The 55,358-nt window shown below is 62.9% G+C and carries 56 protein-coding genes, 3 tRNA genes, 1 other RNA gene, 4 pseudogenes and 1 riboswitch (1 of these 65 running past the window's edge); of the genes and pseudogenes, 35 read left to right on the top strand and 29 right to left on the bottom strand.

Translation table 11 applies throughout. The annotated features are described in order from the left end of the window. Positions 1-531: part of a hypothetical protein coding region (locus tag RBH26_RS18095; RefSeq protein WP_306759781.1), annotated on the top strand (this coding region is incomplete at its 5' end). The annotated region extends 694 nt beyond the left edge of the window; the window shows 531 of its 1,225 annotated nt. Between the two features lie 10 nt (positions 532-541). Here RBH26_RS18095 and RBH26_RS18090 read toward each other — a convergent pair. Then, complete coding sequence (locus RBH26_RS18090; protein ID WP_306759780.1) at positions 542-3,007, bottom strand: MMPL family transporter; 2,466 nt, start codon at positions 3,005-3,007, stop codon at positions 542-544. 210 nt (positions 3,008-3,217) lie between these two features. Between RBH26_RS18090 and RBH26_RS18085 the strand changes: the two genes are divergently transcribed. Next, entirely contained in the window at positions 3,218-5,404 is a 2,187-nt protein-coding gene (locus RBH26_RS18085; RefSeq protein WP_306759779.1) for an elongation factor EF-2, read from the top strand. Positions 5,405-5,579: 175 nt separating this feature from the next. Here RBH26_RS18085 and serS read toward each other — a convergent pair whose 3' ends face one another. Further along, entirely contained in the window at positions 5,580-6,959 is a 1,380-nt protein-coding gene (gene serS / locus RBH26_RS18080) for a serine--tRNA ligase (RefSeq protein WP_306759778.1), read from the bottom strand. A gap of 130 nt (positions 6,960-7,089) precedes the next feature. On the opposite strand from serS, the gene RBH26_RS18075 reads away from it, so the two are divergent. Next, entirely contained in the window at positions 7,090-8,298 is a 1,209-nt protein-coding gene (locus RBH26_RS18075; RefSeq protein WP_306759777.1) for a TrkA C-terminal domain-containing protein, read from the top strand. 115 nt (positions 8,299-8,413) lie between these two features. Here RBH26_RS18075 and RBH26_RS18070 read toward each other — a convergent pair whose 3' ends face one another. After that, the gene (locus RBH26_RS18070) at positions 8,414-8,551 is read right to left on the bottom strand and encodes a hypothetical protein (protein WP_306759776.1); all 138 of its coding nucleotides are present in this window, start codon (positions 8,549-8,551) and stop codon (positions 8,414-8,416) included. Positions 8,552-8,738: 187 nt separating this feature from the next. On the opposite strand from RBH26_RS18070, the pseudogene RBH26_RS18065 reads away from it, so the two are divergent. After that, positions 8,739-8,872, top strand: a pseudogene (locus tag RBH26_RS18065) (oxidoreductase); the annotation flags it as partial. Positions 8,873-8,892: 20 nt separating this feature from the next. On the opposite strand, the gene RBH26_RS18060 reads toward RBH26_RS18065, so the two are convergent. The 3 genes from RBH26_RS18060 to RBH26_RS18050 all read right to left on the bottom strand — a co-directional run bounded on the left by RBH26_RS18060 (position 8,893) and on the right by RBH26_RS18050 (position 10,941). Continuing rightward, positions 8,893-9,666 (bottom strand): sulfite exporter TauE/SafE family protein, encoded by a 774-nt coding sequence (locus RBH26_RS18060; RefSeq protein ID WP_306759775.1) that lies wholly within the window; start codon positions 9,664-9,666, stop codon positions 8,893-8,895. A gap of 124 nt (positions 9,667-9,790) precedes the next feature. After that, positions 9,791-10,372 carry a magnesium transporter gene (locus tag RBH26_RS18055; protein WP_306759774.1) on the bottom strand — a complete coding sequence of 194 codons (582 nt, stop codon included), beginning with the start codon at positions 10,370-10,372 and terminating at the stop codon, positions 9,791-9,793. Continuing rightward, positions 10,372-10,941: a magnesium transporter gene (locus RBH26_RS18050; RefSeq protein WP_306759773.1), complete on the bottom strand. Its 570-nt coding sequence runs from the start codon at positions 10,939-10,941 to the stop codon at positions 10,372-10,374. Before RBH26_RS18050 ends, RBH26_RS18055 begins: the two co-directional genes overlap by 1 nt. Before the next feature lie 166 nt (positions 10,942-11,107). Between RBH26_RS18050 and RBH26_RS18045 the strand changes: the two genes are divergently transcribed. The 4 genes from RBH26_RS18045 to RBH26_RS18030 all read left to right on the top strand — a co-directional run bounded on the left by RBH26_RS18045 (position 11,108) and on the right by RBH26_RS18030 (position 13,197). Continuing rightward, a complete protein-coding gene (locus RBH26_RS18045; RefSeq protein WP_306759772.1) occupies positions 11,108-11,278 on the top strand; it encodes a hypothetical protein in 171 nt (56 codons plus the stop codon). Then, complete coding sequence (gene mgtE / locus RBH26_RS18040) at positions 11,265-12,302, top strand: magnesium transporter (protein ID WP_306759771.1); 1,038 nt, start codon at positions 11,265-11,267, stop codon at positions 12,300-12,302. The genes RBH26_RS18045 and mgtE overlap by 14 nt, the downstream gene beginning before the upstream one ends. 110 nt (positions 12,303-12,412) lie before the next feature. Further along, positions 12,413-12,607 carry a cold-shock protein gene (locus RBH26_RS18035; RefSeq protein ID WP_148855691.1) on the top strand — a complete coding sequence of 65 codons (195 nt, stop codon included), beginning with the start codon at positions 12,413-12,415 and terminating at the stop codon, positions 12,605-12,607. A 155-nt stretch (positions 12,608-12,762) separates the two neighbouring features. After that, a complete protein-coding gene (locus RBH26_RS18030; RefSeq protein ID WP_306759770.1) occupies positions 12,763-13,197 on the top strand; it encodes a universal stress protein in 435 nt (144 codons plus the stop codon). Here RBH26_RS18030 and RBH26_RS18025 read toward each other — a convergent pair. Further along, the gene (locus RBH26_RS18025; RefSeq protein WP_306759769.1) at positions 13,194-13,583 is read right to left on the bottom strand and encodes a CrcB family protein; all 390 of its coding nucleotides are present in this window, start codon (positions 13,581-13,583) and stop codon (positions 13,194-13,196) included. The genes RBH26_RS18030 and RBH26_RS18025 overlap by 4 nt on opposite strands. Beyond that, on the bottom strand, positions 13,580-13,993 hold the full coding sequence (locus RBH26_RS18020) for a CrcB family protein (RefSeq protein WP_306759768.1): 414 nt from the start codon (positions 13,991-13,993) through the stop codon (positions 13,580-13,582). Before RBH26_RS18020 ends, RBH26_RS18025 begins: the two co-directional genes overlap by 4 nt. 7 nt (positions 13,994-14,000) lie before the next feature. Continuing rightward, a riboswitch (Fluoride riboswitch) is annotated at positions 14,001-14,082 on the bottom strand. A 163-nt stretch (positions 14,083-14,245) separates the two neighbouring features. Between RBH26_RS18020 and RBH26_RS18015 the strand changes: the two genes are divergently transcribed. The 3 genes from RBH26_RS18015 (at position 14,246) to RBH26_RS18005 (ending at position 18,496) form a co-directional block, all read left to right on the top strand. Then, positions 14,246-15,145, top strand: a complete 900-nt coding sequence (locus RBH26_RS18015; protein WP_306759767.1) for a cation diffusion facilitator family transporter — start codon at positions 14,246-14,248, stop codon at positions 15,143-15,145. Positions 15,146-15,251: 106 nt separating this feature from the next. Next, on the top strand, positions 15,252-16,178 hold the full coding sequence (locus RBH26_RS18010; RefSeq protein WP_306759766.1) for an MBL fold metallo-hydrolase: 927 nt from the start codon (positions 15,252-15,254) through the stop codon (positions 16,176-16,178). A 323-nt stretch (positions 16,179-16,501) separates the two neighbouring features. Continuing rightward, entirely contained in the window at positions 16,502-18,496 is a 1,995-nt protein-coding gene (locus RBH26_RS18005; protein ID WP_306759765.1) for a long-chain fatty acid--CoA ligase, read from the top strand. A 55-nt stretch (positions 18,497-18,551) separates the two neighbouring features. On the opposite strand, the gene RBH26_RS18000 is transcribed toward RBH26_RS18005, so the two are convergent. After that, complete coding sequence (locus RBH26_RS18000; protein ID WP_306759764.1) at positions 18,552-18,713, bottom strand: hypothetical protein; 162 nt, start codon at positions 18,711-18,713, stop codon at positions 18,552-18,554. Between the two features lie 121 nt (positions 18,714-18,834). On the opposite strand from RBH26_RS18000, the gene RBH26_RS17995 reads away from it, so the two are divergent. Together RBH26_RS17995 and RBH26_RS17990 are read left to right on the top strand one after the other, a co-directional pair. Next, complete coding sequence (locus RBH26_RS17995) at positions 18,835-19,107, top strand: hypothetical protein (protein ID WP_306759763.1); 273 nt, start codon at positions 18,835-18,837, stop codon at positions 19,105-19,107. 259 nt (positions 19,108-19,366) lie between these two features. Next, a complete protein-coding gene (locus tag RBH26_RS17990) occupies positions 19,367-21,058 on the top strand; it encodes an aldehyde ferredoxin oxidoreductase C-terminal domain-containing protein (protein ID WP_306759762.1) in 1,692 nt (563 codons plus the stop codon). Between the two features lie 36 nt (positions 21,059-21,094). On the opposite strand, the gene RBH26_RS17985 is transcribed toward RBH26_RS17990, so the two are convergent. From RBH26_RS17985 to RBH26_RS17975, 3 genes are all read right to left on the bottom strand, one after another. Then, positions 21,095-22,270, bottom strand: a complete 1,176-nt coding sequence (locus tag RBH26_RS17985; protein ID WP_306759761.1) for an MFS transporter — start codon at positions 22,268-22,270, stop codon at positions 21,095-21,097. Between the two features lie 276 nt (positions 22,271-22,546). After that, the gene (locus RBH26_RS17980; RefSeq protein ID WP_306759760.1) at positions 22,547-22,915 is read right to left on the bottom strand and encodes a hypothetical protein; all 369 of its coding nucleotides are present in this window, start codon (positions 22,913-22,915) and stop codon (positions 22,547-22,549) included. Between the two features lie 226 nt (positions 22,916-23,141). Further along, positions 23,142-24,278: a thiolase family protein gene (locus tag RBH26_RS17975; protein WP_306759759.1), complete on the bottom strand. Its 1,137-nt coding sequence runs from the start codon at positions 24,276-24,278 to the stop codon at positions 23,142-23,144. Between the two features lie 137 nt (positions 24,279-24,415). On the opposite strand from RBH26_RS17975, the gene RBH26_RS17970 reads away from it, so the two are divergent. Beyond that, positions 24,416-25,063 carry a DUF5806 family protein gene (locus RBH26_RS17970; RefSeq protein ID WP_306759758.1) on the top strand — a complete coding sequence of 216 codons (648 nt, stop codon included), beginning with the start codon at positions 24,416-24,418 and terminating at the stop codon, positions 25,061-25,063. 343 nt (positions 25,064-25,406) lie between these two features. Next, a complete protein-coding gene (locus RBH26_RS17965) occupies positions 25,407-26,372 on the top strand; it encodes a hypothetical protein (RefSeq protein WP_306759757.1) in 966 nt (321 codons plus the stop codon). Positions 26,373-26,490: 118 nt separating this feature from the next. On the opposite strand, the gene RBH26_RS17960 is transcribed toward RBH26_RS17965, so the two are convergent. Next, on the bottom strand, positions 26,491-26,985 hold the full coding sequence (locus RBH26_RS17960) for a hypothetical protein (protein WP_306759756.1): 495 nt from the start codon (positions 26,983-26,985) through the stop codon (positions 26,491-26,493). Between the two features lie 78 nt (positions 26,986-27,063). Next, on the bottom strand, positions 27,064-27,789 hold the full coding sequence (locus tag RBH26_RS17955; protein WP_306759755.1) for a lipoate--protein ligase family protein: 726 nt from the start codon (positions 27,787-27,789) through the stop codon (positions 27,064-27,066). A gap of 62 nt (positions 27,790-27,851) precedes the next feature. Here RBH26_RS17955 and RBH26_RS17950 point away from each other — a divergent pair, with 62 nt between their 5' ends. Further along, the gene (locus tag RBH26_RS17950) at positions 27,852-28,718 is read left to right on the top strand and encodes a hypothetical protein (protein WP_306759754.1); all 867 of its coding nucleotides are present in this window, start codon (positions 27,852-27,854) and stop codon (positions 28,716-28,718) included. Here RBH26_RS17950 and RBH26_RS17945 read toward each other — a convergent pair. Then, a complete protein-coding gene (locus tag RBH26_RS17945; protein ID WP_306759753.1) occupies positions 28,709-30,103 on the bottom strand; it encodes a serpin family protein in 1,395 nt (464 codons plus the stop codon). The genes RBH26_RS17950 and RBH26_RS17945 overlap by 10 nt on opposite strands. A 92-nt stretch (positions 30,104-30,195) precedes the next feature. Here RBH26_RS17945 and RBH26_RS17940 point away from each other — a divergent pair, with 92 nt between their 5' ends. Next, positions 30,196-30,678 carry a PaaI family thioesterase gene (locus RBH26_RS17940; RefSeq protein WP_306759752.1) on the top strand — a complete coding sequence of 161 codons (483 nt, stop codon included), beginning with the start codon at positions 30,196-30,198 and terminating at the stop codon, positions 30,676-30,678. 25 nt (positions 30,679-30,703) lie between these two features. Here the strand turns inward: RBH26_RS17940 and RBH26_RS17935 are convergent, their stop codons facing one another. From RBH26_RS17935 to RBH26_RS17925, 3 genes are all read right to left on the bottom strand, one after another. Beyond that, entirely contained in the window at positions 30,704-30,862 is a 159-nt protein-coding gene (locus RBH26_RS17935; RefSeq protein WP_306759751.1) for a hypothetical protein, read from the bottom strand. Between the two features lie 72 nt (positions 30,863-30,934). Then, the gene (locus RBH26_RS17930) at positions 30,935-31,096 is read right to left on the bottom strand and encodes a hypothetical protein (RefSeq protein ID WP_306759750.1); all 162 of its coding nucleotides are present in this window, start codon (positions 31,094-31,096) and stop codon (positions 30,935-30,937) included. A 401-nt stretch (positions 31,097-31,497) separates the two neighbouring features. Beyond that, positions 31,498-32,076 carry an isochorismatase family cysteine hydrolase gene (locus tag RBH26_RS17925; protein ID WP_306759749.1) on the bottom strand — a complete coding sequence of 193 codons (579 nt, stop codon included), beginning with the start codon at positions 32,074-32,076 and terminating at the stop codon, positions 31,498-31,500. Positions 32,077-32,190: 114 nt separating this feature from the next. Here RBH26_RS17925 and RBH26_RS17920 point away from each other — a divergent pair, with 114 nt between their 5' ends. The 4 genes from RBH26_RS17920 to RBH26_RS17905 are packed head-to-tail and all read left to right on the top strand — an operon-like array spanning position 32,191 to position 36,838. Further along, positions 32,191-33,891, top strand: a complete 1,701-nt coding sequence (locus tag RBH26_RS17920) for an Hvo_1808 family surface protein (RefSeq protein WP_306759748.1) — start codon at positions 32,191-32,193, stop codon at positions 33,889-33,891. A 24-nt stretch (positions 33,892-33,915) separates the two neighbouring features. Then, positions 33,916-35,382, top strand: a complete 1,467-nt coding sequence (locus RBH26_RS17915) for an Hvo_1808 family surface protein (RefSeq protein ID WP_306759747.1) — start codon at positions 33,916-33,918, stop codon at positions 35,380-35,382. Positions 35,383-35,412: 30 nt separating this feature from the next. Further along, entirely contained in the window at positions 35,413-36,573 is a 1,161-nt protein-coding gene (locus RBH26_RS17910; RefSeq protein WP_306759746.1) for a nicotinate phosphoribosyltransferase, read from the top strand. Positions 36,574-36,601: 28 nt separating this feature from the next. Then, complete coding sequence (locus RBH26_RS17905; RefSeq protein WP_306759745.1) at positions 36,602-36,838, top strand: hypothetical protein; 237 nt, start codon at positions 36,602-36,604, stop codon at positions 36,836-36,838. A gap of 111 nt (positions 36,839-36,949) precedes the next feature. Here RBH26_RS17905 and RBH26_RS17900 read toward each other — a convergent pair whose 3' ends face one another. Next, complete coding sequence (locus RBH26_RS17900; RefSeq protein ID WP_306759744.1) at positions 36,950-37,552, bottom strand: TIGR00296 family protein; 603 nt, start codon at positions 37,550-37,552, stop codon at positions 36,950-36,952. A 106-nt stretch (positions 37,553-37,658) separates the two neighbouring features. On the opposite strand from RBH26_RS17900, the gene rnpB reads away from it, so the two are divergent. After that, positions 37,659-38,231, top strand: an RNA gene (rnpB, locus tag RBH26_RS17895) — RNase P RNA component. Between the two features lie 66 nt (positions 38,232-38,297). On the opposite strand, the gene RBH26_RS17890 is transcribed toward rnpB, so the two are convergent. After that, positions 38,298-39,200 (bottom strand): alpha/beta hydrolase, encoded by a 903-nt coding sequence (locus tag RBH26_RS17890; RefSeq protein WP_306759743.1) that lies wholly within the window; start codon positions 39,198-39,200, stop codon positions 38,298-38,300. Between the two features lie 111 nt (positions 39,201-39,311). Here RBH26_RS17890 and RBH26_RS17885 point away from each other — a divergent pair. Continuing rightward, a pseudogene (locus tag RBH26_RS17885) lies at positions 39,312-39,719 on the top strand (SDR family oxidoreductase); the annotation flags it as partial. Between the two features lie 103 nt (positions 39,720-39,822). On the opposite strand, the gene RBH26_RS17880 reads toward RBH26_RS17885, so the two are convergent. After that, positions 39,823-39,895 (bottom strand) — tRNA-Arg (locus tag RBH26_RS17880). A gap of 362 nt (positions 39,896-40,257) precedes the next feature. Here RBH26_RS17880 and RBH26_RS17875 point away from each other — a divergent pair. The 3 genes from RBH26_RS17875 to RBH26_RS17865 all read left to right on the top strand — a co-directional run bounded on the left by RBH26_RS17875 (position 40,258) and on the right by RBH26_RS17865 (position 43,246). Next, complete coding sequence (locus tag RBH26_RS17875) at positions 40,258-41,721, top strand: single-stranded DNA binding protein (RefSeq protein ID WP_306759741.1); 1,464 nt, start codon at positions 40,258-40,260, stop codon at positions 41,719-41,721. Positions 41,722-41,787: 66 nt separating this feature from the next. Next, entirely contained in the window at positions 41,788-42,219 is a 432-nt protein-coding gene (locus RBH26_RS17870) for a histone family protein (RefSeq protein WP_306759740.1), read from the top strand. 1 nt (position 42,220) lies between these two features. Continuing rightward, entirely contained in the window at positions 42,221-43,246 is a 1,026-nt protein-coding gene (locus RBH26_RS17865; RefSeq protein WP_306759739.1) for a histone deacetylase, read from the top strand. Between the two features lie 252 nt (positions 43,247-43,498). Here RBH26_RS17865 and cca read toward each other — a convergent pair whose 3' ends face one another. Continuing rightward, entirely contained in the window at positions 43,499-44,947 is a 1,449-nt protein-coding gene (gene cca, locus RBH26_RS17860; protein ID WP_306759738.1) for a CCA tRNA nucleotidyltransferase, read from the bottom strand. A 95-nt stretch (positions 44,948-45,042) separates the two neighbouring features. Here cca and RBH26_RS17855 point away from each other — a divergent pair. Continuing rightward, a tRNA-Asn gene (locus RBH26_RS17855) sits at positions 45,043-45,115 on the top strand. A gap of 213 nt (positions 45,116-45,328) precedes the next feature. Here the strand turns inward: RBH26_RS17855 and RBH26_RS17850 are convergent. Next, the gene (locus RBH26_RS17850; protein WP_306759737.1) at positions 45,329-45,751 is read right to left on the bottom strand and encodes a CopG family ribbon-helix-helix protein; all 423 of its coding nucleotides are present in this window, start codon (positions 45,749-45,751) and stop codon (positions 45,329-45,331) included. Positions 45,752-45,860: 109 nt separating this feature from the next. Here RBH26_RS17850 and RBH26_RS17845 point away from each other — a divergent pair, with 109 nt between their 5' ends. The 6 genes and pseudogenes from RBH26_RS17845 to RBH26_RS17820 all read left to right on the top strand — a co-directional run bounded on the left by RBH26_RS17845 (position 45,861) and on the right by RBH26_RS17820 (position 50,141). Then, positions 45,861-47,066 carry a GTP-binding protein gene (locus RBH26_RS17845; RefSeq protein WP_306759736.1) on the top strand — a complete coding sequence of 402 codons (1,206 nt, stop codon included), beginning with the start codon at positions 45,861-45,863 and terminating at the stop codon, positions 47,064-47,066. Beyond that, positions 47,066-48,331, top strand: a complete 1,266-nt coding sequence (locus RBH26_RS17840; RefSeq protein WP_306759735.1) for a GTP-binding protein — start codon at positions 47,066-47,068, stop codon at positions 48,329-48,331. Before RBH26_RS17845 ends, RBH26_RS17840 begins: the two co-directional genes overlap by 1 nt. Positions 48,332-48,403: 72 nt before the next feature. Continuing rightward, complete coding sequence (locus tag RBH26_RS17835) at positions 48,404-48,988, top strand: molybdenum cofactor synthesis domain-containing protein (RefSeq protein WP_306759734.1); 585 nt, start codon at positions 48,404-48,406, stop codon at positions 48,986-48,988. Positions 48,989-49,065: 77 nt separating this feature from the next. Beyond that, positions 49,066-49,140, top strand: a tRNA-Ile gene (locus RBH26_RS17830). 344 nt (positions 49,141-49,484) lie between these two features. Continuing rightward, the gene (locus RBH26_RS17825) at positions 49,485-49,715 is read left to right on the top strand and encodes a hypothetical protein (protein ID WP_306759733.1); all 231 of its coding nucleotides are present in this window, start codon (positions 49,485-49,487) and stop codon (positions 49,713-49,715) included. 9 nt (positions 49,716-49,724) lie between these two features. Further along, a pseudogene (locus RBH26_RS17820) lies at positions 49,725-50,141 on the top strand (PIN domain-containing protein). Positions 50,142-50,807: 666 nt separating this feature from the next. Here the strand turns inward: RBH26_RS17820 and RBH26_RS17815 are convergent. The 4 genes and pseudogenes from RBH26_RS17815 to RBH26_RS17800 all read right to left on the bottom strand — a co-directional run bounded on the left by RBH26_RS17815 (position 50,808) and on the right by RBH26_RS17800 (position 52,861). Further along, positions 50,808-50,993 (bottom strand): hypothetical protein, encoded by a 186-nt coding sequence (locus RBH26_RS17815; RefSeq protein WP_306759732.1) that lies wholly within the window; start codon positions 50,991-50,993, stop codon positions 50,808-50,810. Next, entirely contained in the window at positions 50,990-51,340 is a 351-nt protein-coding gene (locus RBH26_RS17810) for a HalOD1 output domain-containing protein (protein ID WP_306759731.1), read from the bottom strand. The genes RBH26_RS17815 and RBH26_RS17810 overlap by 4 nt, the downstream gene beginning before the upstream one ends. Before the next feature lie 82 nt (positions 51,341-51,422). Further along, positions 51,423-52,067: a helix-turn-helix domain-containing protein gene (locus tag RBH26_RS17805; protein ID WP_306759730.1), complete on the bottom strand. Its 645-nt coding sequence runs from the start codon at positions 52,065-52,067 to the stop codon at positions 51,423-51,425. A 152-nt stretch (positions 52,068-52,219) separates the two neighbouring features. After that, positions 52,220-52,861, bottom strand: a pseudogene (locus RBH26_RS17800) (helix-turn-helix domain-containing protein). A gap of 187 nt (positions 52,862-53,048) precedes the next feature. Here RBH26_RS17800 and RBH26_RS17795 point away from each other — a divergent pair. Continuing rightward, positions 53,049-53,705: a helix-turn-helix domain-containing protein gene (locus RBH26_RS17795; RefSeq protein WP_306759729.1), complete on the top strand. Its 657-nt coding sequence runs from the start codon at positions 53,049-53,051 to the stop codon at positions 53,703-53,705. Between the two features lie 67 nt (positions 53,706-53,772). Beyond that, positions 53,773-54,180 carry a hypothetical protein gene (locus RBH26_RS17790; protein ID WP_306759728.1) on the top strand — a complete coding sequence of 136 codons (408 nt, stop codon included), beginning with the start codon at positions 53,773-53,775 and terminating at the stop codon, positions 54,178-54,180. 56 nt (positions 54,181-54,236) lie between these two features. On the opposite strand, the gene RBH26_RS17785 is transcribed toward RBH26_RS17790, so the two are convergent. Both RBH26_RS17785 and RBH26_RS17780 read right to left on the bottom strand, forming a co-directional pair. Continuing rightward, on the bottom strand, positions 54,237-54,578 hold the full coding sequence (locus RBH26_RS17785; protein WP_254810910.1) for a HalOD1 output domain-containing protein: 342 nt from the start codon (positions 54,576-54,578) through the stop codon (positions 54,237-54,239). A gap of 310 nt (positions 54,579-54,888) precedes the next feature. Then, on the bottom strand, positions 54,889-55,358 hold a 470-nt coding region (locus RBH26_RS17780), incomplete at its 5' end, for a response regulator (protein WP_306759727.1).

Below are 55,358 nucleotides of genomic sequence, written 5' to 3'. Positions count from 1 at the left end.
CAAATGCTCGAGGCCATTTTCGACGCCGACATCGACTGGCAGTACGGTGCGCCCGAAGAAGTAACCTTCACGGACGGTACACTCGAGCCTGCATCCGACACTGTAGACGTTGGCGCAACCTGGAAATTCCTGAACCAGTTGTGGGGTGGCTGGTCCGTGTTCCGAGAGAGCGAGAGTGAAGATTCGCCCCAACTCCTCCAAGAGAATTACGAAGGCGTCTGGAACAGCCAGGATGACGTCCGCGGCCCCGTCTTGGAGGGTGGCGTGCTCGACGGGAACCATCTCGACGGGGACTATCCGGTGGCGACGGTCAGTTATACCGACGGTGCGGTCGAAAATGATACCGTCTATACGACGACGGTAGCGAGTATGCTGATGGGAATCGAGAACGTCTATCGCGGCTCCGAAGACCCGGAATTTCGCGACTGGGACGACGCAGACTCGGCGGCGATTACCGAGGAGTTGTTCGACGTGTTCCAGGCGAACATCGACCTGCTACAGGACGAACTCATCCACTACGAAGCTCCGTAGCGCCTCTCGATCACGCATTAGTTCCGGCGCCGGACACCCCCTCCCATAGGTACAGAAGCGCGGGTAGAACGACCACGCTGGCGACGAACGAGTAGCTTACCACCAGTGCGGTGACGAGCCCGAACCGCTGTAGTGAGGGAACGACCGTCAATAGCAAGACGGCAAAGCCGAGCGCGGTCGTGGTCCCGCTCGCGAAAAGCGTTCCTCCCGTATCGACGACCGTCCGCTCGAGTGCCTTCGCTGGCGCGACTGTCTGTCGTTCCTGTCGGTACCGTTCGGCGACGTGGACGGTGTAGTCGACGCCGACGCCGATACCGATCCCGGCGATGATCGCGACCTCGGGCGTGAAAGAGAGACCGAGCAGTCGCATCGTCAAGACGACCCACGACAGCGCGAGCAGGACTGGGACCGCGACGAGGACACCGTACGTCCAAGACCCATCCCGGACACGATAGACGGCGGCGAGCGTCCCGGCGACGACGGCGAGTGCGAGCAGGAACGTCCCGAAGACCGTCCGGACGACCGCTCGGTCGTGGACTGTCTCGACAATCGGCGTCCCCGTTGCGGTCGCCTCGAGGGATGGATGGTCGTCGATCGGATCCGTTACGTCTCCGAACGCTTCGGGATCGTCGATCGCTGCGTCTTCCTCGACGTCGACGATCATCCGCATGGCCACGTACTCCCCGTTGTCGGTTCGGTGGAGGACGTGGTCCGCCGTCGTCGCGTCCGCGTCGTAGGCGACGTCGTACAGCGTCTCGAGGTCCTCATCGGGGACGCCAGACTCGCCTTCCTCGTAAACTTCCTCGACGGAGTCGTGGACGAACGAGAGCTCTTCTAGTCGATCTGTCGAGGTAGTAACTGTTTTCACAGGTGGCTTGGCGTCGGCAGCCGCAGCGCCCGCTTCGATCCGCTCGAGCGTCTCGGGATCGGATACGTCACCGCGTATCAGGATCTCCACTTCCGAGTGATCCGCCCAGGCGAACGTTTCGTCGACGAACTGGGCGCGCTCTTGCAGTGGGTAGTCGTCGGGTTGCAGGTCGCCGGGAACGGCCGCGACCCACGCGGGTTGGCTCTCCGGGAAGAAGTCCGTCCGGTCGGACTCGGTGTCGACGCCGGTCAGGCCGAAGAGTCCGCCCGTCGCGAGCAAAAACGCGACGACGACTACCGCCATCGGTGCCGACCGGACAGCCGCGACGACGCCTGCCAGCGGCCGTTCGACGACCGCCAGCCGACCGATAGATCGACGACGTCGACCATACCCCCATGAGTCGAGGTGACGGTCGGCCTCAAGTTTTAGCGCCGGGATCAGACCGCCGAAAACGAGCAACGCGGCGGCGATTCCGACAGCGGCGACGAGCCCGAACTCGCGTAAGAGACCGATCGGACTGATCAGTCCGGAGAGAAAGCCGACGACCGTCGTGAACGTAGTGATACCGAGCGCGGCGACGACGCTGCCCAGTCCCGTCGACATTGCCGCCACGGGATCGTCGTGTGTCTCGCTGGCTTCCCGGTAGCGCATCACGACGTGGAGGACGTGGTCTACACTCAGGCCGATCAGGAGACAGGGAACAGCAATCAATAGCTGGTTGAGTCCGATCCCCGTCCATCCCAGGAATCCGATCAGCCAGACCAGCGTAAGACCGATACCACCGACGGCAAAACAGACGTCGAGCGGATCGCGGTACGCCACGAAGAGGGCACTGCCGACGAGCAACGCCGCGAGCGGGCCGATCAATCCGAAGTTCTCGCCGGTCGCCTGGGCACCGCGCTCGAAGGCCAGCTCCTCGGCGAAGACGAACGTGTCAGCTTCGAGGCGGTCGTCGGTGAGTTCCTCGATAGTTCGTTGGGCCTCGAGTAGGTCGTCCTCGGTTGCGTCCTGGTCGTGGACGACGGCGACCAGCCTCGCGTCGGCCGTCTCGTCACCACGCTCGTATTCGCGAGGGAGTGCCGTACCGGCCTCAGGGACTCCGGCAGGAAGGAGATCGTCTAAGTGTAACGCGCGGTTCAGGTACTGCTCGCGTTCGTTATCGGACATCCCAGCGACACGATCTCGCTTGAGCTCGAGGCCCATTCCGTCCTCGGAGAGCGCGTAGGTCGGCTCCCAGGCGATTGCGATCGCGTTCCCGACGCCTGCCGTCGGCTGTTCGTCCGCGAGCGTCGGTGAGATGGTCTCGTTTGCCCTGATCTCCGCCTGGAGGTCCATCGTTGCGAGTAGTGAGTCCCGGTCGAGGGTGTTCGAGTCCTCGAGTACGATCAGGGTCGTGGGTGCGTCGTCGGTTCTGAAGTGGTCGTCGACGTACTCACCAGCCTCCGTCTCTTCGGTCTCGACGTCGAACTCGGCCATCTCGAGGCCGCCGACGCCGACCGCACCGACTCCGACGATGGCCGTCGCGAGTAAGAGAATGGCAGCGATCAGCCGATAGTGGCGAGTGAACGCGTCTGCGTAGCGGCCAGCGAGGTCGGTATCGGCAGTCATTCAAGAGACTGTCGGCGTAGGTGGTGGATTTACAGGCACAACCATTAGTTCTACCGGGCGATGACTCGTTCGAGCAACGAACGTTCAGAATACTGTTTGGGATTCACTCACTCAAACTGGAAATTCGCGTACAGAAACCGGGAAACGTGACGAATTCCGGCGCCGACGAAACACTACCCTTTTGACCCCGCTGGCGGTAATGGGGGGTATATGGGCCGACGCAAGAAGATCGTCCAAGAGTGTGAACGGTTGATGGACGAACCGGAGAACATCCGGAACATCGCCATCGCCGCTCACGTCGACCACGGAAAAACGACCCTTTCTGACAATCTGCTGGCCGGTGCCGGCATGATCTCCGACGAGACTGCCGGCGAGCAGCTCGCGATGGACACGGAGGAAGACGAACAGGAACGTGGGATCACCATCGACGCGGCAAACGTTTCGATGACCCACGAGTACGAGGGAACCAACCACCTCATCAACCTCATCGACACGCCCGGCCACGTCGACTTCGGTGGCGACGTGACGCGTGCGATGCGCGCCGTCGACGGTGCGCTGGTCGTCGTCGACGCCGTCGAAGGGGCCATGCCCCAGACCGAGACGGTGCTGCGACAGGCGCTCCGTGAGGGCGTCAAGCCGACCCTGTTCATCAACAAGGTCGACCGCCTGATCTCCGAACTGCAGGAAGGACCCGAGGAGATGCAGCAGCGACTCGTCTCGGTCATCAACGACGTCAACGAGCTCATCCGCGGCATGACCGAGGATATGGACGACGTCGACGACTGGACCGTCTCCGTCGAAGACGGCACCGTCGGCTTCGGATCCGCGCTGTACAAGTGGGGTGTCTCGATGCCGTCGATGCAACGCACCGGGATGGACTTCGGCGACATCATGGAACTCGAGCGCTCGGACAAGCGCCAGGAGCTCCACGAGCGGACGCCGCTGTCGGACGTCGTGCTCGACATGGTCTGTGAGCACTTCCCGAACCCGGTCGACGCACAGCCCCGCCGTATTCCGCGCATCTGGCGCGGTGACGACGACACCGACCTCGCCGAAGGGATGCGCCTCGTCGACGAGGACGGTGAGGTCGTCTTCATGGTCACCGACATTTCGATGGACCCACACGCCGGCGAGATCGCCTCCGGGCGTGTCTTCTCCGGTTCGCTCGAGAAGGGCCAGGAGCTGTACGTCTCCGGGACCGCGGGCAAGAACCGCATTCAGTCCGTCGGCGTCTTCATGGGTGGCGAACGCGAGGAAGTCGAGCAGGTTCCAGCCGGGAACATCGCCGCCGTCACCGGCCTGAAAGACGCGATCGCCGGTTCGACCGTCTCGAGCGTCGAGATGACTCCGTTCGAGTCGATCGAGCACATCTCCGAGCCGGTGATCACGAAGTCCGTCGAGGCCCAGAACATGGACGACCTGCCAAAGCTCATCGAGACGCTGCGTCAGGTCTCCAAGGAGGACCCGACGATCCAGATCGACATCAACGAGGACACCGGCGAGCACCTGATCTCCGGGCAGGGTGAACTCCACCTCGAGGTCATCACCCAGCGTATCGAGAAGAACCAGGGCATCCCGGTCAACACCGGTGAGCCGATCGTCGTCTACCGCGAGCAGCCCCAGCAGCCAAGCGACGAAGTCGAGGGCATCTCGCCGAACCGCCACAACCGCTTCTACATCTCCATCGAGCCAATGACGGACGAACTCGTCGAGACGATCAAACTCGGCGAGGCGTCGATGGACATGCCCGAGCAGGAACGCCGTGAAGCCCTGCAGGAAGCCGGCATGGAGAAGGAGACTTCTCAGAACGTCGAACACATCCACGGGACGAACATCCTCATCGACGACACGAAGGGTATCCAGCACCTAAACGAGACGATGGAACTGGTCGTCGAAGGGCTCGAGGAGGCGCTTGACAACGGTCCGCTCGCGAACGAGCCGGTCCAGGGGACGCTCATCCGCCTGCACGACGCCAAACTCCACGAGGACACCATCCACCGTGGTCCGGCACAGGTCATCCCGGCGACGCGTGAGGCCGTCCACAAGTCGCTGATCGACGGGAAGATCAAGATGCTCGAGCCGATGCAGGACGTCCGTATCGACGTGCCAAACGACCACATGGGCGCCGCCTCCGGCGAGATCCAGGGTCGTCGTGGCCGCGTCGACGACATGTACCAGGAAGGTGACCTCATGGTCGTCGAGGGTATCGCACCCGTCGGCGAGATGATCGGCTTCGCCTCCGACATCCGCAGCGCGACCGAGGGTCGTGCCTCCTGGAACACCGAGAACGCCGGCTTCGAGGTCATGTCCGACTCGCTCCAGCGCGAGAAGATCATGGAGATCCGCGAGCGCAAGGGCATGAAGCTCGAACTGCCGCCGTCGATCGACTACATCTAAGTCGACCGACTCTCTCACCTCGCGTCGTCGTATCGCTGATCGACCACCGCGTTTTCTGCGACCTTCGTCTCGAGTAGCGTCAGCGCCGTCGGTTCGTACCGACTGCTGTCAGTGCGCCTTGAGAACAGCGACGGAACCGATCTGATCCGACGTCGGAGAAAAACGATCGTTCGCGTTATTCGCGCTCGCCGGCACCGAGTGCCGACTCGCCGACCTTCTCGTGGCCCTCGATCACTTCCTGCCCGCCCATGTACGGCCGCAGCGCTTCGGGGATCGTCACCGTGCCGTCCTCGTTCTGGTAGTACTCGAGGATCGCGACCATCACGCGTGGCAATGCGAGTCCGGAGGCGTTCAGGGTATGGAGGTACTCGGCCGATTCGTGGCGCTCGGGTCGGTACCGCAGGCCGGCCCGGCGGGCCTGAAAGTCCTCGAAGTTCGAGGCCGACGAGACCTCGAGCCAGCGGCCGCCCTGTTCTGGGCCCTCTTCCATGTCGTCGCCGGGTGCCCAGACCTCGATGTCGTAGGTCTTCGCCGAGGCGAAGGTCAGGTCGCCGGTACAGAGCTCGAGAATGCGGTAGGGGAGATCGAGCCGTCGGAGCACCTCCTCTGCTTCGTCGAGCAGCCCCTCGAGGCGGTCGTAGCTGTCTTCGGGTTCGACGAAGTTGACGAGTTCGACCTTGTTGAACTGGTGGACGCGGACGATCCCTCGTGTTTCTGTGCCGTGCTCGCCGGCCTCACGACGGAAGTTCGGGGTGTAGGCCTGGTGTTTCAGCGGGAGGTCGTCCGAAAGTAAAATATCGTCGGCGTACATGTTGGTGACCGGCACTTCGGCGGTCGGACAGAGCCAGAGGTCGTCGTCCTCGTAGTCCTCCTCGTTGCTGCCGCCCAGTCGGTAGGCGTCGTCGGCGAACTTCGGCAGCTGGCCGGTGCCCCGCATCGACTCGCTTTTGACGGGAACCGGCGGGAAGAGGTCGACGTAGCCCTGTTCGCGGTGGATATCCATCATGAACTGGACCAGCGCGTGCTCGAGACGTGCGCCGTCGCCTTTGAGGAAGTAGAAGCCGGCGCCGGTCGTCTTGGCGCCGCGTTCCTCGTCGATAATGTCCATCTCCTCGCCTAACTCGTAGTGGGGCGTGACGTCCGCCGGAAGCTCACGCAGGTCGTCGAACCCCCAGCGTCGGTCTTCGACGTTGTGGCGTTCGTCGACGCCGAGTGGAACGCTCTCGTGGGGGATCTGGGGGATCTCGAGCATGCGTTCCTCGAGTTCGTCTTTGAGCTCTTCGGCCTCGATCTCGACCTCCCTGAGCTGGGATTTGAGTTCTTTCGATTCCTGGATCGCTTCCTCTTTTTCCTCCTCTTTCTTGTCAGCGACCAGTTTTCCGATCCGCTTCGTGACCTGATTGCGTTCGTGGCGGAGTTCGTCGCCGCGGGCTTTCAGATCGCGCCACCGTTCGTCGAGTTCCAGGAACTCGTCGATGTCGACGTCGGCGCCGCGATTGTCGAGGGCCTCGCGTACCTCCTCGGGGTTCTCGCGCAGGTATGTCCGGTCGATCATTGCCCGTTGCTTCTCCGTGCCCGTCCAAAACCGTGTCGGAGTCTCGCGTTCTACTGGGAGCACGGTCAATGACGGCGCGATCGCTTCGGACCGGGAAACGCTTTTTTCGTCACGGAAGGTGGGTATTCGTATGGACCCGCTCGAGGGCGAAGCGTCGTCGGTATCGGTCGAGTACGAGCCCGTCAGCGTCAAGGACGTGCTCGTCGAGATGAAAGACACTGCGGAGCTGTTGATCGACCTCTCGTATTCGGCGGTCCTCCACCGCAACGCCGAACTCGCCCGGGAAGTGCTTCGCCTCGAAGAGCGAATGGACGTCCTCGAGCTTCGGGCGCGAATGAGCCTCATGATGGCCGTGCGTAACCCGGACGACGCCGAGGAGCTTGCGCCCGTTCTGGGGATCGTCTCCGCTGCCGACGAGATCAGCGACGCCGCCGGTGATATCGCCAAGATCGTCCTCGAGGAGATCGGGCTGCCCGAAGCCATGCGCGCTGCGCTGCCCGAAGCGGCGGAGACACTCGTTCGCGGCGTCGTCGACCCCGACTCGGTCTACGCCGACCGAACGCTTGCGGACATCGACCTCGAGTCGGAGACCGGCATCCGCGTGATCGCGCTCCGGCGGGGTGACGAGTGGCTGCTCAACCCTGGTCCGGAGACGACTATCAAAAGCGAGGACGTCGCGTTGCTTCGGGGGCCGGATCCGTCGATCGGCGACGTCTGCGAGGAGCTGACTGGAGAGCGCTACGAGACGCCTTCGATCGAGGACCCCGGAATCAAGGACCTGGAACGTGCCGTGAACACGATCATCCACATGAAGAACCTCTCGGAGCTGGCGGTCGATCTGGCCTACAGCAGCGTCCTGTTCGACAGTACGGAACTGGCCGAGGAGGTCCGCAACTTAGAGATCGAGGTCGACGCCTTGCAGTCTCGGTTCGAGGCCTGGACGCTTCGGGCAGCCGCAGACGCGGAGGATCCAGTCGTGCTTCGTGGCCTGATCCGGCTGGGTGGCAGTACGGAGGTCATCAGTGACGCAGCGATCGACATCAGTGAGGGTGTCCTTCGCGACATCGACGTCCACCCGGTCGTCCAGTTGGCCGTCCAGGAGAGCGACGAGATCATCACTCGCGTCGAGGTCGACGCCGGAAGCGAACTCGACGGCGTGTCGGTGATCAATGGCGTTCCGGACGTCGAATCAACGATGTCGGTGATCGCCATTCGCCGGCCATCGGAGGGATGGCTGCTGGTCGCGGATGCCGACGCACAACTCCAGGGGGGCGACGTCCTCATCTCCAAGGGAACGCGGACGGCAGCCACGGCGTTCGAAGAGCTGGCCCGGGCCTGACGCCTCATCTTCCGGAGTTCCTGCGTCAGTGTCACAGCCACAGCCGGTTGCGGTTGTGCCAGGCCATCGGTACACGTGCCCCGAGTGTACCGATACCGCTCGACAGCGGTCCGTCTCAGACGTACTCGAGCAACAGGAACACGAGCTCCAGGTAGAGCAAGGCGCCGAGGACGGCGACGATCACTGCGAGGGTCACCGGGAGGACCGTCCGCCCGGACACTCCGAGCCGGATCGTTCGGTCGAGCCCGGTCATCGGCCGCCACCCCGCGAACGGACGCTTCCACCGTATCGGGTGGTGGGCTGTCGAGGCTGCTCTAAGACGTACGATTCGGATGCCATACTGACGACGCCCACAGCGTGACACTTGAAGTTCAGTCAGACGCCCGACAGACGGTGAGCGGACGCCGACGTTGGAGCTCCAGAGGCCGGTGGCCACCGTCGACGTCAACGTCTGGGGGCTGCTGTACGGCTCGCTCGAGGCCGCCGACCGGCTGCGAGAGCGAGGTGGGGCGGGGTGATCATCAACATCGGAAGCATCGTCTCCGATCGAGCGATCGTCCTACAGGGAAGCTATCAGCGGTACAGCGATCCGTATCAGACGAGGAGATACAGCCCCGTGGGGATCAGGATCCCACCGAGAACGAGCTCGAGGTGGTCGGGATCGACGTGGTGGGCGATGATCCAGCCACCGACGGCGCCGACGACGGTCGGGATTCCAGTAAGCGCCGCGAAGAACGGCGAGATTGCGTCCTGGGCGAAGTACCCACCGGCTGCAAAGCCCGAGATGAAGATCGCCTGTACCTGTGCGACGCCGAGAGAAAGCAACAGCGGTACGCCAAGCGTGACTAGCACCGGGACGGCGAGTATCGGGCCGCCGATCCCCACGAGCCCCGAGGCGACGCCGAGAAACAGCCCGACGGATCCAAACGCGAGTCGGCCCCCGATCGCGTCCGTATCGACGGCCACGATCGCGGGGAGGTCGTGAAACTGGCCGTACAACAGGACGAGACCGGTGACAGCGGTGAGGGTCCCGAGTAGGATACTGAACAGTCTCCGGGAAACGTACGCGTTCAGGTAAGCGCCGCTTACCGCACCGAGGACACTCGTCGTGCTGAGAATCACCGCTAGAGCCCGTCCGTCGGCACCGAGCAGTTCTCCCGAGCGCGTAAAGCCGATCGCGCCGACGAATCCGACGGCGACGAACACGACGTGTGCGGTGCCGGCGACCTCCGCGGATGACAGCGGCGTGAATACATAGAGGGCGATCGTGACGAAGATACCGCCTGCGCCGGTCGTCGTACAGCCGATTCCAGCCAGCAGCGAGATCCCGACGAGGACGACGACGAGCTCGACCGGAAGCGGGGGCATCTCGCCGTTTGACTTCACTGCCCAGCCGCTAAAATCGATCTATCATACGGTCTCCAGTCGTCACTGTCCGCCGATCGCCAGTATGGGGTCGGCGACCGGCGGGAGATCGGTACGGCAGTCCGTATCAGAACCCGAGTACGAGCGCCGAGACGCCGATGAAGATGACCATCCCGAAGACGTCGACGACGTTCGTGACGATCGGAATCGTCGTATCGTCGGGGTCGATCCCCAATCGGTAGGAGCCGTAGGTCGCCGCGAAGCTGAAGACGATCGCGATGACGGCGACGGACATCCCGCTGACGAGCGAGATGAACAACAGTGGTCCGAAGCCGACCGCACCCCCGTAGAGGACGACGTCAAGCGCGGCGGCGCCGATCGCCAGCGCCGTAAAGATCGTCGCCGCGAGTGCGAGGATCGCCGCGACGTTCGCCCAGAGCACCCGATCGCGGGGATCGAGCTCCGTCGTTCCCAGATGAAAGCGCGAGGAGAGTCGTGAACTCAGGATCGCACCGAGGTTGCCACCCATGTCGACCATCGTCGGTACCATCACCGCGAGGATGGAGATCTCCTCGATCATCTCCTCTGCGCCTTCGAGTGTGATCCCTGCCCAGAGGACGATGATCGAGAGGATCACCAGCAGCGGAAACATGTTCGTCACGATGCGTTTCCACTCCCAGGTGCCAAGCGAGCCGCCGACGGCGACCATCAGATCAGCACCTCCACGAAGCTGACCGAGAACAGCATAAAGAGCATCCCGAAGATATCACCGAGGGTCGTCACGATCGGGCCGACGAGGTTGTCGGGGTCGTAGCCGTGTTTGTAACCGAGGAAGATCAGCCCGAGCAGGCCGGCGATCATCACGACCGACGTCAACGCCCCGGCAACGAGCATGATCGCGACGAGTTCGTACAGCGCCGCGACCTCCCAGCCGATGAGCAACAGCGCGACCCAGGTGATGACGCCGATAGCGATCGAGATACCGATCCCGTTGATAAACGACGCCAGCACGGCGTTGACGAGTCGCTCGTCCCACTCGAATCGCGGTTCGATCAGCCCCTGGTGAAGTCCACTGGAGATTCGTCCACCCAACGCGCCGTAGACGTTCCCCCGTGTGGCGAGAAACACCGGGACCATCACTAGTAGCCCGGGAAACCGCTCGACGCTCTCGATGATCGACTCGAGGACGAGCCCGGCAAACAGTCCGCCGCCCAGAGCGACGATCAGGATGGGGAGGGCTTCGCGATAGATCGACCAGAAATCGTGCCGAACGCTCATACCGGGAAAACACCCAGTTGCCTGTTAAGTGTATGGGAGCGAGCGTCCCTCTGCCGTCGCCGTCTCTTTCCCGACCGACTCCTGTACTCGTCTCTCGTGGGAACTGTACTCACTATTAGTCCTAAGTGGAAACGGTTTTTAGATACCTCTAACACACGGCTACTGTATGCTGCATACTAACCACAGCAGTCGAGACGGTACCGACACCGCGATCAGCGACACCGGTGGACGGAAGTTCGAGCCGACGCTCGAGGACCTGATCACGGATTTACTCGAGGGCGAGTTCGCAGGCGTCATTCGATCCCACAGTCGGGGAGAGGTGTATGGGGGCTGCTGATCGCGAACTCGAGTTCCACGCGGATCGGGTCGAAGAAGTAACCGACGACGAGTACGTCGCCGTCACCCAGGAGACGTTCGTCGGACCCGCGATCGACGAGTTCCGGAAGTTCGAACCGCGGACCGACGAGACGACCGTTTACTACCTCTACGTCACCGACAACGCAGGTCGGCTCGTCGGCGTCATGTCCCTCCGAGAACTGTTAAACGCCCCAGAGGACGACGTCGTCGAGGCCCATATGACGACAGATCTCGTGACGATCAACGCCGACGCGGATCCGGAGGCGGCCGCAAATCGGATGGCCGACCTCGACTTTCCGGCTTTGCCCGTCGTCGACGACGAGAATCGCCTCGTCGGCGTGTTGCGGACCGACGACATGATCGAGGTCGTCGAGGAAGAGGCCACCGAGGATATCCTCAAAAGCGCTGGCTTCTCCTTTGCCGACGTCGAGGAGACGCGCAGTTCGGCCATCCTCGAGTCCTCGATTCCACGCATCCTTCGACTACGGCTGCCGTGGCTGATCGTCGCGCTCGCCGGCGGATTGCTCGCCGGTGGTGTGATCGAGGCCTACGAGGACACCCTCGAGGCGGTCGTCGCGCTTGCCTTCTTCGTGCCGGTGATCATGGACATGGGCGGCAACGTCGGCACGCAGGCGTCGACGATCTTCGTCCGCGGGCTCGCGTTGGGCCACATCGACGACCGGAACGCGATGAAACACTTCGCTCGTGAAGGCCTCGTCGGGCTGCTGATCGGGCTGATCATCGGCGGTATCGGCGCCGGTGCGGCGTACGTCTGGCAGATGGACGAGCCGTACGCGTTCGAACTGGCGACGGTCGTCTTCGTCGGCCTCGTCGCGGTCTGTGTGGTCGCGTCGGTCGTCGGCTACGTGATCCCCTGGATCATGAACAAGCTGGGCTTCGACCCGGCAGCCGCCTCGGACCCGCTGATCACGACGGTCAAAGACGTCACGGCGCTGCTGATCTACTTCGGCCTGGCGGCAGTCCTGCTGGCCGAACTGCTGTAGGTCGGTCACGCGGTTTCCGACCTGTTTTCCGTTCTGACGCTCACGAACGAAATCGTGGTACCACGACCCTCGCAACTCTTATCCGGGTACCGGGCGTACATTTGTTCGTAATGGCAAACGGTAACGTTGATTTCTTCAACGACACTGGCGGCTACGGTTTCATTTCGACGGACGACGCGGACGACGACGTATTCTTCCACATGGAAGACGTTGGCGGTCCGGACCTCGAAGAAGGACAGGAGATCGAATTCGACATCGAACAGGCCCCCAAAGGCCCCCGCGCGACGAACGTCGTCCGCAACTAATCTCTGCGTTCACTGCCGCCTCATCGCGGCGCTGAGCGACGATTTTCGTTTTTGATGTGTTGTTCCCTCGAGTCGTAACGCCGGTTCTTCGCCTGTAGATCGTACGGACCGAACACGACCCCTATTTCTTTCTCGCTACTGCCCCTACGTTGGGTATGGACCACGTTCTCGTCCCCATCGATGGCTCCGGACCGTCACGCGCTGCCTTCGAGCACGCCCTCGAGCGGTTCCCTGACGCCGACGTCACGCTGCTGTACGTCGTCGATCCGATGGTCGACTACAGCCGACGGCGGTCGTTTCCGGGGTATACGTCCGACGACGAGTTCACGACCGAACACGAGAAAGGCGAGGCCGTCCTCGAGTCGGCACTCGAATCGGCCCCGAGCGACCGGACCGTCGAGACCGCCCTCGAGGCCGGGCAGCCGGCGACAACGATCGTCTCCGTCGCCGACGATCACGACGTCGACGGGATCGTCATCGGCAGCCACGGGCGCGATCGGGCGGCACGATACCTGCTGGGAAGCGTCGCGGAGGCGGGCGTTCGTCGCGCCGGTGTGCCGGTAACGGTCGTTCGCGGTGTCGAAAATTAGGCGATCGCCACGACGGCCCACGCGAGACCGATCGCCGAAAGCGAGAGCACGAGGTTGCCGGCGGCGTTTGCGACGGCCAGAAAGCGGTCGCCACGTTCGTAGATCTGGATGGTCTCGACGGAGAACGACGAGAACGTCGTAAACGCACCACAGATACCGATTCCGACGAGTTGGAGCGTCGAACCGTCCGCACCGAGGAAGGTGAGCAGTCCGAAGACGAAACTACCGAGGACGTTAACGGTCAGTGTCGGCCACGGGAACCGCTCGCTCGAGAGCGTGAGATACACCCAGTGACGGAGGATCGCGCCGATCGCACCGCCGGTGCCGACGACGTGGGCGGGTTCGGGGTCGAACGTGAGCAGACCGACGACACTCGAGAGGGTCATGCCGTCTCACCTCCCGTGGCGGATGTGGTGCCGTCGCTGACGCGACGAGCGAGTTCGCGGCCGCCGAGGACGCCGAGAAACCCGATTCCGTAGTTGCCGGCGACGATAGCGACGAACGACAGCGGGCCGCCAGCCAACGCGCTCTGTACCGCAAACGTACTGTAGGTCGTCAGCGACGAGAGAAAGCCGGTCGTGAAGACGATCCGTGACTCTCGAGTGACGAGTCCCGTGTAGTCGGCCTCGTAAACGAAAAAGCCGAGAACGAGACTGCCGAGGACGTTGACGAGGAAGACAGCCCCGACGTCGGAGAACAGCCCGAGGGCGAAGTATCGGAGGTTCGCGCCGGCGAAGCCGCCGATGCCGATCAGTGCGAGCGTCTCGAGTCGGACGAGTGGGTGGTCGGTTGCCATAGCTGACTGGTAAACAGGGACCGTCAGCCGCCCACGAGGTCGCGCGAGCGCGGCGGTTGGGTCGGGCGGGCCCCATCGCCCGGTTACCGCGGGATTCTCACACCGAATCCATGAGCGTTCCGGTCGTCGACGCGCTGTAGTAATACTGTCGAACAGCACGAGTCACCACCGTCCCACGACGTCGAGCCCGTGCGGTGTCTGGCCGACAGAGGAAGGAAAAGACCCAAGTTTAGACTCTCTCTAAACGAGGGTATGGTCGACCGCGACGGGAGGACCGGATTCGCGCGGGCAGCGTGGGTGAACGTCCTCGGCAACGCCGCAAAGATCGTCGTCGAGGGCGCTGCGGGCCTGGCCTTCGGCAGCGTCGCCTTGCTCGCGGACGCGGCCCACTCCGTCGCGGACTTGATCTCGAGCATCGTCGTTCTCGTCTGGGGGAAGACTGCCTACGACGAACCCGACGACACCCACCCGCACGGCCACGACCGGATCGAACCCCTGACGGCGCTGTTCGTCGGGGCCGTCCTCGCCGTGCTCGGGCTGTCGCTGCTGTACGAGTCCGTCCAGGGGCTGCTCGTCCTCGATCCACCCGCGGCGAACCCCCTCTTGCTCGCGGCGCTGGCGTTTGCAATGGTCGATATGTATCTCGTCTATCGCTACACCGAGTACGTCAATGCCGACCTCGGCTCGACCGCACTCGAGGCGCTCGCGGTCGACTGCCTAAACGACATCTACACGACGATTGCCGCCGCCGTCGGTATTGTCGGCGTGTTGCTCGGTCAGCCCTTGCTCGATCCGATCGCCGGCGCACTGGTGAGCCTGCTGGTCGTCTACCAGGGCGTCGAGATCAGCCGCGAGAACGTCGACTATCTCATCGGCGCCGCCGCCACGCCCGAACAGCGTGCGGAGATCACCGAGGCCCTGCGTGACCACCCCGAAGTCCAGGGCGTCCACGATCTGACCGTCTTCTACGACGGACCCGTCCTCGAGGTCGAAGTCCACGTCGAGGTCGACGGCGAGCTCCCGTTCCGGCGGGCCCACGACGTCGAGTCCGAACTGGTCGATCGGCTGCGCAACGTCGAGGACGTCGGCGACGCTCACGTCCATCTCGATCCGTCGGGAATCGGCGAGTGGAAAGACTGCGTCGACGAGTGATACATCGGGACAGCAGTCCGTATGATCGTCCACCGATCAGGTGTCGACCGACCGACGATTCGACCGCGAAGCCAGCTTTTATCTCGTCCGCTGACGGGATACCGGTATGGGACCTGACATCGGTGACGTCTTCGAGGTAACGGCGGGTGACTGTACGGACTGTTACTGTCTCGATACGGGAATGTACGATACTGAGGAGTACGGGGCTGCCTACATCCTCGACGACGAGCGCCCTGCCGTCGTCGAAACGGGCATCGGCACCAACTACGAGCTAATCCTCGAGGCCCTCGACGAACTCGGTATCGAGCGCGAGGAACTCGCCGTCATCGCCGTCACGCACATCCACCTCGACCACGCGGGCGGTGCCGGCTTCCTCGCCGAGGCGTGTCCGAACGCCGATGTCTACGTTCCCGCGTCCGGCTCGAGTCTGCTCGTCGATCCCGAACGACTCGTCGAGGGGACGAAAGCTGCCGTCGGCAAGCAGTGGGAGTATTACACCGAGCCGAAGCCACTGTCCGAGGAGCGGATCGTCGAGCTCGAGGACGGCGACGTCATCGACCTCGGCGACCACGAACTGCGCGTTCACGCAGCGCCGGGGCATGCTTTCCACCAGGTCGTCTTCGAGGATCCCACGAACGACGCGGTCTTCGTCGGCGACGCCGCGGGGATCTGGGTGCCCGAGGTCGAGACGATCCGACCGACCTCGCCGCCTTCCGACTTCGACCTCGAGCAGTGTCTCGAGGACGTCGAGGCCCTCAAAGCGATCGATCCCGACGTCTTTCTCTATACGCACTTCGGACCGCGTGCGGTCGGTGACGACGCCGACGCCGCACTCGAGGCGTACACGGCCACCCTCCAGGAGTGGGTCGACGCCGTCGAGTCGAAACGCGCGGAACTCGAGGACGACGAGGCCGTCATGGAGTACTTCGCCGATACGGCCGAACTAGCCGACGTCTGGGGCGAGCGAAAGGCCAGTGCCGAGGCAGTGTTGAACACGCGGGGCGTACTCGGCTACCTCGATCAGCGAGAGTAATACTGCCGGACAGCAGTCAGTAACACGTCGGTCGCGAACTCGCAGCCGTCACCCGTTGGGACGGCCGCAGTCGCACGACCGATCGGTGAATCGTTCTGTCCGGCAGTATACCACGATCTGCCATACCGAGTTCTCGGCGCAATCGGTGGCCGGGTCGAGCGTGTATCCTTTCAATCCGAAAACTCTCGTAGAGTTTTTCCTAACCTCTCGAGAGAGTGGTTACTGGCGTCTCTATCGGGATTTCCCGTTCTCTACCCCCTCGCTGACGGTACGAACTGCAGTTTCAATACGTTTTATCGCACGGGAGGTGTTATCACGCGTATATGGACTGGCTGGAGGCCGAACGAGAGTACGAGGACGAGGTGATCGGGGAGACGACGCTCGGACGACTGTTCGAAGCGTCCGTCGAACGGAACGCCAACCGTCCAGCCCAACGGTACAAAGGCGGCGTCTACGACCGGGCGCTGACCGATTCTGTGTTACCGTCCGCAGCACCCGGCGACTTTCGCCCGATCTCGTACCTCGAGATGCGCGACATCGTTCGAACGCTCTCGACGGGCTTTCACGAGCTCGGCATCGAACACGGGGATCGCGTCGGGATCTTCGCCAACACCCGCATGGAGTGGGCCCAGTGTGACTTCGCCTTGCTCGCCGCCGGCGCCGTCGTTACGACGGTCTATACGAGCTCCTCGCCGAGCCAGGTCGAGTACCTGCTCGACGATCCCGATGCCTCGGCCGTCGTCGTCGAGAACGACGATCTCCTCGAACGGGTCCTCGAGGTCGAGGACGAACTCGACCTCGAGTTCATCGTCTCGATGGACGAACTCGAGGGGTACGACGACCGCGACGATATCTACACGCTAGACGAGGTCTACGACCGCGGCGAGGACGTCTTCGATCTCGAGGCCTACGAGGCGCGACTCGACGCGGTCGAACGCGACGATCTTGCGAGTCTGATCTACACGAGCGGAACGACGGGCCGGCCCAAGGGCGTCCAGCTCACCCACTGGAACTTTCGGTCGAACGTCAACGGAATCCGGCGACGGTTCGCACCGCGGGCGGACAAACCCGAGGGGACGCCGGCCCTCGACGAGGAGACACAGACGGTGTCGTATCTGCCGCTGGCTCACGTCTTCGAGCGGACCGCCGGCCACTTCGTGATGTTCGCAAGTGGCGCCTGCGTCGCGTACGCGGAGACGCCGGACACGCTCAAGGAGGACTTCGCTGCCGTCCAGCCGACGGCCGCGACCAGCGTCCCGCGGGTCTACGAGAAGATCTACGACACGATCCGCGAGCAAGCGAGCGAATCCGACGCGAAACGGCGGATATTCGAGTGGGCGACCGACGTCGGCGTCGAGTACCAGCGGACCGACTCGCCCGGACCGGCTCTGAAGGCAAAGCAGGCACTGGCCGACAAACTGGTCTTCTCGACGGTTCGCGAGGCGCTGGGCGGCGAGATCGAACTGCTGATCAGTGGCGGCGGAAGTCTCTCGCCGGAGCTCTGTCGTCTCTATCACGCGATGGGGCTGCCGATCCACGAGGGGTACGGCCTCACCGAGACCGCCCCGGTCGTCACGGTCAATCCGCCCGAGGACGTCAAGATCGGCACTATCGGCCCGCCGCTGGTCGGCGTCGACGTCGAGATCGACGAGACCGTCGGCGACAGAGACACCTTCGGGGACGACCCTGGCGAGGTCGGCGAACTGCTCGTCAGGGGACCGAACGTCACCGACGGCTACTGGAACCGGCCGGGCGCGACCCAAGGGGCCTTTACCGAAACCGTCCCCGGAAGCGAGACGACCGAGGAGCCAAACGACGAATCCGACGGAAAGTGGTTCCGCACCGGCGACATCGTCCACCACCGGCCCGACGGCTACCTCGAGTTCCGCGATCGTGTGAAACAGATCATCGTTCTCTCGACGGGCAAGAACGTCGCGCCTGGCCCACTAGAGGACGCTTTCGCCGCGAGCGAGGTCATCGAGCAGGCGATGGTCACCGGTGACGGCGAGAAGTTCGTCGGCGCCTTGCTCGTTCCCAACACCGATCACATCCGCGAGTGGGCCGAGGAGGAGGGGATCGACCTCCCCGACGATCCACAGGCGATGGTCGACGACGAGCGCGTCCGTGAGTACGTCCAGCAAGAGGTCGACCGGGTCAACGAGGACTTCGAGAAACACGAGCGGATCAAGCGGTTCGAACTCGTCCCGCGGGAGTTCACCGAGGAAAACGAGATGCTGACCCCGACGATGAAGAAGAAACGCCGGGTGATCTTAGACGAGTTCGAGGACCGTGTCGACCGGATGTACGCAGACGCGTAGCTCGGACGACGGTGTCTCCGACACGGGCTGGTGTAACGAGTCGCCGTCGGCGGCGTTACTCCTCGTCGCTCGAGGACCGACTCGAGAAGGAGGTGGGTTGTTCCTCGCCTTCGAGGACGTTCTCGAGGAGGTCCCCGCTCTCGACGGTCTTCTCGATCGGGTCCTCGAGGAGCGATTCGACCGGATCCGGTTCGGGATCGTCGAGGCGGTCCAGCATCGTCGGTCGCCAGTTGGGTCGCCGTCCAGTTGATCGTTACGCCGCCGGTCTATCGGGACTCGCTCGTCGACGGATTCCGCCCATCCACAAGAGATATATCGCCCTTCGAAAGTCCTCAGATATGGTCTGTCCCCGCTGGCAGTACGCCCCGACGACTGCCGATGCCCTCTTCCCCGGAACGACCGTTCGCTACTACTACCGAACCGGTAACTCGCTTGCAACCGTCGTCGAACGCACCGAGCGATTCGTGACGTTCGTCGGCGAGGAGTGTGACGGTCGGTTCACCCACGACCAGATCGACCGCCTGATCGAGGACGACCGCCTCGAGGTCGTCCTCGACGCCGAAACTCACCTCCCGGACGAGGACGTGCCGGAACTGAACCTCTCGGACTAGCGCTCGTCGCTCGCCGCGTTCACAATCGCCGCCGTCGCGAACGCGGTCACGATACCGGGGGGTTCGGACGACGCCGACGTACGGATCGACGATCCAGGCTCACGAACGTCGGCCACGGAGGCGGATACCGACGACCACGATGCTGGCGAGACGGTGGCGACGAACGCCGCTGTCCTGTCCTTCCGGTAATCAACACTGAACAGTAACGCTGATAACAGAAACCGGTATCATTTTGCTCCCGCGTAAGCCACTACGTCGCATGAAACACGTACGAGGACCGCTGTGTTCGGTCGACGTCGGAGAACGGACCGTCGAAACGGAGGCGATCGACGACGTGCTCGAGTCGTTCCTCGGCGGCCGGGCACTGGGGACGAAACTCGCCCACGATCGGGTTCCTTTCGATGCCGATCCGCTGGGACCCGAGAATCGACTCTACTTCGCGACGGGGCCGCTCCAACATTCGACGATGAGCTTTACCGGCCGGATGTCTGCGACCGGCGTCTCACCGTTGACAGACGGGCTGCTCTCCTCTAACGCCGGCGGCTTCCTCTCGCGGAACTTCACCGGAACCGGGTACAGCGCCGTCGAGATCACCGGCGCGAGCGACGAACTGGTCATCGTCCACGTCACCGACGAGGGCGTCGAGTTCGAGCCGGTGCCGGACCTCGAGTCGGCGACCGTCCCCGAGACCTGCGAGTACATCGCGGACGAACACGGGCTCGAATCCGAGCATACGGTCGTCATCGGACCCGGTGGAGAGAATCAGGTCCGCTTTGCCTCGATCATGACCTCCGAAGAGCGTGCCTTTGGCCGCGGCGGACTGGGAGCCGTCCTCGGCTCGAAAAACGTCAAGGCGATCACCTTCGACGGCGACTCGACCCACGAGGTCGAGATCCCGCCGCTCCAGATGGAGATCCACGGCGAGGCTGCCCAGTCGGATCACATCATGAAACGTCAGGGGACCTCGTCGATGACCGAGTACGCAAACGAAGTCGAAGCGTTGCCGACGCGGTACTTCGCCGAACTGTCCTTCGAGGGTGCCGAGGGGATCAGCGGCGACCGAGTCGAGGAGAAAAAATACGAGAAAGGCACCTGCTCGGCGTGTGCCTTCGCCTGCAAACTACCGACCAGAGACGAGGCGTCGGGCCTCGAGACCGAAGGCCCCGAGTACGAGACGGTGATGGCCTTCGGTTCGAACTCGGGCGTCGACGATATCGTCGACGTGATGAAATCGAACAAGCTCTGTGACGAGTACGGCCTGGACACGATCTCGGCGGGCGACGTCGTCGCGGCCTACCTCGCGAGCGAAGACGAGTTCGGCAACACCGACCTGATCCACGACCTCGTCGAGAAGATCGCCTACCGCGAGGGCGTCGGCGACACGCTCGCTGAGGGGGTCGACCGCGTCCACGACGAACTCGGCGTCGACAACTGGACGGTCAAAGGCATGGAGTTCCCCGCCCACGACGGTCGCGCGCTCAACGGCCAGGGGCTGGCCTTCGCTACGTCGAACCGCGGCGCCGACCACATGTACGCCGAGTTCTACCCCTACGAGTACCCGCTGGTCGACGCCGACGACGCCTTCGACAAGAACGGACTCGAGGGGAAACCGCCGAAGATCATCGAACTCGAGAACGTAAACGCGATCAAAGACAGCGCCGTCCTCTGTAAGTTCTCGCGGGACTTCGTGACCCCAGACCGTCTGGAGAAACTGCTCGACGCCGACTACGAGGAGCTACAGGAACTGGGCGCGATGGTCGTCTCGCTCGAACGGCACTTCAACAACCAGCGCGGCTTCGACCGTGACGACGACGCCGTCCCCTACGAGATCCCGGACTTCGAGGACGGACTCGAGGAGTACTACGCCGAACGCGGCTGGAACGACGACGGGACGGTGCCGGAAGCGACGCTCGAGGATCCGGACGTCGGCGTCACGCCGGCCGACGACTGAGACGGACTGCTGTAACGCGTTACCGCTGTCTGCTTCTCACTCGGCCGTCGTCCCCACCGCTCGAGACACCGTCGCTCCGGCCCAGAGCCACGTCGTCCCGATCGTCGCGAGGAGTGCCCCGGCGATCGCGACCGTAAGCCACATCGCCCGTTCGATGCCATACAGCTCCGCGAGGACGCCGACGATGACGGGCGCGATCGCGATTCCGGCGTAGGTCGCGCCGGTTGTCAGGGCGTTGAGGGGGCCGCTATACTCCGGCGCAGCGTCGACCGCGTATGCCGAGAGCGTCGGGAAGCCACAGGAGAGCCCCGCACCGGCGACGAAGACGGCGAGAAACAGCGCGGGGCCGGTGACGCCGGAGAACGCCACTGCGAGTGCTGGAATCGTCGGCACGGTCGCGACGAACAACAACACGAGATAGGGAACGCGACCGACGAGGACCGTATAGCCGGCCCGGGCGGGAACGTAGGCCAGCAGGTACGCTGACAACAGGAGGTTGGCTGTCGTCGTCTCGTAGAACCCGCTTGCATAGTAGGCCAACCACGTAAAGAGGATCCCTTCAACGGCGCCTGTGAGGAGGATCCCTACTGACGCGCCGACGACGGCCGGCTGCTGGATCAGTTCGCCGAACGCGTCGCTCGAGAGTGACCGCTCGGCCGACATCGACGGAAGCTCGGTCCGGGCCGCTGCGAGAGCCGTCGGGAGGAACAGCAACGCGATCACGACGAAAACCGCCCGCCAGTCGGCGACGGCGAGCACTACGTTGACGAGTTGCGGTCCAACGACGGCGCCGACGGCCCACGTGAGGGCGTAGGCGTTGAACACCCGCCCTCGCCGGGTCGTGAACAGGTGACTCAACACGGCCCGATCGAGGCCGCGAAAGGCGCCCGCGGCGGCACCCTGTGCAACCAGCGCGAGCAGGAAGAGAACGTACAGCGGCGCACTCGCCATCAGGACGAGCGCGACGCAGACGCCGCCGACGGCGAGCAGCAGCGTCCGACGGAACCGTAGTCGACCCGCGAGCAGTCCGGTTGCGACCGCGGCGACGACGAAGCCGACCGTCCCGGCCGGTGCGATCAGCCCCAGCGCGGCTTCGGAGACTCCGAAACTCGCCTCGAGACTGGTGAGGATCGGTCCCCTGGCCTGCATCGCGACCGCGTCGGCGAAGACGAAGCAGAAGATCGCCGCCGTCCAGATCCGTACCCGGTTCATAGCTGGCCTGACCGCTTCTAGGCCAAAACGCTACTCATGTCAGTGTGACGTGCGGTTCGGTCACGGGGAGAGCGGGGTCGATCGGAATCGACTGCTGGCTCGAGCGTGTCTCCATTGGCGGCGACTCCCTCGATTTCGGTGAGCCGCGTTCGTCATACTGCCGGACAGCAGTCACTGAAGCGGGTTCGCCTGATGGAAGCGAAAATGCTCACACCCGTTCCGTCCGGCAGTAGCAGCGTCGGCATTGGCAGCTATGTCGCCGGCGTCACTTGCTCTCTACTCGCTGCGCCGGTTGCCCCACTCCTCGTCGTCCGTGCTGTCGGCGCCGCCCGTCCCATCCCAGTCCGCGTCGTCGGGATCCGGTCGGTCGTCGCCACGAGAACGGACCGGCGCATCGTCGGCCCGCGAGGGATGGATGTTGAAGTTGTGGCCTTTGTAGGGGTCCTCGTCGGGATCGTAGTCGAGTTCGCTGCGCTCGAAGATGTAGATGAAAAAGCCGATCAGCGGGATCAGAAAGACGATCGCGACCCACTTCGAGCGCGGCTCGAGCCCGACCCGCGGTGCGTCGTAGTAGGCAAACGCCGTGAGGCCGAGGTGCCAGGCCAGCGGAATGCCGATGATCGCCGCCAACAGGAGGTTGCTCATACCAGTTTCGACGGGCTCGAGCTATCTAAAGATCCGGTGATGTCGGGTTGTATAGCAGTGTTCTGGTTCGCGTCTCGAAACGATCGTCCGTCGGTGTCACGCTCGAGAAAGCGTGAATCGGCGGCCGAATCTCGCCGTCCGTCTCATACGGTCTCCTGTACGTCATTGTCGGCGCAACCGCGACCTGGGCGGCGGTTGCGCCGGTAGACCGTTACAGCAATCCGTCTCAGTTGACTTCGAACTCGATCGCCGCACCTTGACCGAAGCCGACACACAGCGTCGCGAGTCCGCGGCCGCCGCCACGCTTCCTGAGTTCGTGGATCAGGGTGACGGGGAGGCGTGCGCCCGAGGCGCCAAGCGGGTGTCCGATGGCGATGGCACCGCCGTTGACGTTGAAGATCTCGGGATCGATCCCGAGTTCGTCACGTGAGTAGATCGACTGGCTGGCGAAGGCCTCGTTGAGTTCGACCAGATCGTAATCGTCGATGTCGCGCCCGTTGCGCTCGAGCAGGCCACGCGTCGCGGGTACCGGACCGATCCCCATGACGGTCGGGTCGACGCCGGCGACGTTGTTCGTGCCGACCTCGGCCAGGATCTCGAGGTCGTGTTCTTTCGCGAACGCCTCGCTGGTGACGAGCAGTGCGGAGGCGCCATCGGAGATCTGGGAGGCGTTGCCGGGCGTGACGGAGCCATCGGACTTGAAGACGGTCGGTAGTTCGGCGAGCTTCTCGGCGGAGGTGCCGGGTCGGAGCCCCTCGTCTTCCTCGACCGTTCCGTCGTCGGTCTCGATCGGGACGATTTCGTCGTCGAAACGACCCGCTTCGGTGGCCTCGACAGCGCGTTGCTGGCTCTGGGCGGCGTACTCGTCCTGTTTCTCGCGGCTGATGTCGTACTCCTCGGCGACCTTCTCGGCGGTCATCCCCATCTGGAGTTCGCCGATGTTGTACAGTTCGGCCATCCGTGGGTGGACGTTGTGGGTGTTTTCGCCCATCTGGACGCGGGTCATGCTCTCGACACCGCCGGCGATGATGGCGTCGCGGTTGCCCGCAGCGATGGCGTCGGATGCGGAGATCACCGACTGCATCGAGGAGGCACACCAGCGATTGATCGTCGTCGCGGGGACGCCTTCACCGAGATCGGAGAGCAAGGCGATAACGCGGGCGAGGTTGTTCCCCTGTTCGCCCCGTTGCTGGGCACAGCCCCACATCAGATCGTCGATTTCGTCGCCGGAGAGGCCGGTTTCGGCGAGGATCTCGTCGATCAACGGCACCGAGAGATCTTCGCTGCGAAGGTCGGCGAACACGCCGTCTTCTTTCCCCTGCGGGGTCCGTACCGCCTCGACTACGACTGGCGTCTGTGACATGTATTACCGAACATCCCTCACGAACTTAAACCCGACAGAACTCACAGGAATGCACGGGGAGTTTACCGACGTCGGAACAGCGGCTGTCGGGACACTCGAGAACAATCCTTATCTCGGGTTGCTGGTAATACGCGGCCATGGATGAGGACGGACTGAACGCCTCCCGGTTCGAGGCCGACGAGGAGTCCCCTGCTGACGTGACCAGCGACGACGGCGAGGATGGTGCCGATGGAACCGACGACGGACCGATGCCCGACGTTCCGGACCCCGAACCCCAGGAACGTGACGTCCCCGAGGACGTCCAGAAGTACGCCCGCTTCAAGAAGATGGACGGCGCCCAGTACGATCGCGTCAACGACTTCCTGCGGGAGCGAACCTATATCACCGCCCGCGAGTGGGCTATCGCCCGCCTCTGTTCGGATTTCCGGACCGAGACCGGCGTCGAGATGACCAAGATCGGCGAGAACTTACCCGAACTCGTCCCCTTCATGACCGACACCTACACTCCGCAGGCGGTCAACCAGGCCCGAGCCTCCTTCGAAGAGAAGGTCCGAAAGGCGGGGGCGACCTTCCTCTACGGCGCGATGTGTGACTTCTTTACTGCCGAGGAACTCGACGACGTGATGTACGAGTCGACCGAGGTCGCCAAGTTCTTACTCGAGGTCGAGGGCGTCGACCTCTCCGTCGAGGAGGAACTCGAGGCCGAGGAACGGATCTCGAGTGTGATGCGCGAAGTTCGCGAGGCCAGCGAAGAACTCCGAGAACGGGAGGAGACCGAGGAGTGACACTGCTGTCCGGCAGTACACCAACCGTGGTGGCTATCGACCGACGGATAAGAGAACGCCTGTGGACTGTTGTTCGAGCGCGAACGGTTCGTCTACATCGGTAGGCGACACGTTCCCGTGGCGCAGTCGCCGGTTCTCGCTCGATTCGGTGCTGTCTCCTGTCGGCCGTTTCGATCGCGTCCGTTCGAGTGGCTGTGTACGGACTCGAGCGTCGGGTCGCGGGTAGCGCCCTCACTACCACGGTCCCACGATAGACAACTGTATACCGTCTGACGTGATTTTGCTCGTTAGTCTTTGTAGCAGATTCGATACAATTACCCATTGGCATAAAACAACGAGTCGGATGGTTACGAACACGACCGATGCGGAGAACCGAACTGACGATACCGACGACGGACGCGAACCGACCGCGAGATCGACCGACGGTGTGTCCAGACGGCGCACCCTCCAGATGGGCGGCCTCTTCGCCGGCGGGAGCGTGCTCGGGATAGCCGGGCTCGGAGCCGACACTGCGACGGCGACCTGTGACAGACCGGACGATATCGTCCACCTCGAGTACGACGACTACGAGGACTGGGACGACGTCTACCGACGATCGAACGGTGATAGCGCCAACTTGTCGCTCGTCTCCAGTCCAACGCGTTCCGGCGAAACCGCACTACAGATGCGGATCCGAGAGGACGACCATTGGGGTGTGAGTACACACTACGACTTCGATGACGGGCTGTTCGAACTCACTGGACGTGTCCACTTCGCGCTCGATACAAGTTGGACGATGGACGGCCGAACGGAGGCCAACTGCCGGCTCTGGAACTGCGCAATCTCGAGGGGGACCGGCAGTGCCGGCGGCGACGACACCGACGGCACTAACGGCTGGAGCAATCGGCTGTACGTTACAAGCCGCGGTACTGATCCTGACGGGCCGTTTCACCTCCTCTCGAACACGTACCACATGGACCATCCTGGCTGGGGTGACCTGGATTACCTCCTCGAGGACGAGGCGTACGCGCTCGGAGCACCCGAGATCGAACCGGGCGTCTGGTACGAGTTCGAGTACTACGTGTGCGTAAACACGATCACTGACGGCGAGGCGAACCACGACGGTATCGTCCGCTACTGGCTCGACGGCGAGCCGATCTACGACCGTGCGGACTTCCGGTTTACGACCGACCACGGGGACAACATCATCGACACGAACGGGCCCGTCGGCCACTACGGCGGCCGATACACCGCCCCTCGAAACCTCTATGCCTACTACGACGACCACTCGATGGCACTCAACGGGACGTTCGAGTTCGATTCGTGCTGACCGGGAGCGGACTGCGCCTCGCCCTCGTGATCGCTTTCATCCGGACTGCTGTCCCGATGTCCCGCCGATCGCCAGGACGGGGGCGGCGATCGGCGGGCAGTGACGACAGGAGACCGTATCAGCCCTCGAGGTCGTCGGCCTCGAGGAACAGCGACGGATCGTCGTGTGAGAAGGTCAGCCAGTTCTCGGGGCCGTCGCCGGCCGACTCGGGAATCACGTGTGCCAGGAGCTCTCCCCCTTCGAGAGCCGTCTCGAAGACCGACCGCGACGCCTCGACGTCGTAGGTTAGCGGGACGAACACGGCGGTCTCCGTCTCCTCGTCGCGCTCGACTGCGAGTGCGATTCGGCGGTCAGTCTCGTTTTCGGGCGGTCGGTAGTAGACGTCGGCTGCGGTGATCGTCACGTCGCCGTCTTCGATCAGCGCGGCGACGAGGTCGTACTCATCGTCGGAGACACGGACGTCGAAGCCGATTCGTGTCTCGTCGTCGACCGGCACGACGCGCTCGGGTTCGAGGACGACCGCGTCCCAGCCGTCGTCGCGGTACTCCTCGGCGATAGCCGTCGCGTCCTCGAGGAGTTCGTCCCACTGGTCGTCCGCAGGCGCTGTCGTCATCGATATCCCTCCGCGATCGGTCTCGCTCGAACGCTCATACTCGACCGGGTCGGTCCGGAGCGGAAAAACGTTACCCCCTCATTCCGTTCTCGACTCGCCGACGGATTCGACCGTCACGTTCGCCCGGTGGCCAACGAGGGCGTCCTCGAGCGCTGATCGGACGTCAGGTGGCGATACCGTCCCGTCCGCGTTCGCGTCCGCGACGGTGCCGACCGACTCGGGATCGAACGGTACCGCGAGCGCGCCGTAGACGTCCTCGAGGACGGCCGCGAGCGGGTCCCGATTCGCGACGAGAACGGTGCCGGCGACGACGGCGGCATCCTGGCGAACGCGTTGGGCGATGCCGACGATCTTGCGCAGCCCACCGTCCGCAGCCGTGACCGACAGCGAGTGTGCGCCCGGACAGAACGAGTCGTCGGGTTCGCCGCGGACGGGCTCGAGACCGCTTTCGAGTGTGGTGAGTGCCCGTTCGACGGCGGCCGTCGCACGTTCGTATCGCTCGTCGGTCCCCCGTCGGAAGTCGGTAACCGGTTCGGCACGAGCAAAGGCCAGTGTCGTCTCGCCGTCGTAGGCGACCGCCCGTCCCCCGACATCGCGCTCGACCGAGGGGAATCCGCCGTCGCGTGCGAGCTCTCGAGCACGGTCGTACCCCTCGAGTTGCCGGTCGCGTCGGCCGAAGGCGATCTGGCGATGTGGCGTCCAGACCCGAACCGCACACTCGCCATCGGCGGCGATCGAGAGCAGTCGCCGGCTGATCTCGCGATCGGCCTCGATCGTGGCTCTACGGCCCCGAAGAATTCGCATCGGTTCGGCGTTCGTCTCGACGGACCTAAACGTTCTCGCCGCCCAGTCGGAGCCGACGACCGATGGCCGTGACAGTTCCGGAGTCGATGCTGGCCGAGTACGAGCGCTTTTCGTTGTACAACTCGCCGTATCCGGCCCACGACGAGGGTTGTGCGATCGATTGCTATCCCGGGACGTTACGGGATGGGCGGACGACTGCCGCCCCGAGTCCCGTCTCGGGAACCGTCCTCGAGACCAGGACCGTCACGGCGCCGCCGAAACCCTACGCACCCGAACACGACTATCTGATCCTCCTCGAGTGCGACGGCCCGGCCGAGCTCGAGGGGTTGACGGCCCGCGTCCTTCACGTCGACCCCGCGGTCGAGCCAGGACAGCACGTCGAGCGTGGCGAGTCGCTCGGAACGCTCGTCCGCGCCGGCTTCTTCGCTCCCTGGGTCGACAACCACCTCCACGTCGGCTTCCGACGGCCCGACCAGAACCCCCACCGCGCGTCGGGATCGCTGCGACTCGAGGTGGGCGTCGACGTTCGTCCGCTCGAGTGGGACGGCACCGGCAGGGTCGTCGCGACCGGCGACACCTACGCCGTCCTCGACGAACCGACACATCCTGACCCCGACGAGACGTTCGTTGGCGTCCGAGCCGACGATGGCGGCGTGGTAGACGGCGGGCTCCCCCACTACGACGGTGGCGGTCGACACGGCGTCGACACGGACGGTCCCGTCTCACTGAACGACGACCGTCTCGGCGTCGCTTGCGGACGGACGATCACCTGGGACGACGTCGTCGTCACGGCCAACGGCGAGTCGATCACCGGACTCTCGCTGTTTTGCGCTCGAGACGCCGACTTCGGCGCGAAGCTGATCTGTCCGGACCGGACGTTCGACGTCGGTGAGCGAGTCCGGGTGCGGGTTCGACCCGCTCACTCCTGAAGCGTTTCTCCGTCTACGACACGCCCCCAGAAAAGCGGCGTCTCGGTCGGCCGATCCCGGATGTAAAACAGGAACGGTCGGTCGACGCTCATCTCGACCCGCTCTACCGGTTCGGCGGCTTCGTCTTCCATCACGACCGCGGTCGCGGCCGCTGCCTCGGTCCCTTCCTCGTCGACCTCCACGAAGCTCTGGTGGACGACGTCGTCGATGAACACCTCCTCGTCGTCGCCTTCCATCCCGCCGAAGTCGGAACGCTCGTCGAAGGCTCGTTCCATGCCCAGCTCCGCCAGCGGTTCGACGAGGCTGAACTGCGACTCGATACCGAACCGGGGAAACGCGAGTTCGACCTCGAGGACGTCGGCTGCCTCGAGCATGGTCGCCAGTCGGTCGACCGTCAGCGACGCCTCGAAGGATTCGAACTCGCCCTCGGCAGGCAGGAGGACGACCATGCTCGTCTGGCCGTTGGCGTAGGGGAGTTCGACGAACTGGTGGCCGTCGACGTCGGCGTATCGCAGTTCCCTGGTCTGGTGCATCGTCTCGACGTCGGTCTCGGTCCCGTCGAGACTCGTAAACGGCGTCGGTTCGGTAGCGTCGGGATTGAACTCGTGTTCCCAGGCCGCCAGGAAGTAGACGGCGTTCGTAAGGACGAGTCGGGTTGCCTCGTCGACCGAGCCGGCCGGCAGCAGGTCCTCGATTCGGTCGTTCGTCTGCGTTTCGACCCACTCGTTGATCTCCTCGCGGGCCCCCTCCGGATCGCCCTCGAAGTCGACGAGGCGCTCGCCGGCCCCGTAGTAGGTCTCGAGCAAGTCGACGTAGCCGTCGTCGAACGGGTAGTTCTCGTCGCCCCAGATCGCGTTCGCACTCGCCAACTGGAACGCGGGACCGTCTTCCTCCTCCCCCTCCCTCTCGCCCTCGTCGCCGTTGCCGTTGCCGTCGTCCGCCGGGACAGGGCGATCGACGTCCGCGCCGTCCTCGTTTCGCTGCTCGAACTCCGCTTCGAGCGCGCCGAACGCCGCGTGCAGCGTCTCGTCTTCGAGGACGTACTCCATCGCGTCGCCCATCTCGTCGGCCGTCTCGCCGCGGGCACCGGCGTAGGTCATCGCCAGCGCGACGGAGACGCTGTACGGCGAGAAAAACAGGTTCTCGCCGGGACCGTCCTCGCGTAGTTGGGCGAGCAACGCGAGCGAGACGGCGACGTTGCCACGTATCTGTTCGGCGAGGGCGTCGACGTCGACGTCGGGCTCGGTGACGAACTCGAGTGCCGGGAAGTCGGCTGTTTCGTCGTCGTCGTCGAACGTGTCCGTGTCGGCAGCGCCAGCGCGACCGATCATGCCGGCGAGAACGGCGCCGGTCAGCGAAAGCGTGGTCCTCCTGTCGAATATCATGCTCCCATGGCCCACCCGCAGGTGAAAAACGCTTTGCGGGGCGAGCGACGGGAAACGGAGCCGTAAAGAGCGTCGGCCTGTGATCGCCTCTCATGGCAGAAGATCTGCAGACGATGCTCGAGCAGTTCGACGATCTCGAAGGAATGGTTCAACACTACATCGACAACCACCAGGAGTTTCTCTCGTGGATCGGCACACAGGTCGACGACGTCGGCGCGGGGACGATGACGCTCTCGATCCCCTACGACGAGAAACTGACCAACACGCGGCCCGGGGCTACGGAGGACGAGCGGGCGGATATCCACGGCGGGATCGCCGCGACGCTGATCGACACGGCCGGCGGACTCGCGCTCCGGACGGAGATGGACGATGCGTTTACGGCCCGGGTCGCGACGATTAACTTGAACGTCAACTACCTCCGGCCGGCGACGGGTAACCTATCGGCGACGGCCGACGTGGTTCGGGTCGGCGGGAGCGTCGGCGTCAGTGAGGTGACCGTCGAGAGTACGACGCCGGACGGCGAGACCACGGAAGTAGCGACCGGACAGGCCGCCTATCGGATCTTTCGGCCGTAATACTGTCGGACCGATTCGTGTCTGTTCAGCCCGAGTTCTCGTCGACTGTCGCCGCGGCCGATCGCTCTCGAGTCCGTCGCTGGGCGACCCACACCCGCCCGTAGAGGAGACACCCGATCGCCGCGACGAGGAGGAAGTAGGCGTAGATCGCCGCCTCGACGTAGTAGGGGACCGTCTCGAGCATCGAGTGGCTGTCAGTCGTTCAATCCGATACACCCTCGCCTGTACTGAGACAGTCTTCTTGATCGCAGGGCGATCACGAACTCGAGACCATCCGGTATCGCAGTCCGAGATAGAGCATGATGACACCGAACGTGACCGCAAACAGCGGTGAGTCGTCCATGACCGCGTAGACGAGCGCACCCGCGTTCAGCAGGATACCGAGAACGTACATCGATCGCAGGCGACGCTCGTTCATTCGCAATCACCCGACTGCGTCGCAGTCGGTCCCTCGAGTCGATCCGACTGCCTGTGCCGACGGTGTTCCATACGCCGCTCTATGGGCGGACCCGTTGAAAACACTCGTGTTTGATACTGTCGGACAGCAGTCAGTGAGCCGTCGGTCGCGAACTCGGGGCCGTCACCCGCGGGACGGCCGCAGTCGCGCGACCGATCGTCGACTCGTGCTGTCCAACAGTATGAGTGTCGGTCACGACTCGCGTATCGTCCGGATCCGTCGTCGGCCGCGACACGACCGCGAGCCGTCTGTGGTCGTCCAGGGACCTGTCCGGCAGTATATCATACTACCGGACAACAGTCACTACACACCCGATCGCGTCTCGAGTGCGAGCGGTGTGTGCATCGTGTTGTCCGGAAGTATCAGCCGTCGTCGAACGCGAACTCGTCGCTGGTGGCGACCTCACCGAACAGCCAGTCGGCGTGCTCGAGTGCGTACTCGTGGTGATCCTCCTCGATGTAGCCGATACAGTCCTCGACCAGGATCGGGCGGAAGTCCCGCAGCCCGGCGCTGCCCGCACTGTGGAGGACGCAGACGTTCGCAAGCGTTCCACAAAACAGCAGGTCCTTGATGCCGTGTGCGTGCAGCCACCCCTCGAGTTCGGTCTTCTGGAAGGCGTCGTAGGTGTGTTTCTCGACGACGTGATCGGCGTCCTCGACGGGGAGTTCGTCGACGACTTCGGCCTCCCACGACCCCTCGAGGACGTGTTCGCCCCACTGGTCGAACTCGTCGTAGTAGTAGGCGTCCTCGAACTGTTCCGGAGGGTGGACGTCGCGAGTGTAGACGATCGACGCGCCGGCTTCGGCGGCCCGCTCCTGGAGAGCTACGATCGGCTCGATGACCTCCTCGCTGCCCGGTGCGTACAGCGAGCCGTCGGGATGGCAGAAGCCGTTTTGCATGTCGACGACCACGACCGCCGTGGTGGCTGGCTCGAGGCGCATATCTATGTCAACCTACGGAGGCGACGACAAAAACGTTCGCGCCTGACCCCGACCCGGATCGGTCCGACCAGCGACCTTTTCACACTCGCCTCCGTACGGGTCGCTATCCTTCGGATGACGCAGTCACAGACGCGGACGCGAATATTCGCCGCGCTCGTCGTGGCCGCGACGGTCGTCCTGGTCGTGATCGCGGCCAGCGGTGTGGCGCCCCCGCTGTTTTCGGATGACAGGCCCGCCGAGCCGACGACCGAGGACACCGTCGGCTACGTCGAGGGCTACTGGCACGACGACGAACTCGCGGTCGACGACGGCGACGATGCCACACTCGAGGACGACGACCTCGAGTCGGTCGTCTACCGGTCGATGGCCCGCGTCGAGGAGATCCGCGGGTTGACCTTCGAGGAGGAGGTTCCTGTCGACGTGATCTCCCGCGAGGAGTTCCAGGCGGACCACGACGACGTGTTCGTCTCGCTGAGCGACGATCAGCAGCTCAAACAGAACGTCGCCTACGAGGCGCTGTTTATGGTCGATAGCGAGACCGACGCGAGCGACGAACTCGAGTCGATGTACGGCGGGACGGTGTTAGGCTACTACGAGCCGACGGCCGATCGAATCGTCCTCGTCTCGGACGACCCCGACGAGCCCGACGTCGACGAGGTCGTCCTCGGCCACGAACTGACCCATGCCCTGCAGGATCAACACTTCGATCTGACTCGATTCGATGGTGGGACGATCGATCGGGAAACGGCCGAGACCGGTCTCATCGAGGGCGACGCCGTTTGGGTCGACACCGAGTACGACGAGCGCTGTGGTGAGGAGTGGTCCTGCCTTCCCGACCCAGAGTCACCCGGCGAGCAGCAAGCCGATCTCAACTGGGGGCTCTATCTGACGCTGTACCATCCCTACAGCGACGGCCCGTCCTACGTCGATCAGTTACGCGAGAGCGGCGACGGCTGGGACGTAGTCGATGCAGCCTACGACGACCCGCCAGAAAGCTCCTCGACGATCATCCACCACGAGGCACGCGAGCCGGTCGCCGTCGACGTCCCGGACCGCTCGAGCGACGCCTGGGAACCCCTCGAGATCGACGGCGAAGTCGTGACGGAGCGAGTCGGCGAGGCGGCGATGGTCGGAATGTTCGGCGGCGACCCGCTCGATCCGACGACCGAGTCGGTCATCGACGACGAGGCGCTGCTCGCCGACGACAGCTCCGACTACGACTACGATCAGCCGTACACGAACGACTGGGCCGGCGACGAACTGGTCACCTACGTCGACGCGGACGCCGGCACGAACGCGACGGCCGACGAGACCGGCTACGTCTGGGAGACCGAGTGGCGATCGACCGAGGGTGCCCAGGAGTTTGCCACCGGCTACCTCGAGTTGCTCGAACTCCACGACGCCGAGGCCGTCGACGACCGCCAGGACACCTACGTGATCGACGACGAGTTCCCCGGCGCCTACTACCTCGAGCACGACGGGGAGACGATGACGATCGTCCACGCGCCGTCGGTCGACGATCTCGACGCGATCGCATCGGGGGCCGCCCCCGACGGCGAGGATACCGTCGAGCAAGTCGACGTCGCCGCGGACGACGACAGTGACTCGCTGTCCGGCTTTGCCGTCCCCGGAACCGTCGTCACACTCGGCGTCGCGGTGATCGCCGTTCGACGTCGGGCCCGACCAGTTCCCGAACGGGCCGAACCGACGCGAGTGTCGACGGTCGACGCCGCATCACCGCTCGGTCACACGACTGGTCCCGACGCGTCCGCCGGCAGTTCCGACCCTGGACGCGTCCGAACGACGCCTCTTTGATCACGCACTCGAAACCCGGAGTCGATGCAACGGAGCCGGCTCGCGCTGTTCGCGCTCGTCGTTCTCGTCGCCCTTTCGGGGTGTACGCTCCCCAGTTCGCCGGATCAGTTCGATACCGATCGCGAGTTCGGTTACGTCGCCGACTACGCCCACGACGACCGCTTCGAGTTCGACGACGAGGAGACGCTCACCGAGGACCAACTCGAGGACGTCAAGTACCGCTCGATGGCCCGAATCGAGGTCGTTCGCGAACTGAAGTTCGAACACGACGTCGAACTCGAGGTGATCACCAGAGACGAGTACCGCAGCGAGCGCGGCGAGCCAGTCCCGGCGTCGCCGTTCGTGAACGAACTCTGGCGTGGCGCGTTCGTCGTCGACGGCGAGACGGACGTCAACCGGGCGATGGATGATCTCTACGGCGCCGGCGTCCAGGGCTACTACGCGAACGATCGGATCGTCATCATCACCGACGACGCCGACGAGATCCGGATCGACCGCTCGACGTTGGTTCACGAGCTGGTCCACGCACTCCAGGACCAACACTTCGGCATCGACAGTCGAGGCGAGACGGTCGACGAACGCCGCGCCGAACTCGGACTGCTCGAGGGCGACGCCGACTACGTACCACACCTGTACGACGAGCGCTGTGGCGAGGAGTGGCAGTGTCTCGCCGAGAACGCGCTTCCGGCGACCACCGATTCGGGCGCCGGCGAGCTCAACCTCGGACTGATGCTCTCGATCTACGCGCCGTACTCCGAGGGGCCGCCGTTCGTCGCCGACCTCCGGGAACGCGGCGGCTGGGACGCCGTCGATGCGGCCTACGACGACTATCCGAAAAGCACCAGCCAGCTGATCCATCCCGATCGCTATCCGGACGATCGACCGGCCGACGTCGACGTTCCGGATCGCTCGAGCGACGACTGGGAACCGATCACTCGCGACGGCGAGGTGCGTACGGAGACCGTCGGCGAGGCGACGCTGTTTGCCTCGTTGTGGGCAAACGGCGTCGTCGACCGGCCACTCACCGATGGTGGGACCGAACTGTCGCCGTACAACTACTCCCATCCGGCGACCGACGGCTGGGCCGGCGACACGTTCCAGGCCTACCACGACACCGACGACGAGGAGCGGACCGGCCACGTCTGGAAACTCGCCTGGGAGACCGAGGCCGATGCCGAGCGCTTTGCCGACGCGTACCGTGACCTCCTCGAGGCCCGGGAGGCTGAGTCGGTCGACGACGCGGCGGCCACGTACCGGATCTCCGACGGCGACCCCTTCGAGGGCGCCTACCGGGTGACCGTCTCCGGCGACACCGTCGAGATCGTCGGCGCACCGACGGTCGACGACCTCGAGGGGATCCACGGGTCGACCGCACCCGCAAACGAGACCGACGCCCCGTTACACGCAGGACTCTCGGTCTCCCTGCCTGGGGCGCCAGCCCGCCCGTTCGGCCCGAGTCGGGCGGCAGCGACCGCGTCCGCAGACGGGTAGCTTTTTACCTTCCCCCGGGAAACCGTCGATATGTCAAACCCGTTCGGAACCGTCCCAGCGGAGGCTATTCTCGAGGGACGGGCAACCGACGCGTACTTCGAGCGGACACGCTCGACCCTCGAGCACGCGGGGCGAAATCCCCACGTGGTCGCCGAAGTGACCGCCGATCAGTTCCCGACCGGTTCCTTCGACGTGTTCACCGGAATCGAAGACGTCGCGACGCTGTTCGAGGGGCGGGACGTCGATATCGACGCCTTGCCCGACGGCCAGTTGTTCGACGGCGGGCCCGTGATGCGCATCGAAGGCCCCTATCTCGAGTTCGCCGAACTCGAGACGTCCCTACTTGGCTTTCTGTCACAGCCCAGTGGCTTCGCGACGGCCGCCCTCGAGGCTCGGCTGGCGGCCCCTGACTCCCAGGTCCTCTCGTTCGGTGCTCGCCACGTCCATCCCGCGATCACGGCCTCGGTCGAGCGCGCCGCTCTCCTTGCTGGACTCGATGGCTTCTCCCACGTCGCCGCGGGTGACATCCTCGACCGCGAGGCGGGCGGCACGATGCCTCACGCACTCATGTTCTGTTTCGGCGAGGGGAATCAGGACGACGCCTGGACGGCCTTCGACGAGGCGGTTCCGGAGGACACCCCACGAATCGCGCTGGTCGACACCTTCTGGGACGAAGTCAGCGAGACACTTCTGGCCGTGGATACACTTGGCGACGACCTAGACGGCGTTCGCATCGATACCACGAGTTCGCGCCGGGGTGACTTCAGGCACATCGTCCGCGAAGTTCGCTGGGAACTCGACGCACGCGGACACGAGGACGTCGACGTCTTCTGTAGCGGCGGTCTCGATCCTGCGACGATTCGGAACTTGCGAGACGTCGCCGACGGCTTCGGCGTCGGCAGCCACATCACCGGCGCCGATTCCGTCGACTTCAGCCTCGATATCGTCGAACTCGAGGGAGAACTGGTCTCGAAACGCGGCAAACTCTCCGGCGTCAAGGAGGTGTACCGAACCCCCGACGGCGGCCACCACGTCGCGCTGGCCGATCGGGACGGACCCGAGGGGGGCGAGTCGCTACTCGAGCCGCTGGTCCGAGATGGCGAGATCGTCCGCGAGTTCGACCTCGAGGCGGCCAGCGAGCGCTGTCTGGCCGACGCCGAGGCAGTCGAGTTCGACGAATCAACGGATTGATCACTCCGGCACGGGACGGGCCGCTATAGTGTCCTCGCGCGATACACAGCCGTCTCGAGCCACGATCGTCAATCAGCTCACTCTCAAACTGGTCGCTATCGGCCTCTTCGCCGCGATCATCAACGGGATCGCCGCGATCGCCTCGGGTCCGATCGGCATCGTGCTCCTCGTGCTCGGAAACGTTGCTGTCCTCTGGCTGATCGTCGACGCCGTTTTCGCCGCACTCGACGAGCTACTCGAGTTGAAACTGCGTAGTCGGGAGTGACGATACCAGAAACGACGAGACTCGGATCTCGAAACTCGCGTTGGGGACGATGGTGTACGTTCTCGGTGTCGCCGCTGACTGAATTTGAGTGCTGTCTACGACGAACGTCAGCTAGACTTCTTCGACACTGCCGTCGGCCTCTCGCTCGCGGAAGACCTGCCCTTCGAACAGCGTGACGACGACGTCGTCGTTCTGCCAGGCCGTCGGCGGGAGCCCTGCCTTCCGACAGGTACGATCGAGGTACTCACGTTCGCTCCAGCCGTTCTCGACGGGAACCGTCGGGTAGAGCCAGCCACTCTCGCCGTTACCGTCGATGGCGACGCCGTGGGTGCCGACCTCGAGGTCGGCGAGGGGATCGTCCGTCAGGACGACGTTTCTGACGATACAGACCGAGACAGTGAGATTCGACAGCTCGGAGGGAGTCACTTCCGAGCCACAGGAGTCTTCGCTTGCGGCCTCGATCGCCGTGTCGACGATCACGTGGCCGAGTTGCTCGTCCGATCGGTACCCTCCGGCACAGCCTCGGAGACTCCCCCGACCGCGGGTCGACTCGAGGCGGGTGAACGCGCCCGTTCGCTCGTAGAAGGCTTCGCGCATGCTGCCCGGTTGTTCTCGCTGTCCGTGTTGTACGAAAGACTCGACGGCTTCTCGCGCGAGTTCGACTGCGCGTGCACCGTCTTCGTAGGAGAGGTCGACGCCCTGTCGCTGGGACATACAGATAGACATGGCAACGGTTGTCCTAAAACGCTTCCATTCGCTTCGCGGTGGTTTTTGCCGTCTCGACCGGGGGACTTATTCGGCCGACGCTCCTAGAATAACTGGGAGAGAGAGCCTGGCTGCCGCGGCGGGTGTGTCGGCGACGACCACCTGTTCAACGTCGTGTATCCCTCTGGGATACACCACGCACGCGAGGAAAGTCCCCCCACCTGTTCGGGCAGGTGACCGGACGCAAGTCCGGAGCGGGAGACCGCTGGCTCTGGAACAGAAACGACACGTCTCGGCCCGACCGATGATGCGTGCGAACCCGACCGAGAGGAAGGGGAGTTGACCCGCAGAGGGCGCGACTCTCACGTGAGAGTCGCCGACAGGGAAACGGCGTCAGCCGTAGACCGCGTGGTCGTAAAGCGCCCACGTTATGCGAGGCGGTGTACCCGCCAAGCAGTGTGTGGTTGTCGAACCGTGGTTCGAACCCACGGGTCGCGCGTACGGATCACCCTCGATCCGTGCCCGGCGCGACCGACCGTACACAGACGGCCGAGGATCGATGGAACGGCGAACCCTCACCGGTGCAAGTCCGTGCCGTGGTAGCCCGAACGCCCCGCGGTTTCCGCGGACGGCACGGACGCTCAGCCGAATGCCGGGACGAACAGAAGGGGGCTTACTCCTCTCACCTGCTTTTGATCGTGAGTGGTGACGCTCGGTACGGTCTCCCGGACCGAGTTCTCCGACCGGACGACCGTCACGCCGCTTCGAAATCGTCGACGATCCGTGAGACACAGCCCACGTCGGGTTTCACGTAGTCGCAGTGATCGTCGACCGTGTCGGTGACGTCGACGTCGGTGTAGTTGTCGGGTACCGAGCCGCTGTCGTCGGTGACCCAGCCGCCGTCACAATCTGCACCACCACAGCCGAGCCCACTCGCGAGCGACTGGATGTCGTAGCCGTAACAGACCTTATCGTCGTTCTCGGAGTGGTAGTTATATACACTCTCGGCGCCGGTGGCGATGCCGTATGCGTACTCGCCGTCCGTACAGACCGAATCGTCGTCGGCTGCGGTGCCGACCAGCGCGACGTGCTCGACGGTCGCCTCGTCGCCAAGCGCTGCAAGCGCCTCGAGACAGACCCGCCCGCCAAGCGAGTGACCGACTAGCCTGACTGTCGTCTCCTCGAGGTCGACGCGATCGGATCGGAGCCACGCGGCGAGTCGTCGACCTGCAGTCTCGGTCGTGTCCTCGGCACGCCAGTAGTTGAGCGTGTCCGCCTCCCAGGCGGCCGCGACGACCGGTTCGTCGTACTCGTTGTCTTCGAGGGCCGTCTCGAGCGTGTAGGCCTGGTCAGTGTTGGTTTCGAGGCCGAGCCAGCCATGGACGTAGATGAGCAACTCGCCTTCGATATCGTCGATGTTTTCTGCCGTCGGATTACTGCTCGTTAGATCGATCTCGGGATACTCCGCGGGCGCCTCGAGCCAGTCGTCACAGCCCGTAAAGCCGGTTGCCGAGGCTGTTCCGGTCGCGCCGGCTATGCCCGCACCGCCGACCGCCGTGGTGGCAGTCGCCTGGAGCAGTCGACGCCGACTCATGTCCGTCGATCCGTCATTCGACCCCGCCTCGGTTCCCGTTTCGTCCGGTTGGTGTGTTGTCATCGTTGTCAACCCCGCTTTGATTGGGTTCGGGACTGCGTGTGCGTAATGGCCCTGTCGGCACATGACGGTCGCTCATATGGTTCGACGGCCGTTACCGATCGCCGCGAACCATACCGTTGTCTGCGATTCGAACTCGAGCAGATGCAAGCCCAGGACGAAGGCGGTGTGATCGTCAACAACTCCTCGGTCCTCGGCAAGGTCGGCTTCGAGAACGCGTCGGGATACGTCGCCGCGAAACACGGCGTTCTCGGTCTGACGAAGACGGCCGCCCTCGAGAACGGTGAAACTGGCGTCCGTATCAACGCCGTCTGTCCAGGATTCATCGAAACGCCGCTGCTTGAGGAAGGTGGAATCACGAGTGATCCGGCAGTCCGCGAACAGATCGAGAACGCCCATGCGATGAATCGACTCGGGACACCCGAGGAGATCGCAAACGCCGTCGTCTGGCTGTGTAGTGACGACGCCTCGTTCGTTACTGGCGAGGCACTCGGCGTCGAGGGCGGCTATCTCAGCCAATAGCTCCGCGTTTGACAGCGTCCGACGGCGCCCGACGTAATGAATGAGATGGCTGCCCGAGCGCAAAGCGAGTGCTGAACACGGTGACACACTCGAAATAAGTGAGCGTCCTGACGGAGATTTGAACTCCGGTCCCTGGCTCCGCAAGCCAAGAGGATAGTCCACTACCCTATCAGGACTCATCTCTACGTAACCGCCTGTACATTAAAGCCCTTTCGAAAGTAGGCGGCCCCGTACGACAATTTCACGCACGAAACGGGCTGAATCGTCGGTTTCGAGCGGGCCACTCTCGAGTCGGATAGCCCTCTCTGTCGCTGGTGTCGAGTTTGCCCGGGCTCAGAGTTTATATACCATCGTGCAGCCAGGAGAGGCATGCCCTCTCGTTTGCGGTCACTCGAGGCGCCGACCGATGCTGGTTCGTTCGAGCGGTCGAATTCGCGATATCCCGACGCTTGCAGCCGTGGTACTGCCGGACACGACGCCGGCCAGGGACACCGAATGAACAACGCTTATGCGCGACCTGCTCATGCACGAACATAGAATGAGCGACATCGAGGGCGTGTACGAGGACCTCGAGGCCGACGTCTCCCTCGAGGAGTTTCGCGAGGCCGTCGAGGCGAAAGTCGAGCAGATGGGGGGACTCGCAGACGAGGAGACGGCGGCGATGCTCGTCGCTCACGAGATCGGCGAGAGCGAGGTCGGCGGAATCGCCGACATCGAGCCAGGGATGGAGGAGGCGAAGTTCGTCGCCAAGGTGATCTCGATCGGTGAGGTTCGAACCTTCGAGCGCGACGGCGAGGACGAGGACGGCCGCGTCGTCAACGTCGAGGTCGCCGACGAAACCGGCTCCGTCCGAGCCGCGTTCTGGGACGAACACGCCGAAGCAGCGATCGAGGAACTCGAGGAAGGCCAGGTCCTTCGGATCAAAGGCCGGCCAAAAGAGGGGTACAGCGGCGTCGAAGTCAGCGTCGACGAGGTCGAACCCGACCAAGATACCGAGATCGACGCGGTGGAAGCCGCCGATACTCACACCGTCGAGGACCTGTCGCTTGGCCTCTCGAACGTCAATCTCGTCGGTCTCGTTCTCGACACCGACAGCGTCCGTACCTTCGACCGCGACGACGGCTCCGAGGGGAAGGTCTCGAACCTCGTCCTCGGGGATTCCACCGGGCGCGTGCGCGTGACCCTCTGGGACGAGCAGGCTGATCTCGCGACGGAGATCGAGCCTGGAACCACGGTCGAGGTCGTCGACGGCTACGTCAAGGAACGCGACGGCACGATCGAACTCCACGTCGGTAACCGCGGGGCCGTCGAGGAGGTCGACGAGGAGGTCGAATACGTCCCCGAGAGCACGCCGATCGAGGACCTCGAGATCGGTCAGACGGTCGATATCGCGGGGGTCGTTCGCTCCGCGGACCCGAAACGTACCTTCGACCGCGACGACGGCTCCGAGGGACAGGTCCGGAACATCCGCGTGCAGGACGCGACCGGCGACATCCGCGTTGCGCTGTGGGGCGAGAAAGCCGACATCGACGTCGGGCCGGGCGACGAGGTCGCGCTGGGCGACGTCGAAATCCAGGACGGCTGGCAGGACGATCTCGAGGCCTCGGCGGGCTGGCAGTCGACGGTGACGGTCTTAGAGTCCGATTCGGCTGGTGCCGGCAGCGCCGACGGCGACGAAGGCGGAGCCGACAACGCCGGACTGTCGGCGTTTTCCGACGACGGTTCGAGTGACACCGCAACCGCGTCCGATTCGACGGCCGACTCGGATGCCGGCGCTGACGACACCGTGGCCACAGCGGCCGACACCGGAGCCGACGAACCGGCCGACGGCGAGGAACTCGAGTTTACCGGCGTCGTCGTCCAGGCCGGCAACCCCGTCGTCCTCGACGACGGCGAGACGACGATGAGCGTCGCGACCGACGTCGACGTCGGTCTCGGCGAGGAAGTGACGGCTCGTGGGGTCGTCCGCGACGGTCGCCTCGAGGCAAACGACGTGTTCTGACGCCGCGAGCAACCTCATCAGCCGGCTAGGAAAAGCGTTAAGGGACTTTCCTCCGCTTATCAATGTATGAACGTCGAACTCCCGTTCGCCCCGGTGGATACGATCATCCGGCGGAACGCGGGCGATCTTCGGGTGAGTGCCGACGCGTCGAAGGAACTCGCAACGCGGATTCAAGAACACGGGAGCGAACTCGCTGTCGACGCTGCCGAACAGGCGAGTTCGGACGGGCGCAAGACGCTGATGGCGGAGGACTTCGGCGTCGAGCAGGTCGTCGACAAGGACGACCTCGAACTGCCTGTCGCGCCCGTCGACCGCATCGCCAGACTCGAAATCGACGACCGCTATCGCGTCTCGATGGACGCTCGCGTGGCACTCGCCGACATTCTCGAGGATTACGCGGACAACGTTGCACGTGCGGCTGCGATCCTCGCGCGCCACGCCGACCGCCGGACGATTACTAACGACGATATCGAGACGTACTTCTCGTTGTTCGAGTGAGATGCAATTCGGCTACAGCGAGGTCTGTCTCGCACACGATCCCGGTTCGCGCCACCCAGAGACGCCGGACCGGCTACGCGCGATCCGGGAACGACTGAAGCGAAAACACGGCGTCGAGTACGTCGAAGCCGACCCCTGTGACCTCGATCGGATGGCGGCCGTCCACGAGCGGTCGTACCTCGAGTCGGTACGGGAGTTCTGTGCCGACGGTGGGGGGAACTGGGATCCCGACACGACAGCCGTCGAGGAGACCTGGGATGCGACCCGCCACAGCGCCGGGCTCGCCTGCTGGGCCGTCGAGGCTGCTCTCGAGGGGGCAACCGGCCGAAAGACGCCGTTCTCGATCGGCCGGCCGCCGGGCCACCACGCGGTCTACGACGACGCGATGGGGTTTTGCTTCGTCAACAACGTCGCGGTCGCCGCCCAGCACGCGCTCGACACCGATGAGTACGACGTCGATCGGGTGGCGATCGTCGACTGGGACGTCCACCACGGCAACGGGACACAGGACATCTTCTACGACCGCGAGGACGTCTTCTTCGTCTCGATCCACGAAAAGGGGCTCTATCCGGGGACCGGTGCCGTCGACGAGACCGGCGAGGGTCCGGGTGAGGGAACGACGATGAACGTTCCGATGCCCGCGGGAACCGACGATAGCGAGTATCTCGCCGCAGTCGAGGGGCCGATTACGGCAACGCTGACGGAGTACGATCCGGATCTGCTCATCGTCAGCGCCGGGTTCGACGCTCACCGACACGATCCGATCTCGCGAGTCCGGCTGACGACGGAGGCGTACGCGTTGATGGCCGATCGGCTCCGCTCGCTCGCCGACGACACCGACGCTGCCCTCGCGTTCGTCCTCGAGGGTGGCTACGGACTCGACGTGCTTGCCGACAGCGTCGCGATGGTCCACGAGACGTTCGACGGTCGCGAGCCGATCGATCCCGACTCGACGTGCAGTGATCGTGCCGAGTCGGCCCTCGAGGACGTCCTCGAGGCCCACGACCTAGACGTCGACTGCTGTTGATACGGTCGGCCGTCACGTTCAGGCCGACTGCACGCGATTGCTCGTCGCTTTCGGCGACGAGTCGCCCGGCACGATCGGGTGATCACGACCGTTGTTCAGACTGTCGGACAGCAGTCACTGAAGAGAATTCGCCGGACGGAAGCGGCAACTGCTCACAATCGTTCTGTCCGACAGTATCTCCAGTACGAAAGCGAGCGCGACATCCGAGTCCGGCCCCCGTAGCGACCGAACCACTGTCTCCTTCGAAGGCGATCACGGACGGGGATCGAAGTATCGGCCGAGTTCGGCACCGAACTCCTCGAGCAGCACCGCGATCTCTTCGCCGACGAGCACCTCGTACTCGTCCTCGAGTGCCGTCTCGACGTGGGACCCGAGGCCGACGTCGAAGAAGCGATCGCTTTCGAGGAATGCGCGGGCGGTGGTAAACTCACGCGGGCGCTCGGCGACGTACCGGTCGCCGTCGATGAAGGGGCCGTAGACGTCGGTATCGTCGGCGTAGGCCTCGTAGAACCCTTCGGCGTGGTTTCGGACGTGGATCGGTGGCCCTTCGTGGCGTTCCACGGCGGGCCGTTCGCTGACCGCGAGTTCGACGAGGACGACGGCGGTCTCGTCGGCGACGGCCGTCGCGCGGAAGACGTCGAAGCCGCGATCGTCGAGTCCGTTCGTGATCCCGTCGAGTGACTTTTTGAGTTGGGGATAAAGCTGGTCGTCGACGAGATCGGGCGCGTCGAACCTGACGGCGACCGGCGTCGTCCCGCGGCGCTCGAGGTGGCCGCGGAGTTCGGATTCACTCAGTGGCTCGGGATCGTCTGGATCGAAGACGTCGGGCCGTGGGTTCTCGAGGAAGTCACGCGCGTAGTGTTGGAGGCGGGCGACGTTGTCTGCCGCACAGACGGCGGCGACGTTGCGCTCGGGGTCGGTAGGATCGATGACGATCAGCGGATCGTCGAACGTCTCCTGTGCGTGGTCCTCGGGATCGAGCACGACCGGGGGCTGCCAGTCGGCCGCGGCCTCGAGGAGTTCGCGGAAGCCGCCGTACTCGACGACGAGCAGTTCGGTGAGATAGCCGCTGAATCCCCGCGTCCGGAGGTCGCTGCCGTAGGCGCCGATCCCCTTCAGGAACCCCTTGGTGAGACGAACGTCGGCGGCGAGGTCGTCGTCGAGTCGCGCCTGGAGATATCGGTTGTGAAACGGCGTTCGATCGACGGCCGAGCGGATCTCGGTCGCCGACTCGAGGCGGAAACAGGGGACGACGTCGATATCGAAGCCGTCGACCGTCCCCTTCACGTAGGGGTGTTCGGCGTACTCCTCGTGGCCGTCGGGAACGGTCGCATGGCCGACCTCGAGGCCGTACTCCTCGAGCGTGTCGCGGTCGAGTTCCGGCGGAAACCGCACGAAGATATCGATGTCACGGTCGCCGCTGATCCAGGTGTTCCGGGCCGACGAGCCGACCTGCATCACGTCGGCGTCGGGACACAGCTCGGTCGCAGCCGATTCGGCGCGTTCGGCGAGCCGGTCGGCGACCGATCGGAGTCGCTTTCGTTCCTCCTCGCTTGGCTCGACACGGTCACGGACCGTTGTGACGACCGAGTCGAACTCGTCGGCGTCACTCGCTTCGTGTTCGCCATCGACGCTGTCGTCGGCCTGTGGCCGACCGTCCGCCACGTCGCGATCTACGGTGTCGGCATCCTCTTCGCTCATTGGCGAATCGTACTCGAGCGGTGCGTGAAAGGGTGTCGAACTGCGGGAAGCGAAAACGAAAGCCCTATCAAATACACCCGGCTATCATGAGATGAGCCGAAGTAGCTCAGATGGTAGAGCACCTCGCTGTTAACGAGGTTGTCCCAGGTTCGAGTCCTGGCTTCGGCGCTTCTACTGACGCTTCGCTTCTCGAGGAGCGATACTGTTTTCGAATCCGACGGGAACTGGAGCAGCGAATTCGCGACTGATACGGTCTCCTGTCGTCACTGACCGCCGATCGCCGACCCCGTCCTGGCGATCGGCGGGAAATCGGGACAGCAGTCCGTATGACGGTTACTGACTGCCCTCTGACAGTATCACTCGAGTGGGTAGTCGACTTCGCTATGATGTCTGTAGCTGTCCGATCGAGTCGAGGGGGACGAGCGAGTAATCGACGGTCTCGACGGCTTCGATCGCGCGAAACGAGCTGACGACCGTCGAAATCGACTCGAGGTCGCCCTCGAGAACGAACAGGTCCATACAGTAGTCGTCGACGTGGCTGTGGTCGTTCGAGACGATGTGGGTATCGTAGTCGTGACGGAGTTCCGTGACGCGCCGTTCGACTTGCTGGTTCCCGAACTCGTAGAAGACGCTAACGACGGCGGCCAGCGGCCTGTTCTCGAGTCCCTCGTCGTCGAACTCCGTGAGCAGTGCCCGCGCACCCTCGCGGACGACTTCGCTGCGGCCGGTATAGTCGTGCTCGGCGGCGTGGGTGTCGAGTCGATCGATCAGATCGGCGGGCATCGAAACGCTGACGACTGGCATCGTTGTTGTGAACCGCAACGACCAGAATAATATACTTTATTATTATACCGTTAGGGATAACGTAATAACTAACATTAACAAGTGCGGAGGGCAAATTCATAATAGATCTATGACCGACGATCGCATTCCCGTCACCGTACTGAGCGGCCCGCTTGGCGCCGGCAAGACGACTGTTCTCAACCACGTGCTGACCGCCGACCACGGCCTCGAGGTGGCCGTCGTGGTCAACGACATGGGCGACATCAACATCGATGCCGAACACGTCGCCCAACAGACCGAGCTGGGCGGCAACGAGGAGCTCATCGAACTCTCGAACGGCTGTATCTGCTGTCGCCTGCGCGGAGACATGTTAGACGAAGTCGGACGACTGGCCGACCGTCTCGAGTTCGACTACCTGCTGGTCGAATCCTCGGGGATCTCGGAGCCGATTCCGGTCGCTCAGACGTTCGCGATGGGTGTTGAAGACGCCGGCTTCGATCCCACCGACACCTATACACTGGATACGATGGTCACCGTCGTCGACGCCTACAGCATCTGGGAGTCGTTCGACACCGGAGCGGCGCTGACGGACCACCAGCTTCAAGACGAGTCCGGTCGCGTTCCCGAGGAAGTCCTCCTCGATCAGATCGAGTTCTGTGACGTCCTCCTGTTGAACAAGTGTGATCTCGTTCCGGACGACGAACTCGAAGAGATCGAGGCCGTCCTCGAGCGGCTTCAGCCCCGCGCCGAAATCGTTCGGACGGAGTTCGGTGACGTCGAGCCGCGTACGATCCTCGATACCGGACGGTTCAACTTCGAGCGCGCCCAGGGATCTGCGGGCTGGAAACACGAACTCCAGCACGACCACCACCACGATCCACAGGACGAACACGGTGTCACGTCGTTCGTCTACCAGCGCGATCGACCGTTCCACCCCGAGCGCATCGCCGATCTGTTCTCGGACATGCCGGACGAAATCGTCCGCGCGAAGGGCTTTTTCTGGAGTGCAGGCCGCGAGGACGTTGCGATGGGCATGGACAAGGCCGGCACGTCGGTCCGGGCCGGCCCGTCGGGTCAGTGGCTCGCAACGCTCCCCAAGGCGAAACGCGAGCAGTACTTCGCTGCCCGTCCGGGTCTCAAAGACGACTGGGACGAGGAGTGGGGCGACCGAATGACGCGGCTCGTCTTTATCGCTCGCGAGTTCGATACCGAGTCGCTGATCGACCGCCTCGACGACTGTCTGCTGACCGACGCCGAGATGAACGACGACTGGGACACCTATCCCGATCCGTTCGAACCGGAAGACCGACGTGAACTCGCGCTCGCAAACGAGTAATGAGCGTTCCCGTCACCGTCCTCTGTGGTGAACTGGGCGCAGGCAAGACGACGCTACTGTCTGGCCTGCTCGAGTCGACCGATCGCGAGATCGCCGTGTTGGTAAACGACGTCGGCGCCGTCAACGTCGACGCCGACCTCGTGGAAGCACGGACCGACCTCCAGACCGGCGAGGAAGTACTCGCCCTCGAGAACGGCTGTATCTGCTGTAGTCTCGGTGGCGAACTCTCCAGGTCGGTCATCCAGCTCTGGAAGGAACACGACTTCGAGTATCTGGTCGTCGAGGCCTCCGGCGTCGGCGAACCCGAACCGATCGCCCGCCAGTTCGTCCGCGGCCCGGCGAGCGGTCCATACGATCTCGATGCGGTCGTCACTGTCGTCGACGCACGGCGGTTCTACGACCGCTTCGTCGACGACCGGACCGACCTTGACGAGCCGCCAGTGCAACAGGGTCCCGACGAAACTGGGACCCGACCGCTCGCGGACCTCTTACTCGAGCAGATCGAGTTCTGTGACCTGCTGGTCGTCAACAAATGTGACCTCGTCGACGAGGCCGAACGCGACCGCGTCGTCGCCGTCCTCGAGACGCTTCAGCCGCGGGCCGAGGTCCATACGACCGAGTACGGCACACTCGAGCCGGATGCGATACTCGACAGCGACCGGTTCGACCTCGAGGCGGCAACCGAGTCGGCTGGCTGGAAGCGAGCGATCGAAGCCGACGACGCCGGTGTGGACGGCCACGATCACGATGGCGGGGAACACGACCACGCCTACGACCACGATCACGATCACGCCCATCCCCCGGAGCGATACGGGATCGAGGTCGACACCTACCACCGTCGGCGACCGTTCCATCCCGAGCGCTTCGCGTCCCTGCTCGCCGACCTGCCCGACGGACTCGTGCGTGCGAAGGGTCTGTGCTGGGTTGCCGGCCGCGAACGCCAGGCGATCACGATGAGTTACGCCGGAACGGAGACCACACTCGAGGTCACCGGCCGCTGGATCGCCAGCTTCTCCGAGAAGCGCCAACAGCAGTACCGGGAGGGCCAGCCGGACCTCTCGTGGGACGAGGAGTGGGGCGACCGCGAGACACGGCTCGCGCTTATCGGCCGTGACCTCTCGATGGACGCCCTCCAGGCGCGACTCGACGACTGCCTGCTGACCGACGCCGAGATGGACACCGACTGGTCGACCTTCGAGAACCCCGCCCCGACGGGGATGGGTGAGACGGTGACGGTAACGGTCTCGAGCGACGACCGTTCCTGACTGCTGCCTCGAACAGAGGCAACATCTCTTGTGAGGCGAGGGATTATCGCCCTCCAGCGTAGAGTGTAGGCTATGACAATCGATCGAGACGATCGACGGAGCACCGACGATCACGGCCACGACATCATCGATCCGCTGTATGTCGGTATCGTGACGGTCTCGAGTTCGCGCGCGGGGGCCGATACGGACGACCCCGACGACCCTGGCGGCGACACCATCCAGGAGTGTTTCGAGGCCGAGGGCCACGAAGTCCAGGAGCGACTCCTGGTCCGGGACGACTACTCTTCGATTCGGACCGCCGTCCGCGGACTGGTCGCGCGCCAGAATATCGACGTCGTCGTCACCACCGGCGGAACGGGCGTCACCGTCGACGACGTGTCACCGGAGGCGACGTCGTCGCTGTTCGAACGCGAACTCCCCGGCTTCGGTGAACTGTTCCGGTCGCTGTCGTGGGAGGAGGTCGGAACACGGGCAATGGCCTCGCGGGCGACGGCCGGTATCGCCGTCGACACACCGGTGTTCTGTCTGCCCGGGAGTACGAGCGCCTGCGAAACCGCCTGCGAAGAACTGATCGTTCCCGAGACACCCCACCTCGCAGGGCTGGCGACGCGCCACCGCACCGAGGATCCGACGCTCGACGATTACGGCGGCGAGTAGACGACTCGAGCGCTCGGCACCACGTTCGAACTCGACAGCAAACGTTAATTAGCGTGCACGATTTCGTTCGAGTGGAAGGGCCCTTAGCTCAGTCTGGTAAGAGCGCTCGGCTCATAACCGAGTGGTCGATGGTTCGAATCCGTCAGGGCCCATGTACCTCGCGGCGAACAACTCGTGAGCCGCGAGTACGGGATCCCTGGCGGTTCGAACTAGACGACGGCGAGCGAAGCGAGCCATCGTCGTGGTTCGAATCCGTCAGGGCCCATGGCACCCGTAAAACAGACTTTGAGGCGTTGAAGCGACTAATATTGGCATTTCACTCATTTTCGGTTGAAGGGGGCATCCAGAATGTGAAGGGTTCTGAGCCAGTGGAATTTGGCACGTTGTAGCCCTCTCGACTCAAACTCTCCTGTCCCATCTAGTACGATGAACTTGATGGCATTCAACATAGGACGCACCGAAAGACACAGTATTCTGTGTGACCATAGATTCCTGTATGCCCAGTATCACGGTCAACGTGGACGACGACCTCAAAGCGCGAATGGAAAAGCACCCGGAGATCAACTGGAGCGAGGTCACACGACAGGCCATCCAGGAGAAGATCGAGACGCTCGAAATGATGGACGAACTCACCAGCGAGAGCGAACTCACCGAGCGCGACGTTCAGGAAATCGCCGATAGAATCAACGAACGTGGACGCAAGCGCGTCGAAGAAGAGTCGGCGTAAACGCGACGAATGAAGCTGGTCATCGACGCTAACGTCGTCATCTCTGCACTCATCGCTGATTCGAAGACGCGAGAACTCATCGTCACACTCGAACCAGATCTCCTGACGCCCGCGTTCGTCCACGACGAAGTCGAAAACTACGAAGACCTGATCGTGGAGAAGTCCGGACTGGAACCGGACTGAGTGGCACAATTTATCGACCCCCTGTTTCAGTACATTGAGGTCGTTCCTGCCGACGACTTCTATCCAGCTATCGAGAGGGCAGACGCAGCAATCGGAGATACCGACCCCGATGACGTGCTGTACCTCGCGTGTGCGATCGCCAGCGACGGAGCCATCTGGAGCGACGATTCCGACTTCGACGAACAGAACCTCGTCGAGACGTACTCGACGAGTGATGTGATCAACTCGTTTGACACACACTAACTCGGCGGATCAGTCTCCAATTCTACCCGTGCACACGCAGAGATGACTGATCGCCACTATACAGCGCCCCAAATCGGTCAGTACAGGCATACGATGTGGTGTGAAGTTGAAGATATATTTACTGCCAAAAATAGCGTGCAATATCCAGCGTATGCATCCAGTACAGGAGTGCAGTTTATTTCCAACGCTCAGGCCGAAAGCAACCGATAAACACAGTTACGTAACGACCGCTGAGAATTCTACTAGTTCTGCTAGATATTCAGGTAGTCGTGCAAGCCCCAAAGCGCGCATTCAGCCGCGAAGCGATTACAGGTCCAGGTACTCGTCATGATCGGCATCGGTCTGTTCAAGAAACCGACGCACCTCGTCGAATTTCGGTCCTCGGCGTACCTTGTCTTCGAACCTGTCGAACTCGGCGAACCCCTCATCCGATAATTCGGGAAGCACGACGTGATGAAGTTCGTAACAGACCGTGAGGTGCTCCTCGGAGTCGAGTATCTCTCCGTCACGAAGTAATGGATCTGCACGTCTCGAACCATCTCTCAGTAACGCACATAAGACTCGCCACTGTTGCGCTGAGAGCACTTTTTCGACTCGGTTACTGTTACGGCACTCGTCACTCACGGTTCTATACCCTACTACTGATCCGGTCACCCTCGCAGTTGCTCACTCTGAATGGTCGTTCTTTTGGACTTCGGTGACGATCACATCCCAGTCTGGATGTTCAACTCCGTTCCGGCATTCGAATCCGCCTTCTACATCGATTCCGTTCTCGTAGGCCCTGATAAGGAGGGCTTTTAGCTCCGCGTTCAATTCCGCTTTCGACGTGACCGGGATCTCCTCAGACGTCATCTTCCCACGTTCCTCCCGTAATTTTCCGCTGCTGGTTCGTGCCCTGGTGTGACGGTGACAACGCCGTAGCTGTACACGGTTATCATGTGGTCCTCGTGGGTGAACGTGACGTGGATATCTCCGTTCATCCCGTCTCGAACGCGGACAAGCGCATCCAGCATCTCTGGGTCAACAGTAGAATGTAGCGGATCCAGTTCAACCGGATCAACGTCCATAACGTCCGCCAGCGTTGCGATAACGGCCGTGCTTGCGGGGGTCTTCTCTTGATCAAACTGGGTACGAACAATCCCAGTTTCCTGCTGATACTCGACCGCTTCTACTCCAACCCCGGCTACCATCGTGCTCATATCTACCCGTTCTAGCGGCCTGAATCGGTTTAACAAGCCTACTTATTATACAGGGGGTTTAAATAAAGAACCGCCAGAAGGATCACGACGAACTAACAAGGGTCGCTCCAATGAGGCGTCGATGCCCACGGCGGAGTCGTGAGGACAGCGATTGCTGGGTAATGCCGAGATCGGCTGCGATCTCTTCGAGCGACGCCTCACGTGGCGTGTCGAAGTAGCCGCGCTCGTGGGCCAATACCAGTGCCTCACGCTGGGTTTCGGTCAGCTCGTAGCCCTCCCCCTGAATTGGAAGCATGGCGTGGACAGCGGTGATCTCTATCGGGATGTCGTTTTCTTGGCAGTACTCTCGAAACTCGGCGATTGCTTCCTGACTTTCGCCGCGCACCTCGAATCGCCACTCGTCTCTCGTTCCGATCCCAGTGAGCACGACAACATTAGCCTTGGCCAGCGCACTCAGGACGCCGAAGTATTCTTGCTTCCACTCTGCGCGCATCAGGTACTCGTCTTCAACGCTATCGACCACTCGGATGCCCGTCACGCCAGCGTGTGGTTCGAATTCGGCCTCGATGTCCTCTGTTTCTGAACCACGTACCCAGAAGTACGGAATGATCAGCGTTTCGTGAGGAATCAGTCGTTCTAGTTCGACCGTCACGCCCGGCAAGTTCTCGAACACAGTTCCCAGTGGAAACTCCGCTGTCGGACTCGTAAATTCCATTACGGTCGCCATGCGGAATCCTTCGTCTGGCAGATGAATAATCGCAAGGGGTGGTGTACCATGGCTCAGAAAGCGAAATGTCGCATTTGTACTGTCTGAGCCGTCTCTTTCGGGTTGACTCCCGAGTGGAATGATTGGATACTGCTACACTCACTCACGTAGTTCTACGGAGTGATGAGTGTCTCACTGATGAGGCGTCGATGACCGCGTCGGAGTCGAGACGACAGCGACTGCTGGGTAATACCGAGCTCAGCAGCGATTTCTTCGAGTGACGACTCGCGTGGCGTATCGAAGTAACCACGTTCGAAGGCCAATACCAGTGCCTCTCGCTGGGTTTCAGTCAACTCGAAGCTATCTCCTTGAACCGGGAGCAACGCGTGGACCATCGAAATATCGATTGAGACACTATTTTCCTGGGGGTGAGTCCGAAACGCAGCGATTGCTTCTTGAGTGTCCCCTCGTACTTCGAAGCGCCACCCGTCAACTGTTCCCACCCCCGAGAGAACGGTCAGGTTCGTCTCTGACAGCGAAGCCAACAGCCCGTCGTATTCTCGCACCCACTCTGCGCGCATGAGATACTCGTCTTCGATGTTATCGACCAGTCGGATGTCCGTCACGCCAGCGTGTGGTTCGAATGCGGATTCGAGGTTCTCATTTTCTGCGCCACGTACCCAGAATTACGGGATTGTCAGCGTTTCGTGTGGAATGAGTCGCTCCAACTCGACTGTCACTCCCGGTAAATTCTCGAAAATACTTCCCAGCGGAAACTCCTCGGTTGGGACTGTGAATTCCATCTCAGTTGCCATACGAGAACGTTCACACCGGGGACGGATAACTGGACATGGTGTGCCATGGTTTTATAATCTAGTAATACGGCTGGTGAGCGGGGTGTGTATTCTGCACCTAGAAGAATGTGTAGTCCACTGGCCGGACATGGTGCACCATGTCTCCATCTTTTGTACGGCCCAGCGCAACCTAGACCCATAAGCGAGTATGAGTCTGATAACGGAAGTCCGAATACCGCCCGATGACTTCGAACTCGGGCAGATTCTCAGTCTCGATGATGCGTCGGCTATCGAACTCGAAACGCTCGTCCCGAGTGGTGATGCCACCGTCCCGCTCTTCTGGGTCTACGAACCGGTCGGAGACGGGTTTCTCGATGCCGTCGAACGCTATCCAACTGTCAACAGCGTAACGGAGATGGAAGTGTTCGGAGATCGAACTCTGTTCAGGCTGGATTGGGATGCGAGCCAGGACTATCTCTTTCAATGCATCTTGAACCAGGAGGGACAGATATTGAGCGCGACTGGAACGGCAGAAGGATGGGATTTCGAGCTCCGATTCCCCCACCGTGAGGCCTTGTCTCAGGCTCAAGCCTGTTGTGAGGATGCGCACATATCCTTGGAACTCATTCGGGTGTACAATCCTACGGATCCTGGCGCTGGTCCATGGTACGGCCTGAGCGAGCCACAACGAGAAGCCCTCATGCTTGCTGTTCGGATGGGATACTACGACATTCCACGAGGCTGCACAACCGAGGAGCTCGCGGACGAACTCGGAATTTCCGATCAAGCCGTGACCGAACGGCTGCGTCGTGCCATCGGTGCGTTCGTCAGACATACACTGCTCACCCCCGAACCAGAGGCGTAAGCGAATCGGCTGGTTCCTTTGTGCACCATGGAACAGAGCCAGGGAGTTGGCGCTCCGCTATGGGAATATGGATGAGAACCGAGAGCGAGGGGCACGTGATCTCCAGCAGATCGACGAACTCTCCAACTTGGGGGAACGAGAGAGGCCGATCTCCCCCGATAGGCTTCTGTCGGCAGTAGCGAACGAACATCGACGGGCTATCCTCAACTCACTGACTAGCGCATCGGAGAAGACACTGACACACGATGCACTCGTAGACCGTGTTGCAGATAGGGTTGAAAACGAAAACGCTGAGCGAACATCCGATGAACATCGCCAACGTGTCCGGATCGCCCTTCACCATACCCATCTCCCAAAACTGGAGGAGCTCCGGATAATCGACTACGAGACCGAGACGAGACTCGTCCAGTTTGTTGGCGGTGAACTGGAACAAGATCTCCTGACGCTGGTCAAGCCGTACGACGCCAACGAGTGACGGAATACCGAACCGACTTCCCCTTCGTTCGACCGAATTTTCACTAAGTCCAAAAATTAGATCGGGGTGGATTCGAAGACTGGTTCCGGGTTGGTGGGTCGGGTGCCATCACAAACTCGGATGCGGCCATCGGCACGGATGAACACGTTCCAGTTCTCGACTCGAAAACTGAGGAGAGCATCACCATTGTTTGCTCCGTCGTGCTCCTCGAACAGACTGTTGAGGGCGTCCCCGTCAACGAATTCATACAGCGGCGGAAGTTCGAGCGGGTCAACCCCGCCTGCTTCTGCCAGAGCATCAATGATGACTTCCGAGGGAGATCGACCACTTTCGGGACTGTACTGGGCATCAACGACTGGCATGCAACTACGATAGATCGTTGGTTCCCCCTGCTCCATACCTCACATCGGTACTGAGGGGCCATCAAGGCTCCGTGTGATGAATTGACAATATCATCCGCGGGTCTGGTGGTAGCGAACGTTTTCAAGAGCCACCTCTTGGAGCACTCTTCCACGAGATACGCGCTGTGAGCTCAGCACTGATTGTTCGAACTGCCCGGCTTCTGTCAGGAGTGGCGTGACCGACTCAGCGCGTGAATGCAGCACCGGCCCCCCAATAATTCCTTGGGAAACGGCGTGAACTAACTGGCTGGAAAATGGCTGGAAGACGCACTCACGCAACATTATAGCCGTAATGGTGGAGGAAGGGTTACCGAGAGACGGGTGGGAGTTTCACGCGCTCAAACCAGAACTGTTCGACCGTCTCTACAAGTGACCTGAACTCGTCGGGTGTATTCGGCTTCGTCAGGTAGGCGTTGGCATTGGCGGCGTAGCACCGTTTGATATCTTCGTCCGCCTCAGAACTCGTGAGCATGATCACCGGAAGATGGTTCAGTTGCGGATCGGCTCTGATCGTTTCGAGCACCTCACACCCGTCCATCCCCGGTAGATTCAGATCGAGGAGGACGAAATCGGTTGGTGTGAGCGACTCGCCGGTGGCTTCCCGTGTCAGGAGTTCCACGGCATCATCTCCATTAGTGACCGAACGAAGTCTCGTTTCGCTGTCTGCGGCTTTGAAGGCCTCTCGTGTGAGACGAACGTCACCAGGATTGTCCTCAACGAGGAACAAATCGATCGGCTCGTCGGAAGTACGGCGATACGAATGGGACATGGGTGGTT

Origin of the sequence: Natronolimnohabitans sp. A-GB9, from assembly GCF_030848565.1 — an archaeon.
Classification (GTDB): domain Archaea; phylum Halobacteriota; class Halobacteria; order Halobacteriales; family Natrialbaceae; genus Natronolimnohabitans.
Note: the sequence above shows the minus strand (reverse complement) of the source record. Positions and strands in the feature narration are given on the sequence as shown.

Bases quoted from the DNA above. Each gene is read 5' to 3' on its own strand.
- RBH26_RS18090 (WP_306759780.1), bottom strand. From the start codon at position 3,007: ATGACTGCCGATACCGACCTCGCTGGCCGCTACGCAGACGCGTTCACT.
- RBH26_RS18085 (WP_306759779.1), top strand. From the start codon at position 3,218: ATGGGCCGACGCAAGAAGATCGTCCAAGAGTGTGAACGGTTGATGGAC.
- serS (WP_306759778.1), bottom strand. From the start codon at position 6,959: ATGATCGACCGGACATACCTGCGCGAGAACCCCGAGGAGGTACGCGAG.
- RBH26_RS18075 (WP_306759777.1), top strand. From the start codon at position 7,090: ATGGACCCGCTCGAGGGCGAAGCGTCGTCGGTATCGGTCGAGTACGAG.
- RBH26_RS18070 (WP_306759776.1), bottom strand. From the start codon at position 8,551: ATGACCGGGCTCGACCGAACGATCCGGCTCGGAGTGTCCGGGCGGACG.
- RBH26_RS18060 (WP_306759775.1), bottom strand. From the start codon at position 9,666: ATGCCCCCGCTTCCGGTCGAGCTCGTCGTCGTCCTCGTCGGGATCTCG.
- RBH26_RS18055 (WP_306759774.1), bottom strand. From the start codon at position 10,372: ATGGTCGCCGTCGGCGGCTCGCTTGGCACCTGGGAGTGGAAACGCATC.
- RBH26_RS18050 (WP_306759773.1), bottom strand. From the start codon at position 10,941: ATGAGCGTTCGGCACGATTTCTGGTCGATCTATCGCGAAGCCCTCCCC.
- RBH26_RS18045 (WP_306759772.1), top strand. From the start codon at position 11,108: ATGCTGCATACTAACCACAGCAGTCGAGACGGTACCGACACCGCGATC.
- mgtE (WP_306759771.1), top strand. From the start codon at position 11,265: ATGGGGGCTGCTGATCGCGAACTCGAGTTCCACGCGGATCGGGTCGAA.
- RBH26_RS18035 (WP_148855691.1), top strand. From the start codon at position 12,413: ATGGCAAACGGTAACGTTGATTTCTTCAACGACACTGGCGGCTACGGT.
- RBH26_RS18030 (WP_306759770.1), top strand. From the start codon at position 12,763: ATGGACCACGTTCTCGTCCCCATCGATGGCTCCGGACCGTCACGCGCT.
- RBH26_RS18025 (WP_306759769.1), bottom strand. From the start codon at position 13,583: ATGACCCTCTCGAGTGTCGTCGGTCTGCTCACGTTCGACCCCGAACCC.
- RBH26_RS18020 (WP_306759768.1), bottom strand. From the start codon at position 13,993: ATGGCAACCGACCACCCACTCGTCCGACTCGAGACGCTCGCACTGATC.
- RBH26_RS18015 (WP_306759767.1), top strand. From the start codon at position 14,246: ATGGTCGACCGCGACGGGAGGACCGGATTCGCGCGGGCAGCGTGGGTG.
- RBH26_RS18010 (WP_306759766.1), top strand. From the start codon at position 15,252: ATGGGACCTGACATCGGTGACGTCTTCGAGGTAACGGCGGGTGACTGT.
- RBH26_RS18005 (WP_306759765.1), top strand. From the start codon at position 16,502: ATGGACTGGCTGGAGGCCGAACGAGAGTACGAGGACGAGGTGATCGGG.
- RBH26_RS18000 (WP_306759764.1), bottom strand. From the start codon at position 18,713: ATGCTGGACCGCCTCGACGATCCCGAACCGGATCCGGTCGAATCGCTC.
- RBH26_RS17995 (WP_306759763.1), top strand. From the start codon at position 18,835: ATGGTCTGTCCCCGCTGGCAGTACGCCCCGACGACTGCCGATGCCCTC.
- RBH26_RS17990 (WP_306759762.1), top strand. From the start codon at position 19,367: ATGAAACACGTACGAGGACCGCTGTGTTCGGTCGACGTCGGAGAACGG.
- RBH26_RS17985 (WP_306759761.1), bottom strand. From the start codon at position 22,270: ATGAACCGGGTACGGATCTGGACGGCGGCGATCTTCTGCTTCGTCTTC.
- RBH26_RS17980 (WP_306759760.1), bottom strand. From the start codon at position 22,915: ATGAGCAACCTCCTGTTGGCGGCGATCATCGGCATTCCGCTGGCCTGG.
- RBH26_RS17975 (WP_306759759.1), bottom strand. From the start codon at position 24,278: ATGTCACAGACGCCAGTCGTAGTCGAGGCGGTACGGACCCCGCAGGGG.
- RBH26_RS17970 (WP_306759758.1), top strand. From the start codon at position 24,416: ATGGATGAGGACGGACTGAACGCCTCCCGGTTCGAGGCCGACGAGGAG.
- RBH26_RS17965 (WP_306759757.1), top strand. From the start codon at position 25,407: ATGGTTACGAACACGACCGATGCGGAGAACCGAACTGACGATACCGAC.
- RBH26_RS17960 (WP_306759756.1), bottom strand. From the start codon at position 26,985: ATGACGACAGCGCCTGCGGACGACCAGTGGGACGAACTCCTCGAGGAC.
- RBH26_RS17955 (WP_306759755.1), bottom strand. From the start codon at position 27,789: ATGCGAATTCTTCGGGGCCGTAGAGCCACGATCGAGGCCGATCGCGAG.
- RBH26_RS17950 (WP_306759754.1), top strand. From the start codon at position 27,852: ATGGCCGTGACAGTTCCGGAGTCGATGCTGGCCGAGTACGAGCGCTTT.
- RBH26_RS17945 (WP_306759753.1), bottom strand. From the start codon at position 30,103: ATGATATTCGACAGGAGGACCACGCTTTCGCTGACCGGCGCCGTTCTC.
- RBH26_RS17940 (WP_306759752.1), top strand. From the start codon at position 30,196: ATGGCAGAAGATCTGCAGACGATGCTCGAGCAGTTCGACGATCTCGAA.
- RBH26_RS17935 (WP_306759751.1), bottom strand. From the start codon at position 30,862: ATGCTCGAGACGGTCCCCTACTACGTCGAGGCGGCGATCTACGCCTAC.
- RBH26_RS17930 (WP_306759750.1), bottom strand. From the start codon at position 31,096: ATGAACGAGCGTCGCCTGCGATCGATGTACGTTCTCGGTATCCTGCTG.
- RBH26_RS17925 (WP_306759749.1), bottom strand. From the start codon at position 32,076: ATGCGCCTCGAGCCAGCCACCACGGCGGTCGTGGTCGTCGACATGCAA.
- RBH26_RS17920 (WP_306759748.1), top strand. From the start codon at position 32,191: ATGACGCAGTCACAGACGCGGACGCGAATATTCGCCGCGCTCGTCGTG.
- RBH26_RS17915 (WP_306759747.1), top strand. From the start codon at position 33,916: ATGCAACGGAGCCGGCTCGCGCTGTTCGCGCTCGTCGTTCTCGTCGCC.
- RBH26_RS17910 (WP_306759746.1), top strand. From the start codon at position 35,413: ATGTCAAACCCGTTCGGAACCGTCCCAGCGGAGGCTATTCTCGAGGGA.
- RBH26_RS17900 (WP_306759744.1), bottom strand. From the start codon at position 37,552: ATGTCCCAGCGACAGGGCGTCGACCTCTCCTACGAAGACGGTGCACGC.
- RBH26_RS17890 (WP_306759743.1), bottom strand. From the start codon at position 39,200: ATGACAACACACCAACCGGACGAAACGGGAACCGAGGCGGGGTCGAAT.
- RBH26_RS17875 (WP_306759741.1), top strand. From the start codon at position 40,258: ATGAGCGACATCGAGGGCGTGTACGAGGACCTCGAGGCCGACGTCTCC.
- RBH26_RS17870 (WP_306759740.1), top strand. From the start codon at position 41,788: ATGAACGTCGAACTCCCGTTCGCCCCGGTGGATACGATCATCCGGCGG.
- RBH26_RS17865 (WP_306759739.1), top strand. From the start codon at position 42,221: ATGCAATTCGGCTACAGCGAGGTCTGTCTCGCACACGATCCCGGTTCG.
- cca (WP_306759738.1), bottom strand. From the start codon at position 44,947: ATGAGCGAAGAGGATGCCGACACCGTAGATCGCGACGTGGCGGACGGT.
- RBH26_RS17850 (WP_306759737.1), bottom strand. From the start codon at position 45,751: ATGCCAGTCGTCAGCGTTTCGATGCCCGCCGATCTGATCGATCGACTC.
- RBH26_RS17845 (WP_306759736.1), top strand. From the start codon at position 45,861: ATGACCGACGATCGCATTCCCGTCACCGTACTGAGCGGCCCGCTTGGC.
- RBH26_RS17840 (WP_306759735.1), top strand. From the start codon at position 47,066: ATGAGCGTTCCCGTCACCGTCCTCTGTGGTGAACTGGGCGCAGGCAAG.
- RBH26_RS17835 (WP_306759734.1), top strand. From the start codon at position 48,404: ATGACAATCGATCGAGACGATCGACGGAGCACCGACGATCACGGCCAC.
- RBH26_RS17825 (WP_306759733.1), top strand. From the start codon at position 49,485: ATGCCCAGTATCACGGTCAACGTGGACGACGACCTCAAAGCGCGAATG.
- RBH26_RS17815 (WP_306759732.1), bottom strand. From the start codon at position 50,993: ATGACGTCTGAGGAGATCCCGGTCACGTCGAAAGCGGAATTGAACGCG.
- RBH26_RS17810 (WP_306759731.1), bottom strand. From the start codon at position 51,340: ATGAGCACGATGGTAGCCGGGGTTGGAGTAGAAGCGGTCGAGTATCAG.
- RBH26_RS17805 (WP_306759730.1), bottom strand. From the start codon at position 52,067: ATGGCGACCGTAATGGAATTTACGAGTCCGACAGCGGAGTTTCCACTG.
- RBH26_RS17795 (WP_306759729.1), top strand. From the start codon at position 53,049: ATGAGTCTGATAACGGAAGTCCGAATACCGCCCGATGACTTCGAACTC.
- RBH26_RS17790 (WP_306759728.1), top strand. From the start codon at position 53,773: ATGGATGAGAACCGAGAGCGAGGGGCACGTGATCTCCAGCAGATCGAC.
- RBH26_RS17785 (WP_254810910.1), bottom strand. From the start codon at position 54,578: ATGGAGCAGGGGGAACCAACGATCTATCGTAGTTGCATGCCAGTCGTT.